Origin of the sequence: Flavobacterium xylosi (assembly GCF_042787345.1) — a bacterium.
GTDB classification, from domain to species: Bacteria; Bacteroidota; Bacteroidia; order Flavobacteriales; family Flavobacteriaceae; genus Flavobacterium; species Flavobacterium xylosi.
The window spans coordinates 230,685-288,355 of record NZ_JBHZPZ010000001.1 but is presented as its reverse complement, the minus strand read 5'-3'; the positions used below and the strand labels follow the sequence as shown (position 1 = coordinate 288,355).

The following is a 57,671-nucleotide window of genomic DNA, read 5'->3' as shown; positions in this document are numbered from 1 at the left end:
CTAAAATACACTTCCTTGAGTAATACTATAAAAAGTAAAATTCTTGATGATGAACAGTTTTGGAACATATTAAATTACGATCAATGGGTTATTTTTCAATCGTTGAACAGAATTTATATTTATGATTCTAAAACAGGAAGTTTTAAAATAATTGCACCTAATAATAATATCACTAAATCTTTTAGAACTAAAAATTCTATCTATTTTCAAACTATTAACGAAGGACTTTTTGAAATAGAAAGCGGAAAAGGAAGATTAGTTTCCAATAATCCAGTGTTGAAAAATAATAAGATAGTCAACGTTTTTTCTATTGATGAAGGGCTGCTAATTCAAACCCAATTAAACGGTTTTTATAAATTGGTGGGGAATGATTTATCTAAATTTTCAACGGAGGCCGATTCTCAATTATACGACAGTAGCGTTTATAGTAGTCAGTTGCTTTCTGATGGCAGTTATGCACTTGGGACGATTTCTAATGGTATTTTTATTTTAAACAAAGAAGGGAAAATTAAATATCATATTTATCAGAATAAAGGATTGAGCAACAATACTGTTTTATCCTTATTTGAGGATGCTGATAAAAATCTTTGGGTTGGTTTAGATAACGGTATCAACTGTATTAATCTTCAATCGCCTATTCAAAATTTTGTTGATAACACAGGGAATCTGGGGACAATATATACCTCAAAGTTGTACAATGGAAAATTATATATAGGAACCAATCAAGGATTATTTTATAAAAATTATCAGACTAATGATGAATTTATATTCATCAATGGCACAAAGGGCCAAGTTTGGTCTTTATTTGAATACGACGCTACTTTATTTTGTGGTCATGATTCCGGAACATTTATTGTTGATGATGGCGCTGCAAGGAATATATTCCCTAAATCAGGTACCTGGAAGTTTGAAACTGTTCCTAATCAAAAAGGGATGTTGCTTCAAGGAAATTACTATGGAATTTCAGTATTGGAAAAAGTGGATACTCAATGGCGTTTTAGAGATAAAATAAAAGGATTTGATTATTCCGCACGATATTTCGAAATAACCAATTCGCTTGAAGTATATGTAAGCCATGAATACAAAGGCGTTTTCAGATTGCAATTAGATAATAAATTGCTTAAAACGAATGGTTTTACAACCTATGTAACTCCACAAAAAGGGAAAAATGCCAGCTTGACAAAGTTTAATAATGCAATTTACTATGCTTATAAGGAGGGCATTTTTAAATTGAATACTAAAACGAAACAATTTGAAAAAGATAATTTGTTGAGTTCAGTTATTGAAAAAGATGAATATACATCAGGAAAGCTAATTGTTGATAATTCCAATAAAATCTGGTTGTTTTCAAAAAACTATATTCACTATTTCTCAGTAAGTAAATTGAGCAATCAGCTTAAGCAAAATGTAATTCCAATTCCCGCTTCATTGACTAATTCTATGTTGGGATTTGAAAATATATCACAAATTTCAAATTCTGATTACCTTATCGGAACTACTGATGGGTATTATACGATGAATATAAATGATTTGAGTTTTAAAAAATATAATGTATTAATATCGAATATAGCCACCAATAGGTTGAATGAACCTTTGACAAATAGATCTATTCAAGAAAATGGACATTTTAAATACGATGACAACAATATTACTTTCAGTTATACTGTTCCTGAATATAATAAATATGTCAATGCTGAATATCAATTTTTGTTGCAAGGATTTCAAGAGGAATGGAGTGAATGGAATGCAAAACCCACAGTGAATTTCAAAAACTTGCCTCCCGGAGACTATGTGTTTAAAGTCAAATCAAAATTTGCCAATTCTACTCTAGAAAATACGGCGGTATATTCGTTTAGGGTTCTTACGCCTTGGTATGAAAGTAATTTAGCAATTTTTGTTTATTTGATTCTCAGTCTTTTTTTAGTAAGATTCATCCATAAAACCTATAAAAATTATTACCACAAGCAAAAAGAAAAACTGATAGAAGAGAATAATCTTTTATTGGAAATTAAAGAGCTTGAAAATGAGCAGGAAATAATGAGAGTCAGAAATGAACAGCTTTCGCAGGATGTTGATGCCAAAAGTAGAGAATTGGCTGTTTCTAGGATGAGTTTGAATAGTAAAAATGAATTGTTAGCTTTCATAAAAGAGGATTTGAAAAAAACGAATGATGATGGAAACAGAAGTATTAAATCAGTAATATCAACGATAAATAAAAATATTTCGGAGGACGATACCTGGAGTGTTTTTAAAGAAGCTTTTGACAATGCAGATAAGGACTTTTTGAAAAAAATTAAATTGGCACATCCATTATTAACACCAAATGACTTGCGACTTTGCGCCTACCTTAGATTGAATCTTTCCTCCAAAGAAGTTGCCCCTTTATTAAATATCTCGGTCCGAAGCGTGGAAATAAAAAGATACCGTTTGCGTAAAAAAATGGAATTATCGCACGAACAAGGCCTTGTTGAGTACATTTTGGCTGTATAGTTTTCTCCATATTCTGTTAATAGAACTATACATTACCACAACATTAACGTTATTGTTGTGGTTTTTTTTGGTTCTGTAACAAGCATTGAATCTTAATTTCTTCTTAATTTCTTCGTTTTTTTAAAGAATCGGGAATTAATTGGAGTTTTTTTTGAATTGTATGTTTTTTGTTGTGGTTCTTTTTAATTTATTATTAGCTCATACTCATAAATTTATAATTCACAAAAAACATAAATTATGAAGTCAAACTATCTATTAATTATTTTTCTATTTCTCTCGACTTTTGGGTATGCCCAAGGGTACGATATAGGAGGAGTTGTAAAAGAGACAGGTTCTGGTTTACCAATACCTGGAGTAAATGTTCAAATTAAAAATGCCACAAAAGGAACGGCAACAGATTTTGACGGTAGATTTTCCCTAAAAGGAATATCGTCTGGATCAACAGTTGTATTCTCTTATTTAGGATACAAAAACTTTGAATATAAAGTCATGTCTAGTAATATGACCCTAGGTATCTCTTTACAGGAAGATGCTAAAAGTTTAGAAGAAGTAGTTGTAATTGGATATGGTACCCAGAAAAAAAGAGAAGTAACAGGAGCTGTATCTGTAGTGGATAGTAAAGCTTTAGACATTTTGAAACCAATTAGAATAGAACAAGCATTGCAAGGAACTGTGTCGGGGGTTAATGTAACTACATCTTCAGGTTCTCCTGGTGCTGGATTAGATATCCGTATCCGTGGTATCGCTACTAATGGAGACGCTGCGCCGCTTGTTATTATTGATGGATATATCGGAGAATTAGGCTTGTTAAATCCTAATGATGTAGAAACTATTACGGTACTTAAAGATGCCCAAGCCGCCATTTATGGTTCTGCTGCAGCAAATGGTGTTATTTTAGTGACTACCAGAACTGGAAAAAAGAATAGCAAGGGTAAGCTTTCATTTAATACTTGGACTGGATTTCAAGAAAGCGCAAAAACCTTATCTACTTTAAATGCTACGCAATATGCTGCCTTATTGAACGAAAGTTATGCTAATGGCGGTAAACCTGTACCTTATCCTATATTAAATTCAAACTTGGGTAGAGGAACTGATTGGCAAAACGAGGTTTTTGATACAGGCGTTCCTGTTATTAGCCACGATTTGACCTTTTCTGGAGGATCCGATAAAATTTCTTATTCGGTAAGTGGTTCGCATTTGGATCAAGAGGGAATTATTGGTGGAGATAAATCTGGTTTTTTAAGAAACACAGCAAGAGTTTCCTTGAATGCTGACGTATCAGAAAGATTAAAATTAAAATCAAATGTTATTTATACCTATTTTAATAGAAGAACCTTATTGGAAAATGGAAATGCATCGGTGCTTTTAAATTCTCTAAATGCGCCATCAACAATAAAACCGTATGATGCCAATGGCAATTACTCTATATTTCCAGGAGGAAGTTTAGGAAACGAAATGATTAATCCACTAGCGCAAATTGACAATACGTATAATAATTATAATTTTAAACAAATCAGCGGTAATTTCGGACTAGATTATAAACTATTTAAAGATTTTGTAATTTCTAGCAATCTAGGTTTTAAATCGGCGAACAGTGAAGGTAAAACTTTTGCTAAAATGCTAGATTATGGAAGTGGAAAAGTGTTTAATACCCCTAGAAGTTCTGTTTCTCAAAGTGCAATAAACGACAATAATTATTCTTTTGACCTTTTTGCAACCTATACTAAAACTATTGCTCAGGATCACAAGGTTGTTGCAATGGTAGGAAATACCATTTTTAGAGAATACGGAAATGGCTTGTTTGGTGCAGGTTATGATGTGCCTAATAATTCTTGGGATTTTGCGGACATAGCCTTGGCTAGAGGAACGCCACCATTGGGTGTAAATCCATCGGGTTCATACGTTTACGACGAAAGAAGATTATCATACTTCACGAGGGTTCAATATGATTATAAAGGCAAATACCTATTATCGGGTATGTATCGTCGTGATGCATCTACCAAATTCGGTCCTGGAAATAAAGCAGGATATTTCCCGTCGGTTACTGCAGGTTGGTTAATTTCTGATGAAGGTTTCTTTGGAGAGTCTAAGGTCATCAATTTTCTGAAACTAAGAGGAAGCTACGGAATTGTTGGTAATGACAGAATACCAAATAATGGTTATATTTCGCAGTTGTCGGGTGAATCTACCTATGTTTTTGACAACACTTTAGTCAATGGAGTGGCGACAGGGCAGATTCCTAATGAAAAACTAAAATGGGAACAAGCCAAAAAACTTGATATTGGGTTAGATGTCAATTTATTAGACAATAAAATAAATATTGTAGCTGATTATTTTATAGATACAAGAGAAGATTTGTTAATTCCTGGTATTCCAGTGTCTGGAATTCTAGGAGGGGCTGCACCTGGTGCATCTAATCCGACAATTAATGCGGGTACGGTAAGAAACGAAGGTTTTGAGTTTGCGATAAACTATAAAAATAAGTTTTCTGAAAACTTCAGCATGAGTTTAGGATATAATGTAACACTACTAAAAAATAATGTTACTGAAATAATTGGAGCGGATTTTCTGCAGGGTGGTGTTTTTGGTATAGGTCAGCAACCACCTTCGAGAATGGAAGTGGGTCATTCAATAGGCTATTTTTAAGGGTTGAAAACGGATGGAATTTTTCAAAATCAAGCGGAAGTAGATGCTCATCCATCACAATTAGAGGTAGGTGCGAATGCTGCTCCGGGAGACCTAAGATATGTTGATGTGAATGGAGATGGCAAAATCAGCTTTGATGATAGAACTGATATTGGTGATCCAATTCCAGAGGCTACTATGGGTTTCAATGTACAACTTAATTATAAAGGGTTTGATTTTTCTCTTTATTCTTTTGCTTCTGTTGGGAATGATATGGTTCGTAATTATGAAAGTATCGCCGACGATGCAAATCGATTAACTTATGTACTGGACCGCTGGACTGGTGAAGGATCAAGTAATACGGTACCTAAAGTGAGTACTGGAGCAAACACGAATAGAGTATTTTCAGATTATTTTGTAGAGGATGCCTCTTATTTCAGAATACAAAGTGCTCAGTTAGGTTATTCTATAAATCCTAGTTTTATTGAAAAATCAGGTATATCTAAATTAAGATTATATGCAGGTGTAAATAATTTGTACACTTTCACAAAGTACAAAGGGTATGATCCAGGTGCTTCTAATGGGGCCCCTATTGGAGGCGGTATAGATGATGGTTTTTACCCTATACCTAGAACCTATCTATTAGGTTTAAATATTAATTTCTAAAAATAAGAAATATGAAAAAGTACATTTATATAACAATAGCAACTTTGGCAATCTTTGCAACGTCAGTTGTTTCTTGTAACGATGATTTTGTTGAACGACCTGTTCAGTACTCCATTGACTCTGAGAATTATTTTAATTCAAAATCCGATTATGATCAAGCTTTAATTGGGGCTTATGATATGTTACATTCCTCCTTTATCAATGTTTTGATGGGCGAAATTGCCTCTGATAATACCTTTGCGGGCGGAAATGGGCCTAATGACGTCCCAGGATATCAGTCAGTTGATGATATGATTCACACGCCTGTAAATGCTCAAATAAAACAATTGTGGGATTGGATGTTCGCCGGAGTGCAAAGAGCCAATTATATTTTAGAATTTAAAGATAAAATTGATTTTACTGGTAAAAATCAAATTATAGCTGAGGCTCGTTTTCTTAGAGCGTATTATCATTTTGAATTGGTAAAATGGTTTGGAGGGATTCCACTGAATGGAGACAAACGATTTGCTCCAGGAGATGAAAAATCTATTCCACGTTCTTCTGTTAAGGAAGTTTATGCTTCAATTGAAGCCGATTTAATTTACGCTTCTCAAAACCTGAGCGTTTTAGCAGCACAAAAGGGGAGAGCTACCCGCGGTGCAGCATTTGCACTATTGGGCAAAGCGTATTTGTATCAAGGAAAGTATGCACAAGCTGCTACTGCCCTTGAAACCGTGATTGCTTCAGGAAACTATCGTTTGGTAAGCACTTCAGATTTAACAGCGCAACAAATCACCGCTGGTCTAACTCCTTTTGGAAGCATATTTGAAGACGCTGGAGAAAATGGTCCAGAAGCAGTTTTTGAAATTCAATATACTGATGTTGAGGGAGGAAGTTATGGTGGTTTACAGAATGTAGAAGGCAATGTAGCGGTAGGTTTTGCAGGCCCATTTGCTTATGAAGGACCCGTATTTGCAGACGGAAACAACTTTAATCTTCCTACCCCTAAAATAGCGAATGCTTTTGCAGCTGGTGATCTTAGAAAAGCAGTAACCATTCTGGATATGACTACTTGGATTCCTGCTAATCCTGGTACTAGTTACACCAAACAAAACGAGGACACTGGCTTTTTCAACAGAAAATACATACCAAGAAAGAGACGAGCTGAGGCTGCAGGAGATGTGAAGTTGACAAGTCCAAACAATTATAGAGCCATTCGTTATGCTGATGTGCTGTTAATGGCTGCAGAAGCATACAATAAAACGGGTAATGATGGTAAAGCTACAACGTATTTAAATTTAGTTAGAGATCGAGCTTTTGGTAATGTAAACAATAGAATTTCCGCATCTGGCACTGCATTAAATGACTTTATTTTAACAGAAAGAAGATTAGAACTTGCTGGCGAAGGACATCGTTTCTTTGATTTAGTGCGAACTGGTAAAGCAGCTCAGGAGATTCCTGGATTTGTTGCTGGAAAAAATGAATTATTTCCAATACCTATTGAAGAGATTCAATTCTCGGCAGGAAATTGGGCACAAAACCCGATATATTAAAAAATTTAAAAAAGTAAAAAATGAAAAATATAAAATTTATTTTCGGCTTCGTATGTTTATTGGCTATGGCCATAGGCTGCACGGTAGATGGTATTGACGATGATACTTCGTTTATAGAAACCGCGGTTGCGCCAACTAATGTGGCTGCGTTTTATAATATTACTCAGGACAATACGGGTCTTGTAACGATAACTCCTGCTGGTGAAGGTGCAGTATCTTATGATATATTTTATGGCGATAGTGCATCTGCGAACCCAGCTTATGTGCTTCAAGGAAAAAGTACTTCTCATATATACAAAGAAGGAACATATACTGTAAAAATAGTTGCTTTTGGAATTACTGGATTAAAGACAGAAACAACTCAAAGTTTAGTAGTGTCTTTAAAAGCACCCCAAAATTTAGTTGTCACAATTACAAACGACTTACTTGTTTCTAAAAAAGTAAATGTGACCGCCACTGCTCAGTTCGCAACTATGTTTGATGTGTATTTTGGCGAAGCAGGCGTTACAGCACCAGTTTCTGCTAATATAGACAAAATAGCTTCTTATGTTTATAAACAAGCAGGTAAATACACTATCAGAGTGGTTTCTAAAAGTGCATCTATAAAAACTACAGAGTTTACCACTAGTTTTGATGTTACTGCTATCGTACAACCTACCGCTTCAGCACCAATTCCACCATCAAGACAAACTGCCAATGTAATTTCTATTTATAGTTCGGCTTACACCAATGTTGCAGGAACAAATTATTTTCCAGATTGGGGACAAGGAAGTCAAGGAAGTAGTTGGGGTGAATTTGATCTTAATGGCGATAAAATGTTGAAATACAGTAAATTGAGCTATCAAGGAATTGCATTAGCAGATAATGTAACAGTAAATGTATCTGGAATGGAATTTATACACCTAGATGTTTGGACTGCAGATGCTCAAAAAATTGAAACCTCTTTAATTAGTAAATCGAACGGAGAAAGACCTATAGTAAGAGACCTTGTTGCAAATCAATGGACGAGCATAGACATTCCAATTTCGGCATTTACAAGTCAGGGTGGTTTTACGGTTGCTGATATTTTTCAATTGAAATTTGTTGGTACGCCTTGGGCCGCAGGAACCGTTTTTATAGACAATATCTATTTTTACAAAGCTGCTACCCCTTCAGCTGGATTAGTAGGAACTTGGAAACTTGCCTCTGAGCCGGGTTCTTTAAAAGTAGGTCCATCAGCAGGAAGTGGTGAGTGGTTTTCAATTAATGCGACACAAGTTGCAGAAAGAGCTTGTTATTATAATGATACCTATGTATTTTCTGCAAACGGATCTTTCAGTAATGTTTTGGGAGCAGACACATGGCTCGAAGCTTGGCAGGGTGTAGCGAACGATGCATGTGGAGCGCCAGTAGCACCTTATAATGGCCCTGCAGGAGCAACCTATCTTTATGATGCAGTTGGACTAAATTTAACAATTACAGGTAGGGGATCGTATGTAGGACTTCCGAAAGCTAACAATGCTGGGGAGTTGCCAAACGTACCTGTGCCAAATTCAATAACTTACAAGGTGACGCTTACCGATAATAATAATACTATGAATATTGTTATTGAAAGTGGTTCAGGTGTATTTTGGTCTTATAAATTAGTAAGAATTTAATTTAAAAAAAGTAGAAGATGAAGACTATAAAATATTTTTTAACTTTTCTTGTAACGCTAATACTATTTAGTAGTTGTGAAACAGAAAACTATCAATTTGGAGACATTATTGCTCCAACTAATTTAACGATAACTCCCGAGATTGTTGGTAAGACTACTGCTCGTCCCTTTGGAGATGGATCCGGAATTGTGAATATTACAGCTAAAGCTAACGATGCTATATCGTATAAATTTATTCATAATGGAGTAGAAACTGTAAAAGCATCTGGACAGCTAACGTATAATTTTGGAAATACAGGTATTAATAAATATACAATAACTGTCGTTGCAAGCGGAACAGGTGGAGTAACCACTAGCACAACTATCGAAATAGAGGTCTCAGTTGTATATGTTCCACCAGCAGAACTTGTGACTAGTTTAACTGGTAATAGTTCAAGAACTTGGCGCATAAAAGCAGAGGGGAATGGCCACTTTGGTTTAGGACCAGTAGGTGGTTCTGTGCCTTTTGAATATTATGGAGCTCCTGCAAATTCAAAATCTAATACAGGTATGTACGATGACCGTTTTACTTTTAATTCAAACGGCAGCTTTTCGCACAATGTAGGGGCTGATAAATGGGTTTTTGGTCGTAAGGTGTTAATTGAGCAACTAAACGGTCCGGGAGGAGTAGCGGACGGAGATGATATTATTCAATATCCCTTCACAAATAATGCTGGACAATATACTATAACAGCTCCTAGTGGTGTTGAGACGATAAGCCTTTCAGGGAAGGGTTTTATAGGCTATTATGTAGGAGGAACGCACAAGTACAGAATATTTAAACGATCGGCAAACGAAATGATTTTAAGTACTGCCGACGGTAATAATGGATTTGAATGGTGGTTTACAATAGTGCCTGAATAAATGCAAAATTTGTAAAAAGAGGCGTTAAATCATTTAACGCCTTTTTTTACATATAATTTAATATAAAAATATTTTTATAAAATGAGCATGACTTTAAATTCGGTCGCAAACACCAATGAAGATATGCGACCCGAGCGTAAGCGAACAGACAAAGCAATTCCATATTCCTTTAAAAAACAAATATTATCTACATATGAAAAGTTCAATCTTTAACACTTTTAAACCGTTTTTCATACTAGCGGTGCTTCTTCTGTCAATTTCATCTAGCTGTTCTGAAGGAGGTTCTTCTACTTCAGAAGAACTTACACCCTCAAATCTTGTAGTCAGAACAGAAATTGGTGGTAAAACTGCACTTAACCCAAATGGAGATGGCAGTGGTATAGTTAATTTTATGATTACTGCTAACAATGCAACCACGTATAAAATTTCATTTGGAGATGGCACTACTCAAGATGCCATAAGTGGGACAAATAGTTATAGCTATAAAACAGCAGGAACGAATAATTACGTGATCACTGTCACAGCCTATAATGGATCAAAGTCAACTAGCACCTCTGTAACGATAACTGTGTTCGTTACAACAGGAACAATATGGGCAGACGAGTTTAATACTAATGGTGCGCCAAATTCTTCAAATTGGATTTATGATTTAGGAGCCGGTGGTTGGGGTAATAATGAATCTCAGAATTATACTAATCGAGCAGACAACGTTATAGTAGAGAACGGTGTTTTAAAGATAATTGCAAAAAAAGAAAGTTACCAAGGAAGTAATTATACTTCGGCACGTCTTTTGTCAAGAGGAAAATTTTCAATAAAATACGGAAGAATAGAATTTAGAGCAAAACTTCCCGCAAACGGCGGAACTTGGCCAGCACTATGGATGCTTGGAGATAATTTTTCTACTGCAGGATGGCCTGCTTGTGGAGAAATCGACATAATGGAACATAAAGGTAATGAATTAAATAGAATTCACGGTACGCTTCATTTTCCTGGTCGTTCTGGTGGAAATCCGGATACAACTACTGTAACTCCAAATACTACTGCAACTACTGAATTTCATACGTATGCAATAGACTGGAGAGCAGATGCAATTAAATTTTATATCGATGATGTATTATTTAAAACTTTCACTAATAATTCTAGTTTGCCTTTTAATCAGAAATTTTTCCTGATAATAAATTGCGCTATGGGAGGGAGTTTTGGCGGCGCAATAGATCCTAATTTTGTTTCTTCAACATTCGAGGTTGATTACATAAGAGTGTTTAATTAATTTTTTTAGTAATTGTAAAAATGAATATTGATGTCGGAGTATTTTGATAATAAAATTCACCAAAACAAATTAGGCAGATTGGTGTAAATAGCACTTGTCTGACACCGGCATCAGTATTTATCGAAATCAATATTATTATTATTAAGATTAGGAACGGTAGTATTTAATTAAAAATTTATTTTTAAATGTCACTAATGTTGAAAACTTTAGATTAACAATTAATCTCACTATCTGATTAATCTATCTAGATTTAGGATATAAAAATATATAGATAAAAATACTTATAAATTTAAAATAAAAATTAAACCAATGAAGAATACCTTTGTATATACATCATTTGCCATTATAATCATTACAATTATTAGTTGCAGTAAAAAAATCACCCAACCCTCTAGTGCTTTTTCTAAAGAAAACATATTAGAAAGAAAAGTGGACTCTGTTTTAAATCTAATGACATTAGAAGAAAAAGTGGGGCAACTCAATCAATACAATGGATTTTGGGAAATCACAGGACCTACTCCTAAAGACGGTCAGGCCGCAAAAAAATATGATGACCTCAAAAAGGGATTCGTAGGTTCTATGCTTAACGTAAAAGGGGTTAAAGATGTAAAAGCGTTGCAAAAAATCGCTGTTGAAGGAACGCGATTGGGAATTCCGTTACTCTTTGGGTTTGATGTCATTCATGGCTACAAAACCATTAGCCCGATTCCATTAGCTGAATCTGCTAGTTGGGATATGGAAGCCATTAGGAAATCTGCTGCTATTGCAGCCGAGGAAGCCGCTTCAGTAGGATTAAATTGGACATTTGCACCCATGGTTGATGTGGCACGCGATGCCCGCTGGGGAAGAGTTATGGAGGGTGCAGGTGAAGATCCGTATTTAGGAAGTAAAATTGCTGTAGCCCGTGTAAAAGGTTTTCAAGGAGACGATTTATCGGCTACTAATACCATTTTGGCTTGCGCCAAACATTTCGCAGGTTATGCTTTTGCGGAAGCGGGAAGAGATTATAACACAGTTGATGTGAGTGAAACAACTTTACAAAATACCATTTTTCCTCCTTTTAAGGCAGCTGTTGATGCAGGCGTTCGAACTTTTATGAATTCCTTTAATGAATTGAACGGAATTCCGGCAACAGGAAATCCTTATTTGCAAAGACAAATATTAAAAGGGGAATGGAAATTTGACGGTTTTGTTGTTTCGGATTGGGGTTCTATAAACGAAATGATTTCACACGGTTACGCTAAAGATAGTAAACAAGCAGCTGAAATTGCAATCAATGCAGGTTCTGATGTGGATATGGAATCCAGTGCTTACGTGGAGCACTTGGTAACATTAGTTAAGGAAGGAAAAGTAAAAGAAAGTGTTATTGATGATGCCACAAAAAGAATTTTAAAGGTAAAATTTGAGTTGGGATTATTTGATAACCCTTATAAATACTGTGACGAAACCCGTGAAAGAGAAACTGTTGGAAAACCAGAATTTCAACAAGGTGTTTTGGATATGGCTAAAAAATCAATCGTCTTGCTGAAAAATGAAAAAGAGTTGCTTCCTTTGAAAAAAACGGGACAAAAAATCGCATTGATTGGTGCATTGGCTAACGATAAAACGAGTCCATTAGGAAGTTGGAGAATAGCTGCCGATGATAATTCTGCTGTTTCAGTACTTGAAGGATTACAAAATTATAAAGGAAACCAACTGACTTATGCTAAGGGAGCCGATGTAGCAGTTGGAAGAACACAATTTATTTGGGAGACTAAAATCAACATGACGGACAAGAGCGGTTTTGCAGAAGCAATTGCCGTTGCAAAACAATCTGATGTCGTTGTTATGGTTTTGGGGGAGCATGGATTACAATCCGGAGAAGGAAGAAGCAGATCTGATTTAGGGTTGCCGGGAGTGCAGCAAGAATTATTAGAAGCTATTTTCAAAGTCAATCCTAATATAGTTTTGGTTTTAAATAATGGTCGTCCGTTAGCAATTCCATGGGCAGATGAAAATATTCCAGCTATTGTAGAAGCTTGGCAATTAGGAACGCAAAGCGGTAATGCCATTGCGCAAGTTTTGTACGGAGATTACAACCCAAGTGGTAAACTACCAATGACTTTTCCAAGAAATGTGGGGCAAGTTCCTATATATTACAATTATAAAAATACGGGAAGACCAAGTATGAATGAACCGGAAAGTGTTTTTTGGTCACACTATATTGACGAAAAAAACACGCCTCTATATCCATTTGGTTATGGATTGAGTTACTCAAAATTTGAATATTCTGATTTGCAATTAAGTAAGAGTTCTTTTTCTAAAAACGGAAAAATCGAAGTTTCAATTAAAGTAAAAAATACAGGAAAGGTTGCAGGGAAAGAAGTGGTTCAATTGTATATTAGAGATTTAATTGGAAGTATAACCAGACCCGTTCAAGAACTTAAAGGTTTTGAAATGATCGAATTGCAGCCTAATGAAACTAAAGAAGTTACTTTTACAATTGATGAAAAAACAATTGAATTCTTTACTGCCAAATTAAAATGGGAGGCTGAACCAGGTGATTTTAATGTATTTATAGGCGGAAGCTCCGCAAAAACGCTTCAGGGTAATTTTCAATATTCTAACTAAATCAAAATGAAGAATTTTTTAATACTATTATTTATCGGAAATTTTTGTTTGGCACAACAAGCAAAAAGAAAACTAGTTTGGGAGGAGAGTTTCACCGGAAAAACTTTAAATAAACAAAATTGGAATATTGAATTGGGTGATGGCTGCCCTAATTGTGGTTGGGGAAATAGTGAAAGACAACTATATACAGATGAAAATCATAAATTAGCCAAAGGAAAACTTGTCATCACAGCCAAGAAAGAAGGCAATCAATATACTTCAACCCGAATAACCACTAAAAGCAAAAAAGAGTTTCAATACGGCCGTTTTGAAGCAAGAGCTAAATTACCTGTTGGTTATGGTATTTGGCCGGCTTTTTGGATGTTAGGTTCAAATATTAGTGAAGTTGGTTGGCCAAAAAGTGGTGAAATTGATATCTTGGAATATATCGGGAGGGAACCGCATATGGTATTTACCACTTTGCATACGCAAGACAGTCATGGAAATAGCATAAATACCAAGAAAACAAAATTCCCGAATATAGAAAAAGGGTTTCATGTATACGCTTTGGATTGGTCAAAAGACAAAATGGACTTTTTTGTAGATGATATATTAGTGTATACTTTTAATCCGATGAACAAAAACGAGGATACTTGGCCATTTAATCAGCCATTTTATTTTATTATTAATATGGCTATTGGAGGTAATTTTGGAGGCCCTAAAGTTGATGACGCTATTTTTCCACAAGATTTCATTGTGGATTATATAAGGGTTTATCAATAAGATGTTTTATATTTAAATGCCTGATTTTTATAAAATTAGGCATTTATTTTATATTGTCATTATATTTCTTGTTAAATAGATTTTTGCAACACTTTTTTTTGTAACTTTAAAATAAGAATTTTAGAAAAAAACACATTCCAATTTGTAATTGTGACTAAGACAGTCGTTTAACTTAAAGTAAAACTTTAAATTTTAACAAAATTTGCCAATGAATGTTAATTTTTCTTAATTTTATTTGTTTCCTAAAAAAAATATTTGCTAAATTTGAGCATTAAATAACACTAACATTATTAGCCTATACTATAACACTACTTTTTAGAGAAATTTCTCCAATTTTAATTAACAACTAAAAGGTATAACTATGGCTAATACACAACTTCCCGACGCTTTGTTGGTTCAGGATTATGTTTCCGGTAATGAAAATGCCTTGGCTGCATTAATCAAAAGACACGAATCAAAAATTTATGGTTTTATATATTCTAAAATCTCTGACAGAGATATTTCGAATGATATTTTTCAAGATACTTTTATTAAAGTAATTAGAACTTTAAAATCAAATTCTTATAACGAAGAAGGGAAATTCTTACCATGGGTAATGCGTATTTCACATAATCTTATAGTTGATCATTATCGAAAAACTAAAAAAATGCCAATGTTTAGAGAAACAGAGGAATTTTCTATTTTTTCTATAATGTCTGATGATTCTCTTTCGATAGAAAATAAAATGATTTCAGAACAAGTCGAGATGGATATAAAAAGATTAATAGAGGAGTTACCCGTTGATCAAAGAGAAGTTTTGGTGATGAGAATGTATCAGGATATGAGTTTTAAAGAAATTTCCGAGGTAACCGGTGTAAGTATAAATACCGCTTTGGGTAGAATGCGCTATGCATTAATGAATATGAGAAAAGTTATTGATAAGCATCAAATTGTTTTGACTAATTAACAATAAAGTGAAACTTGCTCCGTTGTAATATAAAAACAAATTTATTACAATATGGCAAAAATTTACTCTAAAAAATCATTAGTTACCAAGACAATGAAACCCAGCAAAGAAATCGTTTCTTTTTTATTGAGTTATTCAAAAGCATTAAGCATTTTAAAAATTGAAGATAACAGTTTCGAAATTATAGCGAATTAAAACAGCACGCAAATACTGTCGGATGTTTTTGTATCGAAAATATTCAAGGTTCTATTTTTAGGACTTGAATAACCAGATTCCACTAGTTTTATTTTAAAATTAGTGGAATCTCCTATTTAGATGAGTTGTGTTTTTTTGAATAGTCTTCTAAAACGGTCTTTCTTCCAATTGTTTTGGTAATGATATCCTTTTCTAAATCCCAACCGCGCGCTGGTGAGTATTCCCGTCCGTACCAAATAATTTGTAAGTGTAAATCATTCCATATTTCCTCCGGAAAAATACGTTTTGCATCTTTTTCTGTTTGAATCACATTTTTTCCATTCGTCAAATTCCATCGGTACATCAAGCGGTGTATGTGCGTGTCGACAGGAAAAGCAGGAACTCCAAAAGCCTGAGACATCACCACACTCGCCGTTTTATGGCCCACTGCCGGTAATTCTTCTAAAAACTCAAAACTTTGAGGCACTTTTCCGCCGTGTTTATCAATTAAAATATGTGACAAACCATGAATTCCCTTTGATTTCATTGGCGATAAGCCACAAGGGCGTATGATGTCCTTAATCTCTTCTACCGAAAGTTTAATCATGTCATAAGGATTATCCGCTTTGGCAAAAAGCAAAGGTGTAATTTGATTCACGCGAACATCCGTGCATTGCGCCGAAAGTAAAACCGCAATCAATAAAGTATAGGGATCTTTATGATTCAGCGGAATAGGAATCGTTGGGTATAATTCTTTTAACGTATTTATAACAAACGTTACGCGTTCCTGTTTATTCATTATTCATTAAATTTGAAGTGTAAAGAAAACTAATTTTAGTCTTACTTGCAAAGTTCAAATTTAAATTCAATTCAAATAAATCAAAAATCTAAAGTCAAATATCTGAAATCACAAATTAAATGTGCCTAATCAAGTTTTGCGGTGCAATACCGAAACTTCTGGAATCGCTTTTACAGTTTTTTTTCTAAGCAATTGCTTTAGCTTCCTTCGGTCGCTGAGCAATCACAAGAAAAAATAACTATAAAAATTCCGGGGTTTTCACTTCACCCTGAGCATAAAACCTAACAACTAAAACCCAAAAATATGACAACATTAAAAAAAGGAGATAAAGCACCTGATTTTTCAGCACTGGATCAAGACGGTAAAACGCATCAATTAGCTGATTATAAAGGAAAAAAACTAGTGGTTTTCTTTTATCCAAAAGCAAACACACCGGGATGCACCGCCGAAGCTTGTGATCTTAGAGATAATTTTGAGCGTTTCAAAGCCAATAATTATGAGCTTCTGGGTGTAAGCGCTGATGCGCAAAAAGCACAGGCTAAATTTAAAGAAAAACATGACTTTCCTTTTCCATTATTGGCTGATGAAGATAAATCGGTAATTCAGGCTTTTGGAGTTTGGGGCCCAAAAAAATTCATGGGAAAAGAATACGATGGTATTCATAGAACGACTTTTGTAATCGATGAAAACGGAATTATTAATGAGGTAATTTCAGATGTAAAAACTAAAGCACATGCTGCTCAAATACTGAAGTAAATTTTCAGATTTCAGAAGGCAGATTTCAGAAAAAAAGCCAAGAACGATATATTTTATCTTTCTTGGCTTTTTATTATATGAATTTAGTTTTCCAGTTTTTACGGTGATTTTCTATCTGAACACTGCGACTGAACACTGAATACTATAATTAATTGCTTATTTTTAATATTTTATTTGGATCATACCCAAAAAGTTGGTGTTCCTTAATGATTTCCGCAATTCCGGAAGGAAGCATAATTTCCCAACCCGGTTTTCCGTGATTAATCATGTTTAGCACTTCACGAGAGAATACTTCCAGAATATTAGGATCGTAATCAACAATATCAACCACTTTTCCATTGAACTTGAAGAATTTGTACAATTCTTTCATTCTAGGATGTACTTTCAGATTGTCTGACGTAATAATTTCACCGTTTTCGCCAATCATTGGATATAAGAAAACTTTCATGTCGCGGTAAAATAATTTTCCGAAAGCTTCCAGAATTCCACCGCTTAAATGGCGATAGTATTTTTCATCAAAAATATCAACCAAATTATTTACGCCCATGGCTAATCCCATTCTGGCTTTGGTATAATTGGCAAAATATTCCACCACTTTATAGTATTCCTGAAAATTAGAAATCATTACCGTTTGTCCAAGTGAACAAAGCAATTCGGCTCGATCCATAAAATCTCTTTCGTCAATTTCTCCATCAGAACGTAAGTTTGATAAGGTAATTTCAAAGACGACGAGTGTGTTTTCTTTTTCAACTTTATTTTCTTCAAGAAACATTTTTAATGATTTCTCATACATGTCCATGTTTACTTTTGTGACAGGACGAAAGCTTCCTCTAAAAGCAAGAATATTTTTTTTGTATAATATGGCTGCAGGAAGTATGTTTTTTCCATCTGGATTAAACATAACCGCATCCGTCATTCCATTTTTGACTAGTTGTAAACTCATTAAGCGATTATCAACATCAGCAAAACGAGGTCCTGAGAAATTGATGGTATCGATTTCCAGTTGATCCTTGTCTAAATGGTCGTATAAATAACGCAACAAACGTTTTGGGTCATTGTATTTGTAGTAAGCGCCGTAAATTAGATTTACACCAAGAATACCAAGGGTTTCCTGTTGTAATCGCACATCGGTTTCCTTAAAACGAATATGAATTATAATTTCATTATAATCTTCATCCGGTTCAATTTGATATCGAATACCAACCCAACCATGTCCTTTAAATTGTTTTGCAAAATCGATAGTGGCTACGGTATTAGCATAGCTGAAAAACAGTTTATTGGGGTGTTTCTCTCTACTCAATCGCTCTTCAATTAATTGACCTTCGAAGGTTAGCATTTTTTTTAGTCGGCTTTCCGTAACATAACGGCCATCGTTTTCTATACCGTAAACGGCATCACTAAAATCTTTGTCATAGGCTGACATTGCTTTTGCGATCGTACCGGATGAACCTCCGGCTCTAAAAAAATGTCTGACAGTTTCTTGTCCGGCACCAATTTCGGCAAAAGTTCCGTAGATATTTTCATTCAGGTTAATACGAAGTGCCTTGTCTTTTGTAGAAGGAATTTGTTCGATGACTTTGTCACCTTTTAGTTTTATTTCAGTACCCATTTTGTTTTAAATATGGCGAATATATTGCAAAGTTAGTTAAAATGGTTTCTAAAGAAGGAGAATTAATCCTATTTTTGTAAAAAATTATGATACCGTTGAAGATATATTTTTTAGGCACAGGAACATCTCAAGGAATACCTGTTATCGGGAGCAATCATTCGGTGTGTAAAAGTACTGATTTTAAGGATAAAAGGCTTAGAGTGTCCGTCTGGATCTCTTGGGGTGATCATTCTTTCGTAATCGATTGCGGACCAGATTTCAGGCAACAAATGCTTTCGTCAAACTGCCAGAAAGTAGACGGGATCCTATTTACTCATGAACATGCAGACCATACTGCAGGTTTAGATGATATTCGCCCGTTTAATTTTAAACAAGGCGAGATACCTATTTATGCACATCAACGAGTAATTGAAAACCTAAAAAGGCGTTTTGATTATATTTTTGAAACCAAAAACAGATATCCAGGAGCACCTTCTGTGAAAACTATTGAAGTGGTCAATAACCATCCTTTTTCTATTGGAGATAAAAAGGCAATTCCAGTTAATGTGATGCATGGAGATCTTCAGGTTTTTGGCTATCGGATTGATGATTTCGCATATTTGACAGATGTGAAAACAGTTGAAGAAAGTGAAATTCAAAAATTAAAAGGTCTAAAAATCTTAGTGGTAAATGCTTTACGTGAAGAACCGCATAATACACATTTTAACTTGCAGGAAGCCTTAGAGTTTATTGCTTTGCTACAACCACAAAAAACGTATATTACTCATATTAGCCATATTCTTGGTTTCCATGAAGAAGTACAAAAAAAACTGCCTGAAAACGTTTTCTTGGCATACGATAATTTACAAATTACAATTTAAAATTACTCAAAATGAAAAGATCATTAATGCTCTACCTTGTTATTCTTATTGTCCTCATGAATATTTATACCTACATGTTTCTGAGTAAGGAAGTAGCTTTCGAACAAGAAAGATATACAAAAGTGACTACAAAGTTGAAAGACAGTTTGAAATCTGTTGCCAATAAAGTAGCAGATGCCAACTATTTTTCTTTGGAAAAAAATGAAAATGCGCAAAATTATTTTGATTCCGGGAGCGGTGAAAAAACTATTCAATACGAAAAATTAATTCCAGTTGTAACGGAAAAATTACTGGATTACAATTCAAATCCAAAAGGGAATCCTTATACTGGACAAGATCAAATTGGGGCCAATAAATTTATCATCAATAAAGTGAGAATCCTGAACCACCGATGGATTATTGCAGACTATAGTGATGGAGAAATTTGGGGAGAAGTTTTATTGAAATATTTTGTCAATGATGATGAAACTATTGCTTTTGAAGTAAATCAATCGTTGCTGTATCAAAAGTAAAATATTCAAATTCAGCCGCAGTTTTAGTGTTTGATGATTCTGAAAACTGCGACTGAATACTGAATACTAATTTTCAAGCAACCAATTTTTAAAATCGTAAAAATTTTGTGGCGCTACACCATGACCCACAGGATATTCTTTATAGGTAGAATTGATACCTAATTTTTCCAAAAATGGTTTTGTTTTTCTGGCCCATTCTACAGGGATTACCTGATCAGCCGTTCCATGGGAATGAAATATTTTTAGTTTTGAAAGATCATTTCGCAAGTAATTTTCTTCTAAAATTGGTTCGCTTACATAACCGCTTAAAGCAACTACTCGTTGTATTTTTTCAGGATGCGATAAAGCTATCGCATAACTTAAAATAGAACCTTGGCTGAAGCCAACCAAGGTAACATTTTTAGAATCTATCGGATAGGTTTGAATTAATTCATCAATAAATTGAGCGATTAAATCCCTTGAAATTTTTGCCTGTTCATGATCTGAAAATTTATTTTCATCAGCATCAAAATTGATAGCATACCAGGCATAAGCGCCATATTGCATGTTATATGGTGCTCTCGCTGAAACGATATAATATTCCTCTGGAAGTTCAGTTGCAAACGAAAATAAATCTTCTTCATTGCTGCCATAACCGTGAAGTAAAAGCACAAGAGGGTTTTTGTCTAATTTTATTTTTGGTTCCCTAACCAAATATTCAAGTGATAACTTCATTTTATTATGATATGTTTGAAAACCATTTTTGAAAATAAGCCCCTAATAATGGCATTGGTTTTGTTTCTCCTTTTATAGCGCTAAATATTCCATAAGACCATAAAACAGAAACAAAAACCCACATTGGCGCAGAAATTAGTAAACTGTCAAAATTGCTGATAATCAATCCTAATGATATAAATGTTAGAGTAATTCCTAATCCTTGACGAATATGAAAAGAAGCAAAAGTGTTTTTATCGTCGGAGTTCATTGACATTGCTATGAAAACTCCAATACCTAAAATGTAACTTGTTATGGCTGCTGTTTTTCCTGTCTCAATAGTGTTGTTCATTTTTTTATGCTAAAATTATTTTTTGCTGATTCAGAATTCCGTAGACTTTTCCTTTAATTTCCAAACCAAGAAAAGCAGAATTTTTAGATTTTGATAAGATGTTTGATTTGGTAAAAATGCTTAGTGGTTCCGGATTGAATAAAGTTAGATTGGCTTTTGAACCTTCTTCGACGGAGTAACTTTCGATACTGAAAATAGCTTTTCCTGCAGTCAATTTTTCAATTATAGTTTCTAATGGAAGAACCGTCATCAAAGCACCAAAAGCACTTTCTAATCCAATTGTTCCATTTTTGGCAGTATCAAATTCCATTTTTTTATGCTCAATATCTATCGGATTATGGTCTGAAGTAATCATATCTATCGTTCCGTCTTTTATTCCTTTTAGTAATGCCTTTCTATCCGTTTCTGTTCGTAATGGTGGCGAAACTTTGTATCTGGTATCAAATCCTTCTAATGTTGAATCGGTTAAAACCAAATGATGAACGGCAACACTGCAAGTTACATTCAATCCTTTTGCTTTAGCTTCCTTGATCAATTGAACTGATTTTGCAGTTGAAATGGTTGGAATGTGCAATTTCCCTCCGGTATATTCCAGTAGAAACAGATTTCGCGCAATTTGTAATTCTTCGGCAAGATTTGGAATTCCTTTTAGTCCTAATTGAGTAGAAACAATACCTTCGTTAGCGACTCCGCTTCCTTTAATTTTGTCATCCTGAGCAAATGCAATCACCAGTCCATCAAAATCCTGTACATATTGTAAAGCTATTTTGAGCAAATTGGCATTATCCAAGCTTTTAGTATAATCTCCAAAAGCTACAGCGCCCGCTTTCTTCATATCATATAATTCCGCCATGTCTTTTCCATCACTTTCTTTGGTCAAAGCACCAATTGGGAAAAGCTGCGTGGCGAATCCAAGCGCTTTGTTCAATACAAAATTGACTTGGGACTGATTGTCAATAATAGGAAAGGAGTTGGGTTGTAACGCAATTGCGGTAAAACCACTTTTTGAAGCGGTGTTAAGCCCGTTTTCAATAGTTTCTCTGTCTTCATAACCAGGTTCTCCAAATGAAACACTACTGTCAAACCAGCCTTGTGAGACATGCAAATTATCGAGTTTTACCTCTTCAGCATTATCTGAATTTGGAAGAGATTTTCCAATTTTTTTTATAAAACCATCAACAATTAAAATATCTAAAGTCTGGTTATGAAAAGGACTTTTTGAATCAATAATTTTGGCGCCTCTGATGATTATTTTCATAGGTATTTTTTAATTATTTGAACTTCGTTTCTATTTCACGAATCTTATAATTGCCATTTCAGTTAACAGAAATAACAGCGCAAAGATAACAAACCATTTCCAAATTTGATTATCGGTTTTGTTAGTTTGTAAGGTGTCAAAAAATGTTGAAGTAGAATCGATTATTTTGTATTCAGAAAGAAGGCTTTCATTGACTTCAACCAAATTACTTTCGGTTCGATTGTAATTGAAACTGATGTTTTCCAACCACTCTTTTTTGTTATATATTTCAAAGTTTCCAGCCTGTTCCGGATAATCGTTGAAATTCATTTTGATCTTATTATTGAGGATTTGTTGAACAGGGATAAATTGTTCTTCGGAACCTTTTACGGTTAGAATATCATCTTTGTTTAATGAAGCGGCAGTTAAATGGGGATTGTTATTTCCTATTAACAAAGCATTTATGCTGTTGTTTTGATTGTTTAATGCCATCTTGTAAAAAGTGGGCACAATTAATGGCGATTGCTGGAAATTTGAATTTGTGGCGTTAATTGGTGCCGAGAAAACATAAACGGATGAAACAGGATTCTGTATCGCCGTCAAGAAAATACTTTGGTCTTCATAAGATAATGCGGCAGGACTTGAACTGGTTACTACAAACGAATTTTTTGTTTTTGGATATTGAAAGTTCTTAACCTTATTCTCAAAAACGGAGTTGAACAATGGATGGCTGAAATTAATTTTAGTGATTAATTTTTCTTTATTTTCTAAAAAATTGAATTTTACGTTACCAAAATTTATCAAAAATGCATTCATATTTACACTTGTTGATATAGCCGATGGAATCACAATCAGATTACCTCCTTTTTCTACAAATGATTTTAATGTGGTTTGCAATGCTTGAGGGATTTCGTCCAATTCATTCAACACAATGACGTCTTGATCTTGCAGCTTATTGTAATCCAATGAGTTAATAGTAAAATTATTATAAACGAATTCATTACTGGTATAAATTCGGGATAAAAAATTGCTTTTTTCGTCTTCGCCGATACTGATCACGTTAATTTTTTTAGTTTTAGAGATACTAAAATAGTAAGTGTTGTCATACGCCAAACCATTGTCAACTATGGAAACATAACCATGAAACGTTTGTTTGGGTATGGTGAAAAGAATGTTTTTTTTCTTCGTTTCAAAGTTTACTGTGGTCTTGGCGATGAGTTTATTTTGATTGTATAATGCAATTGGAATAGCATTAATATCTTCGCCATAAGCGTTTAATTCAATGCTGATTTCATAAAAATCATGCGATGCTCCCTTGATGAATACACTGTCTATGGAAACGTTGTTTTTTTGCTCTGCTTTTGGAATAATAAATTTCAGCGAATTGATTGCATCACTACTTTTTAGTTGTTTTTGGTTTAAATCAATGGCATCCGTAATTATCACAACATCTTTTTTGAAAGCTGATTTACGCGCTTTTAACTGTGCCATTATGTTGTCTAATTGGAATGGAATGGCACTGTATTTAAGCTTCTGTAAGCTATTTCGAATTGATTTTATATCGGTGTTCCAATAATTTTCGGAATTGGTAAGTAAAGAAAAATGCAGATTTTCAGGAGTTTCTTCCAGTAGTTCCTGAATGGCACGTTTTAGCAATTCTCCCTTTTTTCCCTTGGCTTGCATGCTAAAGGAATTGTCCAGAATAATATACATTTCATTGGTAGAATTTTCTTTTTCTATTGCTTTAAAAGCCGGCTGTGCGAAAGCGATAATGACACATGTCATCAATAACAAACGACTGGTAAGTAGCAGCCATTTTTTTATTTTGGAGCTTTTTCTGGTTTGTATGGAGAGTTCTTTTAAGAAACGAACATTAGTGAAATATTCTTTTTTGAAACGGCGTAATTGAAATAAATGAACCAAAATTGGCACGATCAATATAAAAAGAAAGTATAAAATTTCAGGATTTTTAAAATACATTCTGATGTTGAGTTTACGTCACTTTATTTTGTTTTCAATGTAGTTCATTGAATCCGGTTAGTCAAAAATACAAATTTGTTAACAGTTTTTGATGAAGTTGTTGTATTTTTTCAAGGGAACAAATAAATGAGATTCTTTATAAATAATATTGTGTATTTTTAGCTTTTCAATATACTACGTAAATATGAAAAAATATTTTTGCTTTTTCCTTTTAATTTTCGCTTTAGCAACAATTCATGCTCAAAAAAACAAACTCAATTTGATTATTGGAACCTATACCAATAGTTGCGAAAGTAAAGGAATTTATGTGTATGAATTTGATTCAAAGACAGGTGATTTCAGTTTTAAAAATGCCACTGCAAATGTCATAAATCCAAGCTATTTGACGGTTTCACAGGAAAATGACTATGTTTATTCCGTAAATGAAAATGGCGTCGAAAGTACAGTAAGTTCTTTTAAATACAATGCTTCCAGCGGGAAATTGAACTTTATCAATAAGCAAAGTTCAAAAGGAGCGGATCCTTGTTATATTATCAATGACGACAAAAATGTAATCGTGGCCAATTACTCTGGCGGGAATATTTCTGTTTTTGGAAAAAATAATGATGGAAGTATTTCTGAAGCCAAACAAATAGTGCAACATTATGGAAAAGGAATAAACGCTAAAAGACAAAAAGGACCTCATGTGCATATGGTTCATTTTTCGCCAGATAAAAAGTTTGTTTTGTCCAATGATTTAGGGAATGATAAAGTGTATTCGTATCAATACAATCCAAATGCTACTAATGAAATATTGAAAATTAAAGATAGTATTTCTGTAAAATCGGGAAGTGGTCCAAGACATTTGACTTTTAGCAAAGACGGAAAATTTGTTTACTTATTACAGGAATTAGACGGAGCGTTAACGGTTTTTAGTTACTCCAACGGGATATTGAAAAAAATTGATGAGACTACTATTTTGGCGAAAGATTTCAAAGGGACTTTTGGTTCTGCGGATATCCATATTTCGCACGATGGGAAGTTTTTGTATGCTTCTAATCGAGGTGAAGCCAATACTATTACAATTTTTAAAATTCTAAAAAACGGAAAATTACTATTGAAAGGGCAAGCAAGTACTTTGGGAAAAGGACCAAGAAATTTTGCGATTGATCCTTCTGGAAAATTTCTTTTAGTAGCGCATCAATACACGAATGATGTGGTTATTTTTAAAAGAAATAAAACTACTGGAGCACTTGCAGATACTGGAAAAAGAATTAATCTATGTTCACCGGTTTGTTTGGTTTTTACAAAAAATTAGGTCTATAGCACTCAAATAAAAAAGGCTAAAAAATGATTGTCATTTTTAGCCTTTTTCTTTTATTATTTATTCTTGTCTTTTCTCTTTTTGTCTCTAGTTTTTAACATGTTTCTATTTACTGAACCGTGTGTTTTCTTCTTCGTTACGCCAGGTCCACCTAGATTGACTTTCTTATTCTTTTTACTTTTCTCTTGAAAAGCACCGTCTCCCTCAAGTTTCTGTTTTTTCATCATAAACTTAATCGGCTGTCTGTCTTTTTCAGGTTCGATTAATTTAGATGAAACTTCAACTGTTTCCGGGAAAAGTTCGATTGCTAATTCCATGTTCATCAACACTTCAATCTCGACTTTCGATTCTTCCTCACGAGGCGCGATAAGACTTATTGCTGTTCCTTTCGCATCAGCACGACCGGTTCTACCGATTCTGTGCATATACAATTCCGGCATTTCTGGCATTTCAAAATTGACAACATGGGTAATATTTGAAATATCCAAACCTCTCGCCATAATATCAGTAGTGATCAAACCACGTAAATTTCCTTCTTGGAACGAAGCCATGGTACTCAAACGATAATTTTGAGATTTGTTTGAGTGAATTACTCCAAATTCTCCTTCAAAATCTTCCTCGATTCGTTCATGAACCATATCAGAAATCTTCTTGTTATTTACAAATACCAAAACACGACTCATGTCTTCATTGTTTTGCAATAAATGTTTTAGAAGGTTTATTTTAGTATTAAAGTTGGGAACTTGATAAGAAATTTGTTTTATATTTTCCAATGGTGTTCCTGATGCAGATAAGGTAACTTCTTCCGGATAATCAAAATAGTCATTCAAAATCGCATCTACTTCATCGGTCATCGTTGCTGAAAACAGGATGTTTTGACGTTTTTTTGGCATCATGGCCAAAATAGAGGTCAATTGGGTACGGAAACCTAAATTAAGCATCTCATCAAACTCATCGATCACCAGCTTTTGCATTTCTTCAAAACGAATCACATTATCTAGCGTTAAATCCATGATTCTTCCCGGAGTTCCCACTAGTATGTCGCAACCTTTATAAACGGTTGTTTTTTGAGTATTTATATTAACACCTCCAAAAATACCGACAGTACGAACCGACATGTATTTTGTCAATTTTTCTACTTCTTCAACAACCTGTACTACAAGCTCACGCGTAGGAACCAGAATTACAATTTTAGGAGTATGTCCCGGAGTAAATTTATATAATTTCAATAAAGGCAACAGATAAGCAAACGTTTTACCTGTACCGGTTTGAGCAATACCCATCATATCTCTTCCTGACATTATCACAGAAAAAGTTTTTTCCTGAATAGGAGTAGGTGTTGTAAATCCTAAATCGTCTATTGCTTTTTGTACGGATTTAGGAAGATTGAATTGCTCAAAAGTAGTCATTTGCTTAAATTTTTTGCAAAGATAGTCTTTTTGAATGTAATGAACGTATAAGATTTTAAGATGTTGATTTATAGTAATTTACGATTGATATTCTGTATTTGGGTTAATTATTTAATTGTTTAGTATTTTTTACTCGAATTTTAATTCCCAAGATGATTTAAGTGAATAAATCCAAAAGAAGCTGCCGGGGTCAAATATTATTTTTTGGTGCACAAAAGCAGAAAAAGAATCATTAACAATTAATTAACCAGAATATATTGTTAAAACCCTTCAAAAACACCTAGTCCAAATAAAGCAAAATCATATTTTACCGGGTCATTTGCATCAAATTCTCGAAGTTGTAAATCCAATTCTGTTAGCGCTTTACCATCATTTTGTTTTCTGGTCAGCAGGCCAAGTTTTCTGGCAACATTTCCGGAATGTACATCCAAAGGACAGGATAAAGCAGCAGGGGAGATGCTTTTCCAGATTCCTAAATCAACTCCTTTATTGTCTTGTCGAATCATCCATCTGAGAAACATATTAATTCGCTTAGCCGCTGAATTATTCAGAGGATCCGAAATATGTTTTTGAGTTCTATACTGATGTGGAATTTCAAAGAATATTTTCTTGAAATCATGGATGCTTCTTTGGGTAGATGCTGTCTCAATTCCTTGAGATTGGGTAAAAACAGTTTCTAAGCCACCATGATTTTTATAAATGTGCTTCAAACTTCTGATAAAAGTCGAAAAATCCTGTCCGTTAAAAGTTCTATGAACGAAAGTTTCTAGTCGCTCCAAATCATTTTCGGTATGTGACATAACAAAATCGTAGGGCGCATTTCCCATCAGGTCCATCATTCTGTATGAATTTTTGATAATCATTTTACGATTCCCCCAAGCAATTGTTGCACCTAGAAATCCAGCGATTTCAATATCTTCCTTAAGGGAAAATAAATGGGGAATTTGCACAGGATCACTTTCTATGAATTCAAGGGTGTTGTATTGTACTACTTTTTCGTCTAGAAAATCTTTAAGTTCGGAATGATTCATAATTGGAACGCAGATGACACGGATTGAACAGATTTATACGGATTTTGTTTTATCTTAATACTGAGCAACAAACTCTCAATGCTATTTCTTACCCATTTATATTATTTTTGATAGTAAAATAGTAGCTATTGAGCTTATAGGACTACATAAAACGAATAAAAAATAATCAATTTTTTTGAAATTTTTAAAGTTGGTTAAATAAGCAATTATTACCATTGTAATTATTGACAAAGCAAAAAAACAAAGGATGTAAATTCCTCCTCCAAGAGCACTTTAAGTATTTTTTGTTTTATTATTTATATCCAAGACAAGATAATTAATTACAAAAAAAAACATTATCATAAAGGTTCTAAGAAATTTCATCGTTCTACTTTTTTGACGATTAAATTACTGCAAACTGAACACTGATTACTGACCACTAATTTGTCCATCCACCATTACTAGTTTTCGGTCTGCCATGTTTGCTAATTCTTCGTTATGAGTCACAATCACAAAAGTTTGTCCCAGTTCATCTCTTAATTTGAAAAATAGCTGATGCAAATTTTCAGCTGATGCAGTATCTAAATTTCCCGAAGGTTCATCGGCAAAAATGATTGCCGGTTTGTTGATCAGTGCTCTAGCAACAGCAACACGTTGTTGTTCTCCTCCCGAAAGCTCGTTAGGTTTGTGATTCATTCGATGGGAAAGACCAAGATAGGTTAATAGCTTTTCGGCTTCAATCTCGGTTTCTTGTTTGGATTTATTGGCAATGAATGCAGGAATGCAAACATTTTCCAGCGCCGTAAATTCAGGTAGTAATTGATGAAATTGGAATATAAAACCTAAATTTAAATTTCTGAATTTGGACAATGTTTTGTCAGACATCGTCAAAATATCTTCGTCGTTGATTCGTAATTCTATTTCATTTTCTGTGTTTACTCCCCCTTCGGGGGTTGGGGGGCTTGGTTTGTCTAAAGTTCCAAGAATTTGCAATAACGTCGTTTTTCCGGCTCCCGAAGCACCAACGATAGAAACAATTTCTCCTTTTTTGATATCTAAATCAACCCCTTTCAAGACATGAAGTTGATCGTAATATTTATGTAAATTTTTGGCATGTATCATTTTGAAACTATTTTGACAAAGAAACAAAGATTTTAATGATTATAATATATATTTCCTTTCTACAAATTATAAACTTTAGTTAATATGGAATAATCAGTTTCAATTATTAGATTAAATTTGATTCTCAAACTCTTTTTTATCCAAAATGAGACAACTAAGTCTTTTTGTGAAAAATTAGAAAAACTATAAAAATGGAATTACAAAACGAATTAGAAGTTGCAACCTTTGCCGGAGGTTGTTTTTGGTGTACCGAAGCCGTTTTTTTAGAATTAAACGGAGTGAATAAAGTGGTTTCTGGATATATAGGCGGAAAAACAATAAATCCAACTTATAAGGATATTTGTAATGGAGACACCGGTCATGCGGAAGCAATTCAGATTTCTTTTGATCCAAATATAATACCCTTCGGAGAATTACTGGAAATATTTTTTGCAACACATGACCCTACTACATTAAATCGTCAGGGAAATGATATTGGCACACAATATAGAAGTGAAATTTTTTATAATAACGAAGCTCAGAAGCAATTATCGGAAGAGTATATCGCTTTGATGATTAAAGAAAATACCTTTGGGAAACCAATTGTAACGACTGTTTCACCAGCCTCAAAATTCTATGAAGCGGAGGATTACCATCAAAATTATTACAACCAAAATAAAGAGCAAGGATATTGCAGTTATATAATTACACCAAAGATTGAAAAATTACAAAAGGTATATACCGATAAACTCAAAAAATAACTGGCATTAGATTTGTATCTTTTTATAAAAAATAATTTTAAAAATATGGAAGCAATACAAATAGATAGAACGGATAATAAAAAACGAAACCTTATTTTGGGAATACTTTTTGACGCAATAGGAATGTTGTCGTTTACGGTGCCGTTTATCGGAGAATTCTCTGATGTTATTTGGGCTCCAATAGCGGGTTATCTGATGACAATAATGTATAAAGGAACGGTAGGGAAAGTGGGAGGAGTTTTTACTTTTTTGGAAGAAATAATACCATTTTCTGATTTTATCCCATCATTTACATTGACTTGGATTTACAACTATTTGATAAAAGCAAAAACGCCCAGTAATTGACTACCGTGTGGACACAAAAATAGGATGGGTTATTAAACACGAATTTGAAGAATTTGACGAATTATTTTGTGCAAATTCTTGAAATTCGTGTTTAACTTTTTAATATCAACTTAAAAATCAGTGTAAATCGGCTTAAACAGTGTTATCTGTGTCCTATTTTTAAACTTTTGTGCAGGCGACAGTAGTAATTGAGGCATTTTTTTATTCTTTAAGTAGAAAGCCAAAACCCATTTGTTTTATCATATTCTTCTCAAAGGCCCAAAAGAATTTAAATTGTCCAAAAACAAATCCTACTAAGACTAAAAGTACTTGATATAACGGAAAAATTAATAGTAGTCGGACAGGAGTGAACCAATAGCCTAAATCTGGTTTAGTTATTCCTAGCCAAAAACAAAATGGTTTTGACAGCCATGCTGAAGCGGAACCAGTAATTGCAAAAACAATAAATATAATGACGAGTTGAAAATTAGTTTCAATCCCCCATCGTTTTTTTAATTTCTCCATCTTTATTTATAATGATTACAAATATAAGAAGATTATCTTAAGGGAACATAACCAAAAAGTTTTTGTTTATAGGTGTTTTGAAAATAAACCATGTAATTATAGATTAAGTAATTTACCTCATATCCATAATCAACGTTGGAATCATAATTTATGGTCATTTCATATAAATTTGGACTGTAACGCATGGGTTGTAAAACACGATTGTTCCATTCGCTAACCCATATTCGATTTTTACTTTCTAAATAGGATTGTGAGTGATAATTTCTTGGCAGTGCATTGGCAGCAAGCCAAGTACTGAAACCCGGATCAATTATTATAACTTCATATTCAAGTTTGTCATTGGCAATTCGCACAGTATCATTTGGAGTTGCAATTGGTTTATCTGTTTTTGTAAAACTTGAATTTGAAGTTTTACAACTAAAAAGAGAAACAAAAATGATCACTATTATGTAAACGTTATTTTTCATGATATCTAAAATTATATCATAAAGTTACAAAAAAACAAATAACTGATTATTAGATTTATAACAAAAAACAGGATGCCTTTTGGATATCCTGTTTTTTATTTAATTGCAGAAAAACTATTTCATTAAACTAATAATTTGTGAAGCTAATTCAGTACCGATTCGGTCTTGCGCTTCTCCGGTTGCCGCTCCAATATGTGGAGTCAGCGAGATTTTATGATTCATCAAGATGGCCATTTCAGGAGTTGGTTCGTTTTCAAAAACATCCAATCCTGCGAATAATACTTTTCCGCTGTCTAATGCTTTTACTAACGCTACTTCATCAATAACACCGCCACGAGCACAGTTTACAATACCTATACCATCTTTCATAATTGCTAGTTCTTTCTCTCCAATGATGTAACCATCTTGAGCAGGAACGTGTAATGTTATGAAATCAGATTCTTTGAATAAAGATTCCAATGATTGAGAAACGATAGTAGTTGTAATCGATTGACCGTCAAAAAACGCCACTTTAATATCAACTTGTGGGATGAAACTATCGGCAGCTATCACTTTCATTCCTAAACCTAAAGCCATTTTAGCGGTAGCTTGGCCAATTCGTCCAATTCCTACGATTCCAAGCGTTTTTCCTCTTAATTCGATTCCGTTTGCGTATGCTTTTTTCAAACCTTCAAAGTTTGTATCTCCTTCAAGAGGCATATTTCTGTTAGAATCATGCAAGAAACGAACACCAGAAAATAAATGTGCAAAAACCAATTCTGCCACTGATTCTGAGGATGAAGCTGGAGTATTGATTACGTGAATTCCTTTGCTTTTAGCATAGTCCACATCAATATTATCCATTCCTACGCCACCACGACCTATGATTTTCAATCCTGGGCAAGCGTCAATGATATCCTTACGAACTTTAGTGGCACTTCTTACCAAAACTACACTTACATTATTTTCGTTTACAAAATTAGCCACTTGTTCCTGCGCTACTTTTGTCGTTATAACTTCAAATCCACCTTTTTCTAAAGCTAGAATTCCACTTTTAGAAATTCCGTCATTGGCTAATACTTTCATTTTTTATGTCATTGCGAGGAATAAAAAAATCATCCTCATATTATTTATTATTTTATTTTTTTGGAGCTTTTTCCCGCTTTCCATTGCAATCTTTTATGTTTTTAAAGAAAAAACATAAAAGGATTTCCATTTCAATCGGGGCTAGGTATTCAGAATTCAATTGGTATTTTTTGTGAAACTGAAAACTAAACTTTTGCTTCCAATTCTTTCATTACATCCACTAATACTTGAACACTTTCCAGAGGAAGTGCATTGTACATAGAAGCTCTGTAACCACCTACTGAACGATGTCCAGGTAATCCAGAAATTCCGGCTTCTTTCCACATTGCATCAAATGTTGCTGCATGAGCTTCATCATTCAACAAGAAAGTGGCATTCATGTTCGAACGATCTTCTACAACCGCTGCTCCTTTAAATAATGGATTTCTGTCTATTTCTGCATAAAGCAATGCCGCTTTTGCATTGTTTATTTTTTCGATTGCAGCAACACCGCCAAGATTTTTCAACCATTGCAGCGTCAACAAAGAAGCGTAAACAGGGAAAACAGGTGGCGTATTATACATACTTTCTGCTTTGATATGTTTGGTATAATCCAACATGCTTGGGATTATTCTGTTATTTTTACCTAAAATTTCCTCTTTTACAACAACCAAAGTAGTTCCTGCCGGACCCATATTTTTTTGAGCTCCTGCATAAATCAAATCAAATTTTGAAAAGTCTAATACTCTGGAAAATATATCAGAACTCATATCACATACAATTGGCATATCAAGTGACGGAAATTCCTTCATTTGTGTACCAAAAATAGTGTTGTTACTGGTGCAATGGAAATAATCTGCATCTGTCGGTACAGTGTATCCTTTTGGAATATAATTGTAATTTTCTTCTTTTGAAGAAGCAACAACAACAGTGTCGCCAAAAAGTTTTGCTTCTTTTATCGCTGCTGCCGCCCATGTGCCTGTATCAAGATAAGCGGCTTTTCCACCTTCTTTCATCAAGTTGTAAGGAGCCATGATAAATTCTAAACTAGCTCCGCCAGCAAGAAATAATGCTTGATATCCTTTGCCTTCAAGGCCTAAAAGTTCAATAGCAATTGCTCTGGCTTCATCCATAACGGCAACAAAGTCTTTGCTTCTGTGCGAAATTTCTAAAAGAGATAAACCGGAATTGTTGAAATTTAAAATCGCTTGTGCTGATTTTTCAAAAACTTCTTGCGGTAAAATACAAGGTCCTGCGCTGTAGTTGTGTTTTTTCATGGTGTAGTTGATGTCCAAAAAATTAAAGTGCAAATTTCGACAATAGGAGTTTAAAATGCGTTAATTAATTCGAAATAATTGAACTTTTTTCGCCTATATTGTTAACAAAAATGAAATTGTATCGGTGTTATCTGCGTAATTCCATAATCGGGGATTTTGAGTCTGTCCAAAAGCCACACTGTTTTCAATAGTGCTATCAGCTACAATACATTGTATTTGCTCGCTTTCGGATTGTAATCGTAATTGTAAAGCATTGATATTTTCATAGTATTCGTAAAAAACACTCGAAATGGGGGAGGCGTGACTTTTATCTTCTTTTAAAGTCAAAAATCCGTTATCCAATAATTTAAAATTACTCATCAGGAAAACAGCCTTGTTGTAGTCGTAATTATTGGCATATTTTTCATAATGAATGACATCTTGATATTCAAAAATAGCTTCAAAAAAACCTACGAAAGAATAGTCTTTTGGTACAAAAAGTTTAGACACATTACGACAACCCAATCCAAAATATCTAAAAATATCTTCGCCAAGTGCCGTAAGTTGTTCTTTGGTTTCCTTACCGGTCAAGACAGCAACTGAGTTTCTGCTTTTTCGGATGATGGACGGTTTATCTTTAAAATAATATTCAAAATAACGCGCTGTATTATTGCTTCCCGTTGCTATAACGGCATCAAAATTATCTAGTTTTCCATCTACAAAATGTATGCTGTCAGCCAATTCAGGCTCAATGGCTATAATATATTTAGCCAAAAAAGGCAATAAATGTTGGTCATTCGAGGACGTTTTAACCAATACGTTATGACCGGTAATTAATACCGACAAAAAATCATGAAAACCAACTAATGGAATATTTCCCGCGAGGATTAAAGCAATGTTTTTAGAATTATCCGTTTGAAAATCATAAGCGGATAGCCATTGGTTCAAATTTTCTTCAGTAAGCGCTTCTGACCAGGAATGAATAGAAAAATAGACCTGTTCCGGAGTGTACCAGCCATTATGAGATTGTGATAGTTTTATTAAAGCAATAAAATCATCAAAGAATAAATCGTTACCTAAAACACCATCTTTTTTAATAGTATTATCTTCAGAAAATTGACTTAAGAATTTTCCTAATTCAACAAAAACACTTTTTTTTGTTTCTAATGTCATAATGTTTGCTTATGAATAGTTTTGATTGTAATTTTGCACAAAAATAAGCTATAAAAAGTATAGTTAAAAGATTAAAAGAGGAAAGATATAAGAATCTCAAATCCTAAATCTTATTTTTTAAATCCTAAATTAAAAAGATGGCAATTATAATAACTGATGAATGTATCAATTGTGGTGCTTGTGAACCCGAGTGCCCAAATACAGCAATATACGAAGGAGCCGACGATTGGAGATATAAAGATGGAACCAAACTTAAGGGAAAAGTAATTTTGCCTGATGGTACTGAGATTGATTCTGACGAAGCTCAGACCCCAATTTCAGACGAGGTGTACTACATCGTTCCGGGAAAATGTACCGAGTGTAAGGGATTTCATGATGAACCACAATGTGCTGCTGTTTGTCCGGTAGACTGTTGTATTCCAGATGATAATCATGTAGAAACGGAAGAAACCTTGCTGAATAGACAAGCTTTTTTACACAACGAATAAATATAAGTTGTATTTAAATCAAAAAAATCCTGAGTTTATTCAAACTCAGGATTTTTTTATTGATGGATATTGCTTCTTAATTATTTGACAATAACATAAGTAGTTACCGTCACTTTGTCGGTTTTATCATCGTAAGTCTCTAAAACCAGATTTCCATTAGCTTCAAAATAACCATAAGAAGTGGCATTTTTTGTTCTGTAAATATAATTGTTATTTGATGTTTTTCTTAAAACGGCAGCTTTTTTACCATCTGGCAAAAACATGGTATAACCGCTTTTATCAGTAGTGACTTGATATTTTTTTCCGTCTAAATTGTAATAAGCAGATCGGTCAACTTCAATTACTTTAGTTACACCATTTGCAGTGACTGCTGTCGTTGCAGTTACCTGCACAGGGCTTTCTTTTACATCTTTATTCAAAACATTAGATTCAGCATCTTTCAATTCAACATTTTGAACTTCTTTGATTTCCTGGCTTTGGATTATTTTTTTAGCGCCTTGTGAATCTTTAGTTGTCGTAGTATTAGTTTTGACTTCTGATTTTACATTTGTATTTTGAGCTTGAATATTTAAGGTAAATAAAAAAGCTGCAACACCTAATAGTATAGTTTTCATAATATCTAATTTTAATAATTTTTAAGTTGTAAAGATATAGCAGGTTGACTTTAAGTTTGTTGTATAATTTAGCTGAAAATTTATAATATTCACACAAAAAAATCCTGAGTACTAACTCAGGATCTTTTGTTATTTTTTACGAGCCACAATCACATACGTGTCGTAAGCATAGGTTTTTCGATCAATTGTCTTGATTATTTCGAAACCATTTAAATATAGAAATAATTGTATTTCATTTAAGGTAAATACGCGAACAGTCGAAAAATCATCGGCTATTATTTCTTTCTCGCCATCCTTAATCATGTAATATTGGGCTGTCCATTCCAACATGAAATTTTCTGCTGAAGTTATTTTCCAGTTGCTGTTTCTATAATAATTGATTCCTTCGTACTTTGCCTCATGAATAATGATAGGATTCTCTTTGGTATATGGAATATAACGATTGGCATCTATAAAATCAAAAATAACAATTCCGTTGCTTGTTAAATTTTTATAAATGGATTCAAAAGTATTATTGATATCTTCGTTTGTAATCATATAACTGGTAGAACGACCTGTAATTAGGATTGAATCCACGGGTTTTTCGAGTTGAAAATCCCGCATGTCACCAGAAATAAAATGGCAGTTTTTATTCCTTTCTTTGGCAATGGCAATCATACTTTCGCTGTAATCTAATCCTGTATATTCTTGCTGATTTTCTTGGAATCTTTTAGCCAGATTACCTGTTCCACTGCCTATTTCCAGAATAGTTTCACAATTGTTTTCTTGGATTAAATTATTGTAGAAACGATATTCCTCATCATAATCGATGAAAGTTTGGTACATAGCATCAAAAATTGCCGCCATTTTTCCGTCATATAGATTTGTCATAATTTTTAGATATACTATAAAATTAAGCAAAAATAACATATAAAAAAAGGGCTGTCATCTGACAGCCCTTTTTCAAAATATTCAATAAATGAATTAGAATTTATAGTTTAAAGATAAATTAAACATAGTTCCCAATTGGCTAAAATGATATCCATCATACGTCATTTGAGAATAACGTTGGTTGAAAGTAATTAAGTTTGACTGCTCCTTGATGCCTACAGCATTATTTATTAAAGCCGTTCCAGCTGCATTTTCTGCTTTAAATTTCCATTCTGGTAAAACGTTTAATAAATTGTTTACGTTTAATGCGATTGTTAATTTTTCAGTTGCAGAAAATGTAACTCCTAAATCCGTAACTACTTTAGTTAAAAATTCAATTCTTAAATCGTCGCTCATACCAGCATTTTTGAATTTTGTAGGTCCAAAAACAGTATTGTTCAAAGAAAAACCAAATTTTCCAATTTCATAATCTCCACCTAAAATATATTTAAATTTTGGTCTTGAACTAAAAAGTAACGCTTCTTGAGTTGCATCAATAATTGTTTGCCCCGCTAAAGCACCAGATAAGTTTTTAACACTTTGAGGGTCTTTTACCGCTCCATCTCTTTCATTTACGAAAGTGTAATTTCCAGAGAAATTAAGACCTAATTTTCCAGAGCCTAATTCAATGTTTCTATAACTAGCAACTACATCCAGTCCAGAAGTTTTAGTATCCATACCATTCACAAAGAAACTTTGTTGATTAGTTGGTTCTCCATTTTGATCAAGTTCAAAAGCAATTTCATTACTTAGTAATACTCTGTCTTTTACTTTAATATTATAGTAATCTACAGTAAAAGAAAAATCTTTAGATGGTTTTAATCCAAAACCTAATGTTAAGTTATTCGATTTTTCAGCATCTAGTTTAGGTATTCCGTTTTGTCTGGCTGCTGAAGAAACATTGTTTATTAGTCCAGTTACTACAATAGCTCCACCCGCTTGGAAAGAGGATTGCGATTTTTGAGTGTAAATTTGATGTAATGATGGTGCTCTAAAGCCAGTTGAAAGTGATCCTCTTAATGTGACTTTATCGTCTAAGAATTTATATCTTGAACTTACTTTCCAAATCGTCGCGCCTCCAAAATCACTATAATCTTCATAACGCACAGTACCGTTAATCAAGAAATCTTTAGTTACATCATAAGCAACATCAAAATAACCACCTAAATTGTAACGATTGAATTTTCCTGAATTCTCAGGAGTATTACCCTGAAATGAATCTGCACCAACTCCCACGTACGAAGCTTCGTCCCCAGCTATGATTTCGAAATTTTCTGTTCTGAATTCAGATCCAAAACCAATACTCACTTTATCAGATAATACTTTTGAGATATCTAGATTACCCACAATATGATTAAATGAAGTTCCACCTGGTTTGAAAGTAATTGGAGTAGAACCACCGTAAATAAAATCACCATTTTGATCTGTTGATCTGTTATGAGAATTACTCACGGTATACGTTTGTTTGTTTCCGCCCGTAGTTAAACTCACATCGGTATTCCAGTCATTTTTTACTGATTTGTATCCCACTGTAGCATTGTAATCGTTTAAATCTCCTATAAATGTCGGTACATATCCTACATAGGAGCTAGCATTTACACCATCACCAAACAAGTTGAGCAAATAAGGATAATCGTTTAAAGTTCTCCAATACGGAGTTCTATAGTTTGCAAATGAGTTAACTTTTTTATAAACATATGCAGCGTTGTAGTATAGTTGTGTGTTTTCAGTATAATTGACACCACCATTTACTAAAAATTTTGCAGCGGCAGTTTCAGGGGAACCATTAATATTTCCAGCATCTGGATATTTTGCAAGGAAGGCTTGAACATCAGCTAAAGGAGCACCAAATCCAGTGTTACTATCAGCTTCAGCAGCAGCATCAACTTTTCCAGGTCTGTTTGCTAGGTTAACTTTAGAAAAATCGACCGTGTAATTTACAAAGCCTCTATCACCTACAGTAGATCCATTGTTTAAACTTACGCCTAACATTTCACCATCTCCCTCAGATGTAACTCCGGTTCTTACTGTTACAGATCCATAATTAGTATTCTTTTTCAAGATAATATTCATTACTCCTGCAATAGCGTCAGAACCATATTGAGCCGATGCTCCATCACGAAGAATTTCAACTCTTTCAATAGCATCTGTTGGAATTGCAGAGATATCCGAACCTGTTTCTCCACGTCCTGGAGAAGTCTGTGTATACACAAGTGAACTCATGTTTTTTCTCTTTCCATTTATCAAGATTAACGTTCTACTTGGTCCCATATTTCTAATTTCATAAGGATCCAATAATGAAGTCGCATCATTTACAGGCGTTTGAACTGTATTAAATGATGGTATTTTGTACTGTAAAGCTTTGTCAAAAGAAGCTTGTCCAGTTGAAGCTAAATCCTTAGCGGATATTACATCAATAGGAAGAGCAGTTGTAGTGTTACTTCTAGGAGCAGTTCTTGTTCCTGTAACTACAATCTCATCTAAGGCTTGTCCGCCTTCTTCAGATAAGACAACATCAATTCTTGAGCTTGTTGCTTCTTTCTCTAATTTATTAAAACCAACATAACTGAATACCAAAGTGGCTCCGTCTTTAACTTTAATTTTGTAAGCTCCATCGATATCAGTTGAGACACCGTTGTTTGTTCCTTTTTCGACAATGTTAACGCCTGGCAATGCCACGCCGCTATTATCTTTTACAACGCCCGAGACCTCTTTTTGTGCAAAAAGAAACGTGACGTTTAACAGAAATAATAATAATGCAATTTTTTTCATAATTAGTTGTTTTTTGGTTTTTGTTTGGTTTGAAATCATCTGCAATATAATTTTTTTTTAAGAAAACATTAGGAAATACTACAATTTTTTATAAAAAAGTTATCAAAAGATTATTAATTTTTCTTTTTGGTTATGCGGCATTTATTAAATCTTATATTTGCAAACTTTTAAAGCAAACACTAAAACTTTTAGCAGGGAGCTATTATCTAAAAAAATACCATGAACTCGCCAAGATTTAAATATAAAAAATACATTAAGAATGGCGATACCATGTTCCATAAAAAAACAAATATTATCTAGACATGAAAGCAGGAATTGTAGGATTACCGAATGTTGGAAAATCAACATTATTCAATTGTTTATCAAATGCAAAAGCACAAAGTGCTAACTTTCCGTTTTGTACAATCGAACCTAATATTGGTGTAGTAAATGTACCGGATTCCAGAATGGAAAAATTAGAGGAATTGGTTAAACCGGAACGTGTGCAAATGGCAACTGTTGATATTGTTGATATTGCAGGTTTAGTTAAAGGTGCTAGTAAAGGGGAAGGATTAGGAAATCAGTTTCTAGGAAACATTAGAGAATGTAATGCAATTATTCACGTTTTGCGTTGTTTTGACAATGATAATATTGTTCACGTTGACGGAAATGTAAATCCAATTCGGGATAAAGAAACCATCGATATTGAGTTGCAACTGAAAGATTTGGAAAATGTTGAAAAACGTTTAGAAAAAGTAAATCGTGCCGCTAAAACAGGAAATAAAGAGGCGCAAACGGAGAAAGCACTTTTAGACCGAATCAGAGAAACATTACTTCAGGCAAAATCGGCTAGAATAGTTGTTCCTCAAAACAATGACGAAGAGGTTTTAATGGAAGCGTTTCAGTTAATTACTGCAAAACCAGTTTTGTACGTTTGTAATGTGGATGAAAATTCAGCGGTAAACGGAAATACATACGTAGATCAAATTCGAGAATTAGTAAAAGATGAAGATGCCGAAGTAATTATTCTTTCTGTAGGTGCTGAAGCCGATATCACAGAATTAGAAAGTTATGAAGAGCGTCAAGTTTTTCTTGAAGATATGGGTTTAAAAGAACCAGGTGCTTCCGTTTTGATTCGTGCGGCATACAAATTATTGAAACAACAAACGTATTTCACTGCAGGTGTAAAAGAAGTTCGTGCTTGGACCATCAATATTGGAGCAACTGCGCCACAAGCAGCTGGAGTTATCCACACTGATTTCGAAAAAGGGTTCATCCGTGCTGAAGTTATTGCATACGAAGATTTCGTTCATTACGGTTCTGAAGCTAAATGTAAAGAAGCAGGGAAATTCAAAGTGGAAGGAAAAGAATATATTGTTAAAGACGGAGATGTGATGCACTTTAGGTTTAACGTCTAAAAAAAGACATAAAGTCCAAAGACATAAAGTCGAAAGTTAGTAATAGCTTTCGATTTTTTTATGGACCTAATCCAGCTTTCCGTTTCAAGATTTTCTCAGATCTCTTTTTTTTCTAAGAACATAAAGGAGCTTCCTTTGGTCGCTCTTTATGGCCTAGAAAAAATAATCGTTCTTGAAAAATGCTTTCCAATTCAATCTGGGGTAAAATACCAATAAATATAGTTTTTTACCAATTCCTAAAAACTTCAAAATTCAACATTCCAAGTTGATTATTCTAATTTTTTTTCAAAAAGCAATGTTGAAGAATCAACTTGGAATTTTGTCGCGATTGTTATCGGGATTGGAATTCAATTTTTGTAAATTTTTCAGTACTTTTAAAAAAAATAAAGTATCATGAAAATTATAGCCTTTGGCGCAAGCCCCAGTAAAAACTCCATCAACAAAAAATTAGCAACTTATGCCGCAAATCTTTTTGAAAATGCAGAAGTGGAAGTACTGGATTTAAATGATTTCCAAATGCCAATTTTTAGTGTTGATATCGAAAAAGAAATTGGACAGCATGATTTAGCAAAAGCTTTTCTCTCTAAAATTACCACCGCCGATATTTTAGTAGTTTCCATGGCAGAGAATAACGGGAATTATTCAGTGGCTTTCAAGAATGTTTTTGATTGGTGTACCAGAATAAACGCAAAAGTTTTTCAGGAAAAACCAATGTTGCTGATGGCGACATCTACAGGAACCAAAGGAGGAGCAAGTGTTTTGGGAATAGCTAAAAACGCTTTTCCTTTTTACGGTGGGAATATAAAAGCAACTTTTTCGCTGCCTAGTTTTGATGCTAATTTTGATGTGGAAAACGGGAAAATTTCAAATCCGGAATTGGATAAACAACTCAAAGATATTATTATGAATTTTTCAATCGTTTAATTTTTTTGTAAAAATCTGCAATCTAAAATCGTTAATCCTAAATCAGAAATCAGTTGTCAATATTATTCTTAATAACTTTGGCATCTGCCTGTTTTAAAATTTATCTAATTACACTACATTAGCACAAAATCCACAAAATTTACAATGTCCGATCAAAATCAATATACCGAAGATAATATTCGGTCACTCGACTGGAAAGAACATATTCGCATGCGTCCCGGAATGTACATCGGGAAATTGGGAGATGGTTCTTCGCCAGATGATGGTGTTTATATTCTTTTAAAAGAAGTTCTCGACAACTGTATCGATGAATTTGTCATGGGGGCCGGAAAAACTATTGAGGTGACTATTAAGGATAAGACCGTTACCGTTAGGGATTACGGTCGTGGAATTCCATTAGGTAAAGTGATTGATGTGGTTTCTAAAATGAATACGGGCGGAAAATACGATTCATTGGCATTTAAGAAATCCGTAGGTTTAAATGGAGTAGGGACAAAAGCGGTAAATGCTTTGTCGAACTATTTTCGTGTAGAATCCGTTCGTGACGAGAAACAAAAGGCTGCTGAATTTTCGGCAGGAAACTTAGTTCTCGAAGAAGATATTATTGACACAACTAAACGCAAAGGAACTAAAGTAATTTTTACTCCTGACGAAGCGATTTTCAAAAATTACAAATTCAGATATGAATATGTAATCAAAATGCTCAAAAACTATTGTTACTTAAACAATGGTTTGACCATTTTATTTAATGGTGAAAAATATTTTTCTGAAAATGGTCTGAGAGATTTATTGGAAGAAACCATTCACGCAGATGATTTGGAATACCCAATCATTCACTTGAAAGGAGAAGATATAGAAATTGCCTTGACCCACAGTAAAACACAATACAGCGAAGAATACCATTCCTTCGTAAACGGACAAAACACAACTCAGGGAGGAACGCATTTAGTGGCATACCGTGAAGCGATTGTAAAAACCATTCGGGAGTTTTATAATAAAAGTTTTGAGGCTTCAGATGTTCGAAAATCGATCGTTACCGCTGTAAGTATTAAAGTAATGGAGCCGGTTTTTGAGTCTCAGACCAAAACCAAATTAGGTTCAACTGATATGGGTTCTGAACCGGGAATGCCATCCGTGCGTACTTTTGTAAATGATTTTGTGAAAACGAAATTAGATAATTATTTACACAAGAACACTCCAACTGCAGAAGCATTATTGCGAAAAATTCTTCAAGCCGAAAGAGAACGTAAAGAATTATCCGGTATTCGAAAATTAGCGACAGATCGTGCCAAAAAAGCGAATCTGCACAACAAAAAATTAAGAGATTGTCGTGCCCATCTTCCGGATACTAAAAATCCTAAAAATTTGGAGAGTACACTTTTCATTACCGAGGGGGATTCAGCTTCTGGATCGATTACCAAATCTCGTGATGTAAATACCCAAGCCGTTTTTAGTTTGCGTGGTAAGCCCTTGAATTCATATGGAATGAGCAAGAAAATTGTTTATGAAAATGAAGAATTCAATTTGTTACAGGCAGCGCTGGATATTGAAGACGGATTAGAAAAATTGCGCTACAACAACATCGTAATCGCAACCGATGCCGATGTAGATGGAATGCACATTCGCTTGTTGTTGATTACTTTTTTCCTGCAGTTTTTTCCTGAATTAATAAAAGAAGGGCATTTGTACATTTTGCAAACGCCACTTTTCAGAGTTCGAAACAAGAAAGAAACAATATATTGCTATTCCGATGAGGAAAGAAAAGCGGCAATCGAAAAATTAAAACCAAAACCGGAAATCACCCGATTTAAAGGATTGGGAGAAATTTCTCCGGATGAGTTTAAAAACTTCATTGGAGAAACCATTCGTTTGGATCCGATTATGATGGATAAAAATACTTCAATTGAGCAATTATTATCTTTCTATATGGGTAAAAACACACCGGATCGTCAGGAATTTATCATCAAGAATTTGAAGGTGGATTTAGATGCGGTTGAGCCAAATTAAATTAAATTTATGGAAAATCAAGATATACGCTGGAAACAAAGGTTTCAGAATTTTGAAAAAGCACTTTCCCAATTAACAGACGGGATAGAAAACTATGGTGATAATCCTGAAAACATTATAAAAGTAGGTACAGTTCAGCGATTTGAATTTACTCATGAATTGGCATGGAAGGTAATGAAGGATTTTTTGGAGGAGGAAGGGATTCAGAATATAATGGGATCAAAAAGTGCTACTAGGGAATCTTTTAATAAGGGTCTAATAGTTGAAGGTCAAATTTGGATGGACATGATAAAGAGCAGAAATGAAACGGTTCATACCTATAATGAAGAAGTTTTAGATGTTGAATATGATAATATTATTCATAAATATTATCCAGTTATAAAAGAGTTTTATTTAAAAATGAAGACATTTTTATGATGGAATTTGGACTAAATCAAGAAACCATCCACAAAATCAATTCAGTGTTTGTTAAACATCCTGAAATCGACAAAGTAATAATTTATGGGTCACGAGCCAAAGGAAATTAAAGAAACGGATCAGATATAGACATAACATTAATAGGAAATGATTTAGAATATGATCTGAAAGGAGAGGTCAGTTCCGAAATTAATGATTTGAACACCCCTTATTTGTTTGATATTTCTATCTATGACGATTTGAATTCCGAAAGCTTAAAAGAACATATCAATAGAGTGGGCAAAATTTTTTATCAAAAGAACTTCAAATAAGGTTGAGTTTTTGTTATTCAAAAAAAATCAACTTTAAGTTTTAAACAAAATAAATGGACGAAGAAGAAGAAAACATAATTCCAGAAGAACAAAACGAAGGTAAACAATCCCAAGGACAGCATTTTTACGATAATCAAGAAGACGAAAACGATACCATTACCAAAGTTACGGGAATGTATAAAAATTGGTTTCTGGATTATGCGTCCTATGTAATTCTGGAGCGTGCAGTTCCTGCTATTGAGGACGGTTTCAAACCCGTTCAGCGCAGAATTATGCACTCTTTAAAAGAATTGGATGACGGTCGTTATAACAAAGTAGCCAATGTTGTTGGGCACACCATGCAGTATCATCCTCACGGAGATCAGAGTATTGGTGATGCTATGGTACAAATTGGCCAGAAAGAATTACTAATTGACTGTCAGGGAAACTGGGGAAATATACTCACGGGTGATGGTGCCGCGGCTTCTCGTTATATCGAAGCGCGATTGTCAAAATTTGCCTTGGAGGTTTTATATTCTCCAAAAATTACCGATTGGGGCGTTTCTTATGATGGGCGACGAGCGGAGCCCAATAATCTTCCTGTAAAATTCCCATTATTGTTAGCTTCTGGTGCAGAAGGGATTGCCGTTGGTCTTTCGACAAAAGTGTTGCCTCATAATTTCAACGAGTTAATTGATTCGTCAATAAAAATTTTAAAAGGAAAACCATTTACGATTTATCCGGATTTTATGACGCAAGGTATTGCCGATGTGTCTAATTATAATGATGGATTGCGTGGTGGTAGGGTGCGGGTGCGTGCGAAAATTGCCCAACTGGACAAAAATACTTTAGTGATTACCCAAATTCCGTTTTCTACAAATACTACGACTTTGATTGACAGTATTTTGAAAGCCAATGATAAAGGGAAAATCAAAATTAAAAAAATAGAAGATAATACCGCGGCTGAGGTTGAGATATTAATCCATCTTTTTCCGGGTGTTTCGCCTGATAAAACCATTGATGCATTATTTGCTTTTACAGCCTGCGAAACTTCGGTAGCGCCATTAGGCTGTGTGATTGAAGATAATAAACCGCTCTTTATCGGAGTTTCTGATATGTTGAAGATTTCAACAAACAGAACAGTGCAACTCTTGAAAAGCGAACTGGAAATCCAGTTGACGGAATTAGAAGAACAATGGCATTTTCTTTCTTTGGAACGAATTTTTATTGAAAATAAAATCTATCGCGATATTGAAGAAATGACGACTCGAGAAACGGTAATTAAAGCCGTTGATGATGGGTTGAAACCACACACCAAACACTTGAAACGACCGGTTACTGAAGAGGATATTCTGCGTTTATTGGATATTCGAATTATGCGTATTTCCAAGTTTGACAGTAACAAGGCACAAGATAAAATTGAAGCACTTGAAGGGGATATCGAACAGGTAAAACACAATTTAGAACATCTTATAGATTTTGCAATTGCATATTTTGCCAAGTTAAAAGAGAAGTACGGTAAAGGAAGAGAGCGCCAAACGGAGCTTCGTATTTTTGACGATATCGAAGCAACAAAAGTAGTTTTAAGAAATACTAAATTATATGTCAATAAGGAAGAAGGATTCGTAGGTACAAGTTTAAAAAAAGACGAGTATGTGACGGATTGTTCTGATATTGATGATGTAATCGTATTTCTTCGAGACGGAAAAATGATGATTACAAAAGTGGATGCCAAAACCTTCGTGGGTAAAGACATTATTCACATTGCTATTTTTGACAAAAGTGATAAGCGAACGATTTATAACATGATTTATCGTGATGGAAAATCCGGTCCTTCTTATATAAAACGTTTCAATGTTTCGGGTGTGACTCGTGACAAAGCTTATGATTTAACCAATGAGACAGCGGGTTCGCAAGTATTGTATTTTTCGTGTAATCCAAATGGAGAAGCTGAGGTAATCACGATTATGTTACGTCAGGTGGGAAGTGTCAAAAAACTGAAATTCGATATTGATTTTGCAAGTTTAGCTATTAAAGGACGAGCTTCAAAAGGGAATTTGGTAACCAAATATCCGATCAAAAAAATTGAATTGAAGGAGAAAGGGATTTCGACTTTATTGCCTAGAAAAGTTTGGTTTGATGATACCGTTCAACGATTGAACGTAGACGGAAGAGGCGAGCTATTAGGGGAATTCAGACCGAATGATAAAATATTAGTTATTTCGCAAACCGGAAAACTGAAAGTGATTACACCAGAATTAGCCACTCATTTTGATGAAGATATGGTCGTTTTGGAAAAATGGGTTCCTAAAAAACCAATATCCGCCGTTTATTATGATGGAGAAAAAGAACGCTATTACGTAAAGCGTTTCTTGGTAGAAACTGAAAATAAAGAGGAAAGTTTTATCACCGAACATCCTAATTCGCAACTGGAAATCGTGTCAACAGATTATCGACCTGTGGCTGAATTAATTTTTACAAAAGTAAAAGGAGTTCAAAAAGAGAGTATGACTGTAGATATAGAATCGTACATCACTATAAAAGGATTTAAGGCTCTTGGCAATCAATTGACAACAGATAAATTGAAACAAGTAAATCTTTTAGAATCTTTGCCTTATGAAATTCCTGAAGAGATCATTCCGGAAGAATTAGAAGTTAAAGGAGATATAGATGCTGGTGATCTCGATATTCAACTGGAAGACGATGGTCAAATAACATTAACTTTAGAATAAAAAAAACTTCCGCAATTGCGGAAGTTTTTTTTATGTTTATTTTTTCTTTTTTGTCATTTTCATATTCAACACTTCAACTAAAAGAGAGAATGAAATGGCAAAATATAAATAGCCTTTTGGTACGGGTGTAACATGATTTCCAAAAATCAAAGCATCAGATAAATGAGCACTTTCTGTAAGTAACATAAACCCAATTAAGATCAGAAAGGATAAACCCAATATTTGAATAGAGGGATGATCATTTACAAAATTCCCAACAGGTACGGCAAATTGCATCATGATTAATACCGAAATAACCACTGCAGTTATCATTATGTAAATAGCGCCTTCAACTCCGTTTGTCATCCCTACCGCGGTAAGAATACTGTCAAAAGAGAAAACTAAATCAATCATAATAATTTGTAGCAATACATTTTGAAATGATTTTGTTGCCGCCTTACCTAATTCTTTTTCTTCATGTCCTTTTTCGTCAACTTTCTCGCGAATCTCATTTGTACTCTTGTAAATTAAGAATAATCCACCACCAAGTAAAATAAGGCTCTGACCTGTAACCCCAGCTGAAAACCAACTGAAATCGATGTGAAACCAAGGTTCTTTCATTTGAATTAAAAGATTGATACCAAATAAAAGACCTATTCTCATAAACATGGCAAGAAACATACCTATTTTAGTGGCACTTTTTCGTTGCTCAACTGGTAATTTTCCTGTGGCAATCGATATAAAAATGATGTTGTCAATTCCTAATACAATTTCTAGAAATGTCAATGTTAACAAGGCGACCCACGCATCGGGGTTTAAAAATACTTCCATTTTATTTAATTAAGAATTATGAATCTGAAATCTGAAAAGTTTAATTTGAAATTTTTGTAACGGTTCCTTTTTGTTTAGCATCTAAACCGACCATTCCAAATTCAAAGGTATAGGAATTTTTTGATGTTGTCAAAATTTTCATGTCAATTGCTTTTTCCTCTGCTTTATTTTTAGGGTGTAGCTTTCGCAAAATATATTCGCAATCATTTACCCATCGTATCGAAGCTGTATCTGTTTTGCCGTCAAAAGTTTCGATTTCAATGCTATCATTGCGTTCAAAAAACGTTGTTTTTTTGACACCGTTTACTTTATATTCAAATTTGAATTTTCCGGTTTTAAAATCTTTGCAGTTTCGTTCTACATTATAGCAGGAAACAAGTAAAAGGAGTATGGGAAGTAAAATTATTTTTTTCATTTTTCTTTTTTTTTGGAGCTATTTCCTGCTATTCGTTTCAATCTTTTTTTTCGTTCCTCAAAAAAGGATTTTCACTTCTATCAGGGCAAGGGATTTAGGGTTACTCTATAGAATTCTTCTTAAAATGTGAGTAAAACGAAGTTATTTAATAATAATTTCAGTTTACGGAATAAGTTTCTAATTCATCTAATTCTGTTTCTATATTTTTTTTCCATTTCTTTTGAGCTGCATTATTAATTCCATGATTTGTTTCTGTGTCATAAAGATTTTGTCTTTCCTTATATAAAAAGAAAATGTCGTCGAATATTTTGTTTGATTCTGTCGTGAAATTAAAAAGATTCAATTTACTATAGGCTAATTTTTTTCTTAATTGGCGGGCGTAAATTTGGCTTAAATCAAAGTGGAGTTGCTCATGTTCCAATAGTTCATTACTTTTTTTATTTTCTGGAAGAACCCAGCTCGAATTACAATCAAATGTGTTTACAACCTTCATTTTAACTTTGCCAAATACTCTAACAGCATTGGATTGGAATCCAAATCCACAATTTGATTCTGCACCAGCAGCAGTAAAATCGGTCCTGTTTATTGGTTTTCCTTTAAAATCATTCCAAGTCAATTTCCTGTCTTTTGACCATTCAATTTGTTTTTCGTGAGCTTTATAATCTGGAACTTTACACATTATAGCTTCAACGCGGTGACAAGAACTCCATTGGTCCGGTAACTGATGCTCTATAATGTTTAAAATATTTGCACCATTTTGTTTGCATATTTTTTTAAAATTTTCAATTATATCGTCATAATTGCAATTTGAAGAAAAGCCCTTGTCAGTGGACTTTATTGTTCCGATTTTGATGCCGTCATTATTAAAAAAATCTGATTCTTCAATTACTAAAACATAATCATTTTCTGAAAGTGCATTTTGTTTAGAAATTATTGTTGTCCCAATTTTAGGTAAACAAGAAACTAGTAAGACAAATAATGAGAAGAGTAAGATTGTTTTGTACATATATCTAACGATTTTTTGTTGCAAAATCACAAAATTTTAATATCGTATTTGTCCAGAAGCCCTATAATTCCTTGGGTAGAAAACTTGGCTTTTTTCATCGGATTGAATATGGGATCAATTTTAAAATTAGATGCTTTTGAAAAATCGGCTCCGCCTAATTGCGTATTGTTAAAAATAGCTCCATCCAAATTACTGTTATCAAAAACGGAACTTGTAAGATTGGTTCCAATAAAGGAAGTATCTTTCAACGAACAGGAATTGAATTTTGTCTTTGGCATTTTTTTATTGGCAAATGAAGAATAATCCAAAACACAATCCTGAAAATTCACATTAAACAAGAAATCATCGCATTCCTCAAATTGGATACCCAACAATTTACAGTTTTTGAATTGTACCCCTTTCAAGCTTGTTCCTGATAGTTTGGTCATGGCCAGATTACAATCAATGAACTCGCAATCCATAAAAGTGCTATAGGAGAAATCACTATTCGATAAATCACAGTTTTTAAAAACGCAATCCTCAAATTCTCTATTGTTTACTTTTTTATCGACGTAAACGATTTTTTCAAATGTTTTTTGAACGTGAATTAAATTTTCCATTTAGTCGTTAAATAAGCTTTTCATAATTGTTTTTAAACCCAAAAACATTAAAAACATGGAAGCAATACAGGCAATGATTCCTATTGCTAAAACCAAATAATGCCATATATTTTCTTGATTCATAAATGCATTATAAATCAATGATGGGCCTATAAATAGTAACGGCAAAGCTCCCGCTAAATATTTGATTCCTTTTGCCAATAGTTCTTTGTTAGTTGCCATTTATTTAAAAAGAGATTCGCATACCAATTCCGTTTTGATTGGTGATCACATTAATTTTTTCGAAATTAAATCCAGTTTTATTGATTAACACGGATTCATTGTATCCATCAATTGCCTTCTTTATTTTTTTTGAATGGCCCATTATTACTGGAATAGATATAAGTGTAGATGCCAGCCCAATGTAAGTTAGTGTTGTAGGATAGGTTTTATCTTGTGTTAATCCTGTAACCAAATCAGAACTTAACATACCTATTCCAAATCCCAATAGGAAACCTCCCACTGATGCTTTTGTTCTTCCTTGTTTGTATTGTTCAAGAAGTTCGGGTTGCGAAGCAAGTAATTCTTTTACAGCTGAGTTTGAAAGTTTTTGGTTGTTGGAATCATATATTCTTCCACCGGATTTCAAAGTAAGTTGTTGAGAAAAGGATACTGTAGAAAATAATAAAAAAGCAAAGAGTAGGAATTTTGATTTCATATAATGTTTAAGGTTAAGGTTTTTTGTAAAATTAAATAGAAGCGGTTTACTGACCAATGTAATTATCAACTGCTTTTCTAACGCTTCCGTGTTTTTTTAATAATTTGGAAGCTTGCTCGTAGGAAACTGGAATTTCTTCCATAATCATTTTCACACCTCGATCGACCAGTTTGCTATTACTCAATTGCATGTCGACCATTTTATTGCCTTTCACTTTCCCAAGTTGAATCATGGTGGTTGTAGAAATCATATTCAGAACTAATTTTTGGGCTGTTCCAGCTTTCATACGGGAACTTCCCGTTACAAATTCAGGTCCGACAACTACTTCGATTGGGAATTTTGCGGTTTGCGAAAGCGGACTTCCTGCATTGCAAGAAATACTTCCTGTAGTTATATTGTTTTCGTTGCAAGCTTGCAATCCTCCAATTACATAAGGTGTTGTTCCCGAAGCAGCAATTCCTATGACGATATCATTTTCATTTACGTCGAAAGCTTTCAAATCAATCCAGGCTTGAGTAGCGTTGTCTTCGGCATTTTCTACGGCTATACGGATGGCGGTGTCGCCACCGGCAATTATTCCAATAACTAAAGCGAAAGGGACGCCAAATGTTGGTGGACATTCAGATGCGTCAAGGATTCCAATACGGCCTGAAGTTCCTGCGCCAATGTAGAATAATCGGCCGCCTAACTTCATTTTCGAAACTATTTCAGTGACTAAATTTTCTATTTGTGGCAACGCTTTTTCTACAGCAAGTGGAACAGTTTTATCTTCCTGATTGATATTAGAAAGTAATTCCTGAACCGACATTTTTTCTAAATGTTCGTATTTTGAGGATTGTTCGGTGGTTTTTGTGAAGGTCATTTTTCATATAATTGGACAACTCCAAAATTAAACTTTTTTATCACAATCTCGATATTTTCTATTTTTAGTTTCAAGTTTTAAAAGTTTCAAGTTTCGTTACTTTTATAAAGATGGAGTAATTTTTACAGTTTTAATTTCTTATTCAGAGAAAGCTTTTCAAATTGTTGTCACGTGAACTAAAATACTATATTTGTTAAATATTAAAAGATAAATGGATAGATTAAGCTTGCTGCAGGGGATTGGTCGCATCTCAGTTTTTGTTTCTTTATTGCTTGCGTTTTTTTTATTAACGGTTAAAACCGAAAATAAATTAGCAAATCGTTTGTTTGCCTGGTTTTTTATTTTCTCTGCTATCGATCTTAGCGGATTTTTTATTGACGTTGGTACTCGTAATGAGTTGAATTTAGAGATTTTTAGATCTACAGCCTGTTTGTTTGGAATGCCTTTATTTTATCTTTTTGTACTGGCAGTCTGTTATTCTGATTTTAGATTAAAGTGGAAACACTTAGTACATTTACTTCCTTTTTTATTGGTCAATTTGGTTTTTATTCCAAGGATTTATCTTAGCACAAACATAGATAAAGATAGTTTTGCGGCAACGCTTAATCAGATGCCAGAGATATACCTGATTCAGATTTTAATTGAATTTCAATATGTATTTTATATCGTCAGCGTATTTTTGATTTTGAAAAAGTATAAAGAAATCTATTTAGAAAATTACGCTGATTCGAGTACTGCGACTTATAAATGGCTTTTTCAGATAACATGTGTTTTTCTTATCGCACATTCTATTGTGGCATTAAAAAATGTATTGCGTTATAGCGGTTTCAGAGAGATATTTCTTTGGACAAATGTACTTGTAGGGGCTATTGCTTTGCTTATAACGTGCTGGTTTATCATGAAAGCGCTCAATCATCCCGAACTTTTTAGAGGTGTTAATTCTAAATTGAAATTGGCAAAAGATATTCTGCCTGAAGTCGAAGAAAAAACAGAATGTAAAGATGTTCAAGACGATGCTATTTCCAGTCAAATTTCGACATTGAAACAATATATGGCTGAAGAAGAACCGTTTCTTGATCCGTCACTCACGATTCAGGAGCTTGCCAATCAAATTGATATTCCGGTTCGGGATTTATCTGTTTTAATTAATCATCATATGGATCAGCACTTTTTTGATTTTGTCAATGAATATCGTATTCAAAAAGCGATGGGTATTTTGAAAGATCAGTCCAGAAGTCAGCTTACCGTTTTGGAAATTTTATACGAAGTTGGTTTTAACTCCAAATCTTCTTTTAATACTTCTTTTAAAAAATACACCAATTTAACACCTACTGCTTATAGAAATGATTCATAATAAGCTGTTTGTAAAAAGTCGTACTTCATAGCTAATAAAGTCGAACTGGTTTTCTGAATAGAAATTGGTTCGACTTTTTTTTGTCGGTCGATTTCTGAAAATTTCTAAGGCAACTTTGCTTCAAATTAATCGAAATAAGTTTTAAAATTAGAAATCATGAAAAAAGCAAATCTCCTTATTTTTTTATTATTGCCTCTATTTTGTTTAGCACAAGCATCATTTAAATTAAAAGGAAAAATAGCAAACGAAATAATTCCATTAGAATGGGCAGATGTTTCCATATCTAATTCAGAAGGAAAAATTATTGACGGAACAATATCTATACAGGATGGTTCTTTTGAAATTAACCTTAAAAAAGGTTCTTATAAAATTGGGATCAGCCTTTTAGGATTTACAGATTATGAAAAAGAGTTTACAATAGAAAATGATGCTGATTTAGGAACAATCAATTTAAAAGAAGGCGCAACCAATTTGACAGAGGTTGTCATTCAATCTAAAAAGAAACCAATCGAACAGAAAACGGATCGTTTGGTTTATAATCTCGAAAACAATGTTACAACGGTTGGCGGAGACGCTTTAAGCGCCATTAATACGGCTCCCGGAGTTGTCGTCCAAAGTACTACAATTAATATATTAGGAAAAGGAACATCCCGTGTTATGATAGATGGACGAATGATTGAATTAGGGGGCGAGGAACTGAATAATTTTTTGAAATCAATTTCAGCTAGTGATATTAAAAATATTGAAATTATCAGCAATCCGCCGGCAAAATATGAGGCTGAAGGAACTGGTGGATTGATTAATATTATTATGAAAAAAGGAGTTCGTGATTCTTGGAAAAACACGACTACAGTTTCTTATGATCAAAATAAATATAGTATTTATACTTTAAGAGATAACTTTATTTACAATAAAAACAAGTTTAGATTTTCTGCCAGCATTAATGCAAAAACAGGTTATTTGAATGCTACAGATGATTTAAAAATGTATTTTCCTGATGGACTTTCGCATATGAAAAGTGTAACAAAGGTAAAAACCGAAAATCTTTCTGGTAAATTGGCTTTAGATTATGATCTTTCAGAACGTACTACTATTGGATTTCAATATTTAAACGATAGAAATAACCCTGATTTTAAATCGGATATTAGAATTGAGAATTACAATACTCAAAATGAATTGGATAATGTTACACTGAATAACAGTTTTACAGATAAAGGATCAAAAAATCAAACGTATAATGCACATTTGATTACCAAACTAGATTCCTTAAAAAGGAAAATGTCTTTTGATGTGGATTATTTCAATTACAGTTCAAAATTCGATAGAAATTTTGTCGCTGATAATTACACGCCAGAGATGACATTTGTAGATGTCAATCAGTCGGGAACAAATATTTCGAATCAGGATATTGACAATTGGAGTTTTAAGGCAGATGTGGAACATCCTTTTCAGGCGTTGAATTTGTCTTATGGTGCAAAAATGAGTTTTACAAATAGTGTAAGTGATGTACTTTATTACAATACAATTACAGGAACTCCGGAATTAGATTCGAACCAATCCAACCGATTTAAATACACTGAAAACAATCAGGCGGTTTATGTAAATGCAGATAAAAAACTAAGTGAAAAATGGAATTTCCAAATGGGATTAAGATTGGAGAACACGCAAACAAATGGATTTTCTGAAACTTTAAATCAAGAAACAGAAAATAATTATTTGAAATTATTCCCAACGTTTTATGCTTCTTATAAGAAAAATGAAAACAATACTTTTAGTTTGAATTGCGGAAAAAGAATCAACAGGCCACGTTTTGACTTATTGAATCCATTCAGAATTTACATTAACAGCAATAGTTATTCTGAAGGAAATCCGTTTTTAAGACCTTCATTTAGTGATAATTTTGAGTTGGTACATTCGTATAAAGAAGTTTTGAGAACAAGTGTTTTTGTCAATGTCATTTCAAACGGTTATGGAGTTTTGTTTACCTCAAACCCGGAAACCAATACCCAGATTGTAACCCGTGAGAATTATTTTAAAAACTTAAATTATGGAATAGGGGAAAGTTACTCGGCAAGTTTTGCAGATTGGTGGTCTAATGAAAATTCATTGTACTTTTTGGGAGCAAAAACAGAATTTATAAAAGATATCAATGCTACACCATCAAACAGTTTGCAAATTGATTTTTCGACAAATAATACTTTTTTATTAGGTAAAACGACAAAATTGCAAATCGATTTTACGTACACAACGCCTTTTAAAGGCGGATTATATGAAGTAGGATATGCCTCGAGTTTTGATATTGGTTTTAAACAGGATTTGTATAATAAAACCGTGCAGATCGCATTTTTGGCGAATGATATTTTTAATATGTCTTACTTAAAAGATTTTACTTCGGTTGTAAATGGTGTAAAACAGGTATATGACGAGAAAGAAAGTAATCGATTTGTACGTTTATCTGTGGTTTATAATTTTGGAAACAAAAAGATAAATGTACAACAGCGTGATTTTGGAAATAAGGAGGAGAATAAAAGAACTGGAGGTAATTAGAAAATTGAAAGTTAGGAAACAGAAACCTCCTTATTTCTGTTTCTTAGCTTTATAAATTTATATAAAATACGCCAAGCCAATTCCTATCACAATCATAGAAACTTTGGCGATATTGAATTTGTGTCCTTCACTGCTTTCGAAAATGATGGTAGATGAAATATGGAATAATATTCCAATTACAACAGCCGTTATTTCGTCATAATATTCATTTAAAACCGGTAAAGAACCCGATAAAAAGGTACCAAGCGGTGTCATAATTGCAAAAGTAACCATGAAAATGAAAATTGCTTTTTTGTTCAGACTTGCATTGATGAAAAATGTCGTAAGAATAATGGCAATTGGTAAATGATGAATGGCAATTCCTAACGCCAAATCATGATGATGACTCAAAGGAAATCCTTCTAAAAAGGCGTGAATGCAAAGGCTGATAAACAAAAGCCAAGGAATATGATTCATATGTTCATGTCCGTGAACATGCCCGTGTTCAGCACCTTTGGAAAAGAATTCCAGTATGATTTGGAATAAAATTCCCAACATAATAAAAAGTCCGATGTTACCATTTTTACTTTCATACACTTCAGGTAATAAGTGCATCGCCGTCAATGAAAGTAAAAACGAACCGCTAAATGCCAATAATAATTTAAGATTGGTTTTGTTGTTTGGTTTTAAAACCAAAGCGATACCGTATCCTATTAGTACTGAAAGTAATGGTAAAAGATAATTCATGTTTTTTGCTTAACCGTTTATTTGTTTATTCGTTTAACCGTTAATCTGTTTCAAGGTTTATTTATATTTTCAATTAACCCTATAAACGGTTAACCGACTAACCCAATAACTATTTGAAAATCATAATTAGTCGTTCACTCTCCGTTTTATGGAATTTCTTCAATTTATAATCTCCGAAAATATCCAATAAGTAAATTCCGGCTTCTTCCATTAATTGTTCGAAATCTTGAAGTGTCAAGGCTTTTACTTTTTCGGTAAAATGAAATTTTTGTCCTTTGTCTTCAAAGTCAATTTCTTTATAAATATGTCCGTCTTTCAGGTAGCGTTTGATGTGAAATTCAATTTCATCCACGGTTTTAGTTTCTTCAGAAACAAGAGTTTCGAGCACTTGAGGAACATTCATAAAGTCAATTACGGCAAATCCATATTCGGATAAGCTTTCTTTGATGGCTTTTAAAGTGGTTAAATTATCTTCGTCATTCTCAAAATAGCCAAAGCTGGTAAACAAATTGAAAATGGCATCGTATTTTTCTTCAAAAGGTTCGCGCATATCGTGAACTTTGAAATGTAAGGTTTCATTGGTGTTTTTACTGGCTTCTGCAATGCTGTTTTCAGAGAGATCAGCACCCAGAACATCAAACCCTATTTGATTTAAATAAATAGAATGACGGCCTTTGCCACAAGCTAAATCCAGTACTTTTGCCTTTTCGGGAAGATTTAGATAATGGGTAATATTATCCATAAAAACCTGCGCTTCTCTATAATTTCTTTCTTTATAAAGAATGTGATAATACGGAGTGTCAAACCAAGACGTGTACCAGTTTTCAGATGATTTCAATTGATTTTCAGTTGGTGGATTTTGTGCTGCAGACATTTATTCTTTTTCAATTAATTCGATTCAGGCAAATTTAGTGTATTTTTGCACCGAATACTTGATTTTACAATGGAAAATAATTTTAAAATGGTTGCCAAAACCTTTTTTGGTTTTGAAGAAATACTAGCGAAAGAATTGCAGATGTTGGGCGCGCAAAACGTTGAACAAGGTGTGAGAATGGTAAGTTTTAAAGGAGATAAAGGGTTTATGTACAAAGCAAATTTATCTTTGCGTACGGCTTTGAAAATCTTAAAGCCTATTTATTTTTTCAAGGCTAATAACGAACAGGCTTTATACAAAGGCATTTCAGGAGTGAATTGGTCTAAATTACTGAACGCCAATCAGACTTTTGTGATTGATGCTACGGTACATTCGGAATATTTTAATCACTCGGAATTTGTTTCTCAAAAGTGTAAAGATGCGATTGTAGATCAATTTAGGGAAAG

53 protein-coding genes (2 of these 53 cut by a window edge) are annotated in these 57,671 nt (G+C 33.7%); 27 read left to right on the top strand and 26 right to left on the bottom strand.

All coding sequences use genetic code 11. From position 1 onward, the window contains the following. The 11 genes from ACFX5E_RS01315 to ACFX5E_RS01265 form a co-directional block, all read left to right on the top strand. Window positions 1–2,490, top strand: partial view of a helix-turn-helix and ligand-binding sensor domain-containing protein gene (locus ACFX5E_RS01315; RefSeq protein ID WP_379853362.1) — the 3' portion only. 312 nt of this gene lie to the left of the window's left edge; 2,490 of the gene's 2,802 nt are visible here — the last part of the coding sequence; its start codon lies beyond the left edge, outside the window; the stop codon is at window positions 2,488–2,490. Between the two features lie 237 nt (window positions 2,491–2,727). Beyond that, entirely contained in the window at window positions 2,728–5,136 is a 2,409-nt protein-coding gene (locus ACFX5E_RS01310; protein WP_379853361.1) for a SusC/RagA family TonB-linked outer membrane protein, read from the top strand. Between the two features lie 3 nt (window positions 5,137–5,139). Further along, entirely contained in the window at window positions 5,140–5,781 is a 642-nt protein-coding gene (locus ACFX5E_RS01305; RefSeq protein WP_379853360.1) for a SusC/RagA family TonB-linked outer membrane protein, read from the top strand. 11 nt (window positions 5,782–5,792) lie between these two features. Next, a complete protein-coding gene (locus tag ACFX5E_RS01300) occupies window positions 5,793–7,313 on the top strand; it encodes a RagB/SusD family nutrient uptake outer membrane protein (protein ID WP_379853359.1) in 1,521 nt (506 codons plus the stop codon). A 20-nt stretch (window positions 7,314–7,333) separates the two neighbouring features. Beyond that, window positions 7,334–8,950 (top strand): hypothetical protein, encoded by a 1,617-nt coding sequence (locus ACFX5E_RS01295; RefSeq protein ID WP_379853358.1) that lies wholly within the window; start codon window positions 7,334–7,336, stop codon window positions 8,948–8,950. Between the two features lie 17 nt (window positions 8,951–8,967). Beyond that, a complete protein-coding gene (locus ACFX5E_RS01290) occupies window positions 8,968–9,852 on the top strand; it encodes a glucan endo-1,3-beta-D-glucosidase (protein WP_379853357.1) in 885 nt (294 codons plus the stop codon). 193 nt (window positions 9,853–10,045) lie between these two features. Next, a complete protein-coding gene (locus tag ACFX5E_RS01285) occupies window positions 10,046–11,122 on the top strand; it encodes a family 16 glycosylhydrolase (protein ID WP_379853356.1) in 1,077 nt (358 codons plus the stop codon). Between the two features lie 309 nt (window positions 11,123–11,431). Continuing rightward, a complete protein-coding gene (bglX, locus tag ACFX5E_RS01280; RefSeq protein WP_379853355.1) occupies window positions 11,432–13,732 on the top strand; it encodes a beta-glucosidase BglX in 2,301 nt (766 codons plus the stop codon). 6 nt (window positions 13,733–13,738) lie between these two features. Further along, complete coding sequence (locus tag ACFX5E_RS01275; protein ID WP_379853354.1) at window positions 13,739–14,494, top strand: glycoside hydrolase family 16 protein; 756 nt, start codon at window positions 13,739–13,741, stop codon at window positions 14,492–14,494. A 361-nt stretch (window positions 14,495–14,855) separates the two neighbouring features. Beyond that, window positions 14,856–15,440, top strand: coding sequence for an RNA polymerase sigma factor (locus ACFX5E_RS01270; RefSeq protein WP_379853353.1), 585 nt, complete (start codon window positions 14,856–14,858; stop codon window positions 15,438–15,440). Between the two features lie 51 nt (window positions 15,441–15,491). Then, window positions 15,492–15,635 (top strand): hypothetical protein, encoded by a 144-nt coding sequence (locus ACFX5E_RS01265; protein WP_379853352.1) that lies wholly within the window; start codon window positions 15,492–15,494, stop codon window positions 15,633–15,635. Window positions 15,636–15,747: 112 nt separating this feature from the next. Here the strand turns inward: ACFX5E_RS01265 and ACFX5E_RS01260 are convergent, their stop codons facing one another. Further along, window positions 15,748–16,413 (bottom strand): endonuclease III domain-containing protein, encoded by a 666-nt coding sequence (locus tag ACFX5E_RS01260; RefSeq protein WP_379853351.1) that lies wholly within the window; start codon window positions 16,411–16,413, stop codon window positions 15,748–15,750. 303 nt (window positions 16,414–16,716) lie between these two features. Between ACFX5E_RS01260 and bcp the strand changes: the two genes are divergently transcribed. Then, the gene (gene bcp, locus ACFX5E_RS01255) at window positions 16,717–17,169 is read left to right on the top strand and encodes a thioredoxin-dependent thiol peroxidase (RefSeq protein WP_379853350.1); all 453 of its coding nucleotides are present in this window, start codon (window positions 16,717–16,719) and stop codon (window positions 17,167–17,169) included. A gap of 148 nt (window positions 17,170–17,317) precedes the next feature. Here the strand turns inward: bcp and ACFX5E_RS01250 are convergent, their stop codons facing one another. Further along, on the bottom strand, window positions 17,318–18,778 hold the full coding sequence (locus ACFX5E_RS01250; protein ID WP_379853349.1) for a TonB-dependent receptor: 1,461 nt from the start codon (window positions 18,776–18,778) through the stop codon (window positions 17,318–17,320). A 95-nt stretch (window positions 18,779–18,873) separates the two neighbouring features. Between ACFX5E_RS01250 and ACFX5E_RS01245 the strand changes: the two genes are divergently transcribed. Then, entirely contained in the window at window positions 18,874–19,638 is a 765-nt protein-coding gene (locus ACFX5E_RS01245) for an MBL fold metallo-hydrolase (protein WP_379853348.1), read from the top strand. Window positions 19,639–19,649: 11 nt separating this feature from the next. Further along, window positions 19,650–20,150 (top strand): hypothetical protein, encoded by a 501-nt coding sequence (locus tag ACFX5E_RS01240; protein ID WP_379853347.1) that lies wholly within the window; start codon window positions 19,650–19,652, stop codon window positions 20,148–20,150. A 66-nt stretch (window positions 20,151–20,216) separates the two neighbouring features. Here the strand turns inward: ACFX5E_RS01240 and ACFX5E_RS01235 are convergent, their stop codons facing one another. The 4 genes from ACFX5E_RS01235 to ACFX5E_RS01220 are packed head-to-tail and all read right to left on the bottom strand — an operon-like array spanning window position 20,217 to window position 24,412. Next, a complete protein-coding gene (locus tag ACFX5E_RS01235) occupies window positions 20,217–20,864 on the bottom strand; it encodes an alpha/beta hydrolase (protein WP_379853346.1) in 648 nt (215 codons plus the stop codon). A 4-nt stretch (window positions 20,865–20,868) separates the two neighbouring features. After that, window positions 20,869–21,195 carry a hypothetical protein gene (locus ACFX5E_RS01230; protein ID WP_379853345.1) on the bottom strand — a complete coding sequence of 109 codons (327 nt, stop codon included), beginning with the start codon at window positions 21,193–21,195 and terminating at the stop codon, window positions 20,869–20,871. Between the two features lie 4 nt (window positions 21,196–21,199). Next, the gene (locus tag ACFX5E_RS01225; protein WP_379853344.1) at window positions 21,200–22,453 is read right to left on the bottom strand and encodes a dihydroorotase; all 1,254 of its coding nucleotides are present in this window, start codon (window positions 22,451–22,453) and stop codon (window positions 21,200–21,202) included. 30 nt (window positions 22,454–22,483) lie between these two features. Continuing rightward, entirely contained in the window at window positions 22,484–24,412 is a 1,929-nt protein-coding gene (locus ACFX5E_RS01220; RefSeq protein ID WP_379853343.1) for a vWA domain-containing protein, read from the bottom strand. A gap of 184 nt (window positions 24,413–24,596) precedes the next feature. Here ACFX5E_RS01220 and ACFX5E_RS01215 point away from each other — a divergent pair, with 184 nt between their 5' ends. Continuing rightward, window positions 24,597–25,709: a lactonase family protein gene (locus ACFX5E_RS01215; RefSeq protein WP_379853342.1), complete on the top strand. Its 1,113-nt coding sequence runs from the start codon at window positions 24,597–24,599 to the stop codon at window positions 25,707–25,709. Between the two features lie 62 nt (window positions 25,710–25,771). On the opposite strand, the gene ACFX5E_RS01210 is transcribed toward ACFX5E_RS01215, so the two are convergent. From ACFX5E_RS01210 to ACFX5E_RS01200, 3 genes are all read right to left on the bottom strand, one after another. Next, complete coding sequence (locus tag ACFX5E_RS01210) at window positions 25,772–27,124, bottom strand: DEAD/DEAH box helicase (RefSeq protein WP_379853341.1); 1,353 nt, start codon at window positions 27,122–27,124, stop codon at window positions 25,772–25,774. 260 nt (window positions 27,125–27,384) lie between these two features. After that, entirely contained in the window at window positions 27,385–28,155 is a 771-nt protein-coding gene (locus ACFX5E_RS01205; RefSeq protein WP_379853340.1) for a TIGR02757 family protein, read from the bottom strand. 408 nt (window positions 28,156–28,563) lie between these two features. After that, on the bottom strand, window positions 28,564–29,256 hold the full coding sequence (locus ACFX5E_RS01200) for an ABC transporter ATP-binding protein (protein WP_379853339.1): 693 nt from the start codon (window positions 29,254–29,256) through the stop codon (window positions 28,564–28,566). Window positions 29,257–29,447: 191 nt separating this feature from the next. Here ACFX5E_RS01200 and msrA point away from each other — a divergent pair, with 191 nt between their 5' ends. Next, window positions 29,448–29,996 (top strand): peptide-methionine (S)-S-oxide reductase MsrA, encoded by a 549-nt coding sequence (gene msrA / locus ACFX5E_RS01195; protein WP_379853338.1) that lies wholly within the window; start codon window positions 29,448–29,450, stop codon window positions 29,994–29,996. A gap of 45 nt (window positions 29,997–30,041) precedes the next feature. Then, window positions 30,042–30,341, top strand: coding sequence for a hypothetical protein (locus ACFX5E_RS01190; protein ID WP_379853337.1), 300 nt, complete (start codon window positions 30,042–30,044; stop codon window positions 30,339–30,341). A gap of 201 nt (window positions 30,342–30,542) precedes the next feature. On the opposite strand, the gene ACFX5E_RS01185 is transcribed toward ACFX5E_RS01190, so the two are convergent. From ACFX5E_RS01185 to ACFX5E_RS01165, 5 genes are all read right to left on the bottom strand, one after another. Next, entirely contained in the window at window positions 30,543–30,845 is a 303-nt protein-coding gene (locus ACFX5E_RS01185) for a DUF6787 family protein (RefSeq protein ID WP_379853336.1), read from the bottom strand. Window positions 30,846–30,877: 32 nt separating this feature from the next. Then, complete coding sequence (locus ACFX5E_RS01180; RefSeq protein WP_379853335.1) at window positions 30,878–31,312, bottom strand: DUF6146 family protein; 435 nt, start codon at window positions 31,310–31,312, stop codon at window positions 30,878–30,880. 114 nt (window positions 31,313–31,426) lie between these two features. After that, window positions 31,427–32,377, bottom strand: a complete 951-nt coding sequence (locus ACFX5E_RS01175) for a D-2-hydroxyacid dehydrogenase (protein WP_379853334.1) — start codon at window positions 32,375–32,377, stop codon at window positions 31,427–31,429. Window positions 32,378–32,562: 185 nt separating this feature from the next. After that, window positions 32,563–33,633: a 3-phosphoserine/phosphohydroxythreonine transaminase gene (serC, locus tag ACFX5E_RS01170; RefSeq protein WP_379853333.1), complete on the bottom strand. Its 1,071-nt coding sequence runs from the start codon at window positions 33,631–33,633 to the stop codon at window positions 32,563–32,565. A gap of 93 nt (window positions 33,634–33,726) precedes the next feature. After that, on the bottom strand, window positions 33,727–34,785 hold the full coding sequence (locus ACFX5E_RS01165; RefSeq protein WP_379853332.1) for an acyl-CoA reductase: 1,059 nt from the start codon (window positions 34,783–34,785) through the stop codon (window positions 33,727–33,729). A 137-nt stretch (window positions 34,786–34,922) separates the two neighbouring features. On the opposite strand from ACFX5E_RS01165, the gene ACFX5E_RS01160 reads away from it, so the two are divergent. Next, window positions 34,923–35,273, top strand: a complete 351-nt coding sequence (locus ACFX5E_RS01160; RefSeq protein WP_379853331.1) for a 4Fe-4S dicluster domain-containing protein — start codon at window positions 34,923–34,925, stop codon at window positions 35,271–35,273. Between the two features lie 80 nt (window positions 35,274–35,353). Here ACFX5E_RS01160 and ACFX5E_RS01155 read toward each other — a convergent pair whose 3' ends face one another. The 3 genes from ACFX5E_RS01155 to ACFX5E_RS01145 form a co-directional block, all read right to left on the bottom strand. Then, window positions 35,354–35,887, bottom strand: a complete 534-nt coding sequence (locus tag ACFX5E_RS01155; RefSeq protein WP_379853330.1) for a hypothetical protein — start codon at window positions 35,885–35,887, stop codon at window positions 35,354–35,356. 129 nt (window positions 35,888–36,016) lie between these two features. Continuing rightward, complete coding sequence (locus ACFX5E_RS01150) at window positions 36,017–36,757, bottom strand: class I SAM-dependent DNA methyltransferase (protein WP_379853329.1); 741 nt, start codon at window positions 36,755–36,757, stop codon at window positions 36,017–36,019. A gap of 93 nt (window positions 36,758–36,850) precedes the next feature. After that, on the bottom strand, window positions 36,851–39,568 hold the full coding sequence (locus ACFX5E_RS01145; RefSeq protein ID WP_379853328.1) for a TonB-dependent receptor: 2,718 nt from the start codon (window positions 39,566–39,568) through the stop codon (window positions 36,851–36,853). A gap of 302 nt (window positions 39,569–39,870) precedes the next feature. Between ACFX5E_RS01145 and ychF the strand changes: the two genes are divergently transcribed. The 6 genes from ychF (at window position 39,871) to ACFX5E_RS01115 (ending at window position 47,335) form a co-directional block, all read left to right on the top strand. Then, complete coding sequence (ychF, locus tag ACFX5E_RS01140) at window positions 39,871–40,965, top strand: redox-regulated ATPase YchF (RefSeq protein WP_379853327.1); 1,095 nt, start codon at window positions 39,871–39,873, stop codon at window positions 40,963–40,965. 393 nt (window positions 40,966–41,358) lie between these two features. Then, window positions 41,359–41,889 (top strand): NADPH-dependent FMN reductase, encoded by a 531-nt coding sequence (locus ACFX5E_RS01135; protein ID WP_379853326.1) that lies wholly within the window; start codon window positions 41,359–41,361, stop codon window positions 41,887–41,889. Window positions 41,890–42,033: 144 nt separating this feature from the next. Then, entirely contained in the window at window positions 42,034–43,896 is a 1,863-nt protein-coding gene (locus tag ACFX5E_RS01130) for a DNA topoisomerase IV subunit B (protein WP_379853325.1), read from the top strand. A 9-nt stretch (window positions 43,897–43,905) separates the two neighbouring features. Continuing rightward, a complete protein-coding gene (locus ACFX5E_RS01125; RefSeq protein ID WP_379853324.1) occupies window positions 43,906–44,313 on the top strand; it encodes a nucleotidyltransferase substrate binding protein in 408 nt (135 codons plus the stop codon). A gap of 125 nt (window positions 44,314–44,438) precedes the next feature. Then, window positions 44,439–44,624: a hypothetical protein gene (locus tag ACFX5E_RS01120; RefSeq protein ID WP_465254604.1), complete on the top strand. Its 186-nt coding sequence runs from the start codon at window positions 44,439–44,441 to the stop codon at window positions 44,622–44,624. A 53-nt stretch (window positions 44,625–44,677) separates the two neighbouring features. Further along, a complete protein-coding gene (locus tag ACFX5E_RS01115) occupies window positions 44,678–47,335 on the top strand; it encodes a DNA gyrase/topoisomerase IV subunit A (RefSeq protein WP_379853323.1) in 2,658 nt (885 codons plus the stop codon). A 36-nt stretch (window positions 47,336–47,371) separates the two neighbouring features. Here ACFX5E_RS01115 and ACFX5E_RS01110 read toward each other — a convergent pair whose 3' ends face one another. The 7 genes from ACFX5E_RS01110 to murQ form a co-directional block, all read right to left on the bottom strand. Further along, complete coding sequence (locus ACFX5E_RS01110; protein WP_379853322.1) at window positions 47,372–48,145, bottom strand: TerC family protein; 774 nt, start codon at window positions 48,143–48,145, stop codon at window positions 47,372–47,374. 40 nt (window positions 48,146–48,185) lie between these two features. Next, window positions 48,186–48,560, bottom strand: a complete 375-nt coding sequence (locus ACFX5E_RS01105) for a DNA topoisomerase IV (RefSeq protein WP_379853321.1) — start codon at window positions 48,558–48,560, stop codon at window positions 48,186–48,188. Window positions 48,561–48,717: 157 nt separating this feature from the next. After that, window positions 48,718–49,566, bottom strand: coding sequence for a DUF922 domain-containing protein (locus ACFX5E_RS01100; RefSeq protein WP_379853320.1), 849 nt, complete (start codon window positions 49,564–49,566; stop codon window positions 48,718–48,720). A 26-nt stretch (window positions 49,567–49,592) separates the two neighbouring features. Beyond that, a complete protein-coding gene (locus tag ACFX5E_RS01095; protein ID WP_379853319.1) occupies window positions 49,593–50,165 on the bottom strand; it encodes a pentapeptide repeat-containing protein in 573 nt (190 codons plus the stop codon). Next, complete coding sequence (locus ACFX5E_RS01090; RefSeq protein ID WP_379853318.1) at window positions 50,166–50,387, bottom strand: DUF6095 family protein; 222 nt, start codon at window positions 50,385–50,387, stop codon at window positions 50,166–50,168. Between the two features lie 4 nt (window positions 50,388–50,391). Next, window positions 50,392–50,862, bottom strand: a complete 471-nt coding sequence (locus ACFX5E_RS01085; protein WP_379853317.1) for a hypothetical protein — start codon at window positions 50,860–50,862, stop codon at window positions 50,392–50,394. A gap of 46 nt (window positions 50,863–50,908) precedes the next feature. After that, window positions 50,909–51,724, bottom strand: a complete 816-nt coding sequence (gene murQ / locus ACFX5E_RS01080; RefSeq protein ID WP_379853316.1) for an N-acetylmuramic acid 6-phosphate etherase — start codon at window positions 51,722–51,724, stop codon at window positions 50,909–50,911. A gap of 211 nt (window positions 51,725–51,935) precedes the next feature. Between murQ and ACFX5E_RS01075 the strand changes: the two genes are divergently transcribed. Continuing rightward, entirely contained in the window at window positions 51,936–53,078 is a 1,143-nt protein-coding gene (locus tag ACFX5E_RS01075) for a helix-turn-helix domain-containing protein (protein WP_379853315.1), read from the top strand. 156 nt (window positions 53,079–53,234) lie between these two features. Next, a complete protein-coding gene (locus ACFX5E_RS01070; RefSeq protein WP_379853314.1) occupies window positions 53,235–55,625 on the top strand; it encodes a TonB-dependent receptor in 2,391 nt (796 codons plus the stop codon). Window positions 55,626–55,682: 57 nt separating this feature from the next. Here the strand turns inward: ACFX5E_RS01070 and ACFX5E_RS01065 are convergent, their stop codons facing one another. After that, window positions 55,683–56,351 carry a ZIP family metal transporter gene (locus ACFX5E_RS01065; RefSeq protein ID WP_379853313.1) on the bottom strand — a complete coding sequence of 223 codons (669 nt, stop codon included), beginning with the start codon at window positions 56,349–56,351 and terminating at the stop codon, window positions 55,683–55,685. A 109-nt stretch (window positions 56,352–56,460) separates the two neighbouring features. Continuing rightward, window positions 56,461–57,225, bottom strand: a complete 765-nt coding sequence (locus tag ACFX5E_RS01060; protein ID WP_379853312.1) for a class I SAM-dependent methyltransferase — start codon at window positions 57,223–57,225, stop codon at window positions 56,461–56,463. Between the two features lie 69 nt (window positions 57,226–57,294). On the opposite strand from ACFX5E_RS01060, the gene ACFX5E_RS01055 reads away from it, so the two are divergent. Further along, on the top strand, window positions 57,295–57,671 hold the 5' portion of the coding sequence (locus ACFX5E_RS01055; protein WP_379853311.1) for a THUMP domain-containing class I SAM-dependent RNA methyltransferase. 823 nt of this gene lie beyond the right edge of the window; 377 of the gene's 1,200 nt are visible here — the first part of the coding sequence; it begins with the start codon at window positions 57,295–57,297; the stop codon falls past the right edge of the window.

Excerpts from the sequence above, each read along its gene's own strand:
- ACFX5E_RS01275 (WP_379853354.1), top strand. The coding sequence starts at position 13,739 with ATGAAGAATTTTTTAATACTATTATTTATCGGAAATTTTTGTTTGGCA.
- serC (WP_379853333.1), bottom strand. The coding sequence starts at position 33,633 with ATGAAAAAACACAACTACAGCGCAGGACCTTGTATTTTACCGCAAGAA.
- ACFX5E_RS01200 (WP_379853339.1), bottom strand. The coding sequence starts at position 29,256 with ATGATACATGCCAAAAATTTACATAAATATTACGATCAACTTCATGTC.
- ACFX5E_RS01135 (WP_379853326.1), top strand. The coding sequence starts at position 41,359 with ATGAAAATTATAGCCTTTGGCGCAAGCCCCAGTAAAAACTCCATCAAC.
- ACFX5E_RS01265 (WP_379853352.1), top strand. The coding sequence starts at position 15,492 with ATGGCAAAAATTTACTCTAAAAAATCATTAGTTACCAAGACAATGAAA.
- ychF (WP_379853327.1), top strand. The coding sequence starts at position 39,871 with ATGAAAGCAGGAATTGTAGGATTACCGAATGTTGGAAAATCAACATTA.
- ACFX5E_RS01185 (WP_379853336.1), bottom strand. The coding sequence starts at position 30,845 with ATGGAGAAATTAAAAAAACGATGGGGGATTGAAACTAATTTTCAACTC.
- ACFX5E_RS01310 (WP_379853361.1), top strand. The coding sequence starts at position 2,728 with ATGAAGTCAAACTATCTATTAATTATTTTTCTATTTCTCTCGACTTTT.
- ACFX5E_RS01190 (WP_379853337.1), top strand. The coding sequence starts at position 30,042 with ATGGAAGCAATACAAATAGATAGAACGGATAATAAAAAACGAAACCTT.
- ACFX5E_RS01165 (WP_379853332.1), bottom strand. The coding sequence starts at position 34,785 with ATGACATTAGAAACAAAAAAAAGTGTTTTTGTTGAATTAGGAAAATTC.
- ACFX5E_RS01070 (WP_379853314.1), top strand. The coding sequence starts at position 53,235 with ATGAAAAAAGCAAATCTCCTTATTTTTTTATTATTGCCTCTATTTTGT.
- ACFX5E_RS01220 (WP_379853343.1), bottom strand. The coding sequence starts at position 24,412 with ATGTATTTTAAAAATCCTGAAATTTTATACTTTCTTTTTATATTGATC.
- msrA (WP_379853338.1), top strand. The coding sequence starts at position 29,448 with ATGGAATTACAAAACGAATTAGAAGTTGCAACCTTTGCCGGAGGTTGT.
- ACFX5E_RS01210 (WP_379853341.1), bottom strand. The coding sequence starts at position 27,124 with ATGACTACTTTTGAGCAATTCAATCTTCCTAAATCCGTACAAAAAGCA.
- ACFX5E_RS01295 (WP_379853358.1), top strand. The coding sequence starts at position 7,334 with ATGAAAAATATAAAATTTATTTTCGGCTTCGTATGTTTATTGGCTATG.
- ACFX5E_RS01090 (WP_379853318.1), bottom strand. The coding sequence starts at position 50,387 with ATGGCAACTAACAAAGAACTATTGGCAAAAGGAATCAAATATTTAGCG.
- ACFX5E_RS01160 (WP_379853331.1), top strand. The coding sequence starts at position 34,923 with ATGGCAATTATAATAACTGATGAATGTATCAATTGTGGTGCTTGTGAA.
- ACFX5E_RS01205 (WP_379853340.1), bottom strand. The coding sequence starts at position 28,155 with ATGAATCATTCCGAACTTAAAGATTTTCTAGACGAAAAAGTAGTACAA.
- ACFX5E_RS01095 (WP_379853319.1), bottom strand. The coding sequence starts at position 50,165 with ATGGAAAATTTAATTCACGTTCAAAAAACATTTGAAAAAATCGTTTAC.
- ACFX5E_RS01105 (WP_379853321.1), bottom strand. The coding sequence starts at position 48,560 with ATGAAAAAAATAATTTTACTTCCCATACTCCTTTTACTTGTTTCCTGC.
- bcp (WP_379853350.1), top strand. The coding sequence starts at position 16,717 with ATGACAACATTAAAAAAAGGAGATAAAGCACCTGATTTTTCAGCACTG.
- ACFX5E_RS01060 (WP_379853312.1), bottom strand. The coding sequence starts at position 57,225 with ATGTCTGCAGCACAAAATCCACCAACTGAAAATCAATTGAAATCATCT.
- ACFX5E_RS01225 (WP_379853344.1), bottom strand. The coding sequence starts at position 22,453 with ATGAAAATAATCATCAGAGGCGCCAAAATTATTGATTCAAAAAGTCCT.
- ACFX5E_RS01110 (WP_379853322.1), bottom strand. The coding sequence starts at position 48,145 with ATGGAAGTATTTTTAAACCCCGATGCGTGGGTCGCCTTGTTAACATTG.
- ACFX5E_RS01235 (WP_379853346.1), bottom strand. The coding sequence starts at position 20,864 with ATGAAGTTATCACTTGAATATTTGGTTAGGGAACCAAAAATAAAATTA.
- ACFX5E_RS01155 (WP_379853330.1), bottom strand. The coding sequence starts at position 35,887 with ATGAAAACTATACTATTAGGTGTTGCAGCTTTTTTATTTACCTTAAAT.
- ACFX5E_RS01085 (WP_379853317.1), bottom strand. The coding sequence starts at position 50,862 with ATGAAATCAAAATTCCTACTCTTTGCTTTTTTATTATTTTCTACAGTA.
- ACFX5E_RS01175 (WP_379853334.1), bottom strand. The coding sequence starts at position 32,377 with ATGAAAGTATTAGCCAATGACGGAATTTCTAAAAGTGGAATTCTAGCT.
- ACFX5E_RS01180 (WP_379853335.1), bottom strand. The coding sequence starts at position 31,312 with ATGAAAAATAACGTTTACATAATAGTGATCATTTTTGTTTCTCTTTTT.
- ACFX5E_RS01065 (WP_379853313.1), bottom strand. The coding sequence starts at position 56,351 with ATGAATTATCTTTTACCATTACTTTCAGTACTAATAGGATACGGTATC.
- ACFX5E_RS01270 (WP_379853353.1), top strand. The coding sequence starts at position 14,856 with ATGGCTAATACACAACTTCCCGACGCTTTGTTGGTTCAGGATTATGTT.
- ACFX5E_RS01150 (WP_379853329.1), bottom strand. The coding sequence starts at position 36,757 with ATGACAAATCTATATGACGGAAAAATGGCGGCAATTTTTGATGCTATG.
- ACFX5E_RS01290 (WP_379853357.1), top strand. The coding sequence starts at position 8,968 with ATGAAGACTATAAAATATTTTTTAACTTTTCTTGTAACGCTAATACTA.
- ACFX5E_RS01100 (WP_379853320.1), bottom strand. The coding sequence starts at position 49,566 with ATGTACAAAACAATCTTACTCTTCTCATTATTTGTCTTACTAGTTTCT.
- ACFX5E_RS01230 (WP_379853345.1), bottom strand. The coding sequence starts at position 21,195 with ATGAACAACACTATTGAGACAGGAAAAACAGCAGCCATAACAAGTTAC.
- ACFX5E_RS01145 (WP_379853328.1), bottom strand. The coding sequence starts at position 39,568 with ATGAAAAAAATTGCATTATTATTATTTCTGTTAAACGTCACGTTTCTT.
- murQ (WP_379853316.1), bottom strand. The coding sequence starts at position 51,724 with ATGACCTTCACAAAAACCACCGAACAATCCTCAAAATACGAACATTTA.
- ACFX5E_RS01115 (WP_379853323.1), top strand. The coding sequence starts at position 44,678 with ATGGACGAAGAAGAAGAAAACATAATTCCAGAAGAACAAAACGAAGGT.
- ACFX5E_RS01285 (WP_379853356.1), top strand. The coding sequence starts at position 10,046 with ATGAAAAGTTCAATCTTTAACACTTTTAAACCGTTTTTCATACTAGCG.
- ACFX5E_RS01240 (WP_379853347.1), top strand. The coding sequence starts at position 19,650 with ATGAAAAGATCATTAATGCTCTACCTTGTTATTCTTATTGTCCTCATG.
- ACFX5E_RS01125 (WP_379853324.1), top strand. The coding sequence starts at position 43,906 with ATGGAAAATCAAGATATACGCTGGAAACAAAGGTTTCAGAATTTTGAA.
- ACFX5E_RS01250 (WP_379853349.1), bottom strand. The coding sequence starts at position 18,778 with ATGGGTACTGAAATAAAACTAAAAGGTGACAAAGTCATCGAACAAATT.
- bglX (WP_379853355.1), top strand. The coding sequence starts at position 11,432 with ATGAAGAATACCTTTGTATATACATCATTTGCCATTATAATCATTACA.
- ACFX5E_RS01260 (WP_379853351.1), bottom strand. The coding sequence starts at position 16,413 with ATGAATAAACAGGAACGCGTAACGTTTGTTATAAATACGTTAAAAGAA.
- ACFX5E_RS01300 (WP_379853359.1), top strand. The coding sequence starts at position 5,793 with ATGAAAAAGTACATTTATATAACAATAGCAACTTTGGCAATCTTTGCA.
- ACFX5E_RS01075 (WP_379853315.1), top strand. The coding sequence starts at position 51,936 with ATGGATAGATTAAGCTTGCTGCAGGGGATTGGTCGCATCTCAGTTTTT.
- ACFX5E_RS01215 (WP_379853342.1), top strand. The coding sequence starts at position 24,597 with ATGAAAAAATATTTTTGCTTTTTCCTTTTAATTTTCGCTTTAGCAACA.
- ACFX5E_RS01130 (WP_379853325.1), top strand. The coding sequence starts at position 42,034 with ATGTCCGATCAAAATCAATATACCGAAGATAATATTCGGTCACTCGAC.